This is a genomic window from Paenibacillus sp. 11B (assembly GCF_030487755.1).
Taxonomy (GTDB): domain Bacteria; phylum Bacillota; class Bacilli; order Paenibacillales; family Paenibacillaceae; genus Paenibacillus; species Paenibacillus vandeheii.
This window is the reverse complement of sequence record NZ_JAUKNS010000003.1, coordinates 1-57,671: the sequence shown is the minus strand read 5'-3', so window position 1 is coordinate 57,671 and position 57,671 is coordinate 1. Positions and strand designations below refer to the sequence as shown.

53 protein-coding genes and 2 pseudogenes (1 of these 55 running past the window's edge) are annotated in these 57,671 nt (G+C 48.6%); 33 read left to right on the top strand and 22 right to left on the bottom strand.

From position 1 onward, the window contains the following. The 4 genes from cobT to Q0V21_RS15245 all read left to right on the top strand — a co-directional run. Positions 1–512: the final stretch of a nicotinate-nucleotide--dimethylbenzimidazole phosphoribosyltransferase gene (cobT, locus tag Q0V21_RS15260; protein ID WP_094939801.1), read on the top strand. Its footprint begins 619 nt before the window's first position; 512 of the gene's 1,131 nt are visible here — the last part of the coding sequence; its start codon lies beyond the left edge, outside the window; it ends in the stop codon at positions 510–512. Continuing rightward, the gene (cobU, locus tag Q0V21_RS15255) at positions 509–1,069 is read left to right on the top strand and encodes a bifunctional adenosylcobinamide kinase/adenosylcobinamide-phosphate guanylyltransferase (protein ID WP_301879593.1); all 561 of its coding nucleotides are present in this window, start codon (positions 509–511) and stop codon (positions 1,067–1,069) included. The genes cobT and cobU overlap by 4 nt, the downstream gene beginning before the upstream one ends. Continuing rightward, positions 1,066–1,956 (top strand): adenosylcobinamide-GDP ribazoletransferase, encoded by an 891-nt coding sequence (cobS, locus tag Q0V21_RS15250; protein WP_301879592.1) that lies wholly within the window; start codon positions 1,066–1,068, stop codon positions 1,954–1,956. Before cobU ends, cobS begins: the two co-directional genes overlap by 4 nt. Before the next feature lie 72 nt (positions 1,957–2,028). Beyond that, positions 2,029–3,570 carry a cobyric acid synthase gene (locus tag Q0V21_RS15245; RefSeq protein ID WP_301879788.1) on the top strand — a complete coding sequence of 514 codons (1,542 nt, stop codon included), beginning with the start codon at positions 2,029–2,031 and terminating at the stop codon, positions 3,568–3,570. A 216-nt stretch (positions 3,571–3,786) separates the two neighbouring features. Here Q0V21_RS15245 and Q0V21_RS15240 read toward each other — a convergent pair whose 3' ends face one another. Continuing rightward, on the bottom strand, positions 3,787–5,487 hold the full coding sequence (locus tag Q0V21_RS15240) for a methyl-accepting chemotaxis protein (RefSeq protein ID WP_079350780.1): 1,701 nt from the start codon (positions 5,485–5,487) through the stop codon (positions 3,787–3,789). Positions 5,488–5,820: 333 nt separating this feature from the next. Between Q0V21_RS15240 and Q0V21_RS15235 the strand changes: the two genes are divergently transcribed. Beyond that, complete coding sequence (locus Q0V21_RS15235) at positions 5,821–7,218, top strand: L-cystine transporter (protein ID WP_301879591.1); 1,398 nt, start codon at positions 5,821–5,823, stop codon at positions 7,216–7,218. Between the two features lie 236 nt (positions 7,219–7,454). Further along, complete coding sequence (locus Q0V21_RS15230) at positions 7,455–8,138, top strand: queuosine precursor transporter (RefSeq protein WP_301879590.1); 684 nt, start codon at positions 7,455–7,457, stop codon at positions 8,136–8,138. A 144-nt stretch (positions 8,139–8,282) separates the two neighbouring features. Here the strand turns inward: Q0V21_RS15230 and Q0V21_RS15225 are convergent, their stop codons facing one another. Then, on the bottom strand, positions 8,283–9,371 hold the full coding sequence (locus Q0V21_RS15225) for a M24 family metallopeptidase (RefSeq protein WP_301879589.1): 1,089 nt from the start codon (positions 9,369–9,371) through the stop codon (positions 8,283–8,285). Positions 9,372–9,868: 497 nt separating this feature from the next. Here Q0V21_RS15225 and Q0V21_RS15220 point away from each other — a divergent pair, with 497 nt between their 5' ends. Continuing rightward, on the top strand, positions 9,869–11,077 hold the full coding sequence (locus Q0V21_RS15220) for a PQQ-dependent sugar dehydrogenase (RefSeq protein ID WP_301879588.1): 1,209 nt from the start codon (positions 9,869–9,871) through the stop codon (positions 11,075–11,077). A gap of 108 nt (positions 11,078–11,185) precedes the next feature. On the opposite strand, the gene Q0V21_RS15215 is transcribed toward Q0V21_RS15220, so the two are convergent. Both Q0V21_RS15215 and Q0V21_RS15210 read right to left on the bottom strand, forming a co-directional pair. After that, on the bottom strand, positions 11,186–11,917 hold the full coding sequence (locus Q0V21_RS15215) for an MBL fold metallo-hydrolase (RefSeq protein ID WP_301879587.1): 732 nt from the start codon (positions 11,915–11,917) through the stop codon (positions 11,186–11,188). Positions 11,918–11,995: 78 nt separating this feature from the next. Beyond that, the gene (locus tag Q0V21_RS15210) at positions 11,996–12,541 is read right to left on the bottom strand and encodes a hypothetical protein (RefSeq protein WP_079350775.1); all 546 of its coding nucleotides are present in this window, start codon (positions 12,539–12,541) and stop codon (positions 11,996–11,998) included. A gap of 128 nt (positions 12,542–12,669) precedes the next feature. Between Q0V21_RS15210 and Q0V21_RS15205 the strand changes: the two genes are divergently transcribed. After that, positions 12,670–13,533: an SDR family oxidoreductase gene (locus Q0V21_RS15205; protein WP_301879586.1), complete on the top strand. Its 864-nt coding sequence runs from the start codon at positions 12,670–12,672 to the stop codon at positions 13,531–13,533. Positions 13,534–13,654: 121 nt separating this feature from the next. On the opposite strand, the gene thrS is transcribed toward Q0V21_RS15205, so the two are convergent. From thrS to Q0V21_RS15190, 3 genes are all read right to left on the bottom strand, one after another. Beyond that, positions 13,655–15,631, bottom strand: a complete 1,977-nt coding sequence (gene thrS, locus Q0V21_RS15200; RefSeq protein WP_301879585.1) for a threonine--tRNA ligase — start codon at positions 15,629–15,631, stop codon at positions 13,655–13,657. 476 nt (positions 15,632–16,107) lie between these two features. Further along, the gene (locus tag Q0V21_RS15195) at positions 16,108–17,868 is read right to left on the bottom strand and encodes a sensor histidine kinase (RefSeq protein ID WP_301879584.1); all 1,761 of its coding nucleotides are present in this window, start codon (positions 17,866–17,868) and stop codon (positions 16,108–16,110) included. Next, positions 17,865–18,632 carry a response regulator transcription factor gene (locus Q0V21_RS15190; RefSeq protein WP_079350772.1) on the bottom strand — a complete coding sequence of 256 codons (768 nt, stop codon included), beginning with the start codon at positions 18,630–18,632 and terminating at the stop codon, positions 17,865–17,867. The genes Q0V21_RS15195 and Q0V21_RS15190 overlap by 4 nt, the downstream gene beginning before the upstream one ends. A gap of 229 nt (positions 18,633–18,861) precedes the next feature. Between Q0V21_RS15190 and Q0V21_RS15185 the strand changes: the two genes are divergently transcribed. Both Q0V21_RS15185 and Q0V21_RS15180 read left to right on the top strand, forming a co-directional pair. Further along, the gene (locus Q0V21_RS15185) at positions 18,862–20,010 is read left to right on the top strand and encodes a M23 family metallopeptidase (protein ID WP_301879583.1); all 1,149 of its coding nucleotides are present in this window, start codon (positions 18,862–18,864) and stop codon (positions 20,008–20,010) included. A 100-nt stretch (positions 20,011–20,110) separates the two neighbouring features. After that, positions 20,111–20,614 (top strand): GNAT family N-acetyltransferase, encoded by a 504-nt coding sequence (locus Q0V21_RS15180; RefSeq protein ID WP_079350770.1) that lies wholly within the window; start codon positions 20,111–20,113, stop codon positions 20,612–20,614. 73 nt (positions 20,615–20,687) lie between these two features. Here the strand turns inward: Q0V21_RS15180 and Q0V21_RS15175 are convergent, their stop codons facing one another. Further along, positions 20,688–21,188, bottom strand: a complete 501-nt coding sequence (locus tag Q0V21_RS15175; RefSeq protein ID WP_079350769.1) for a DinB family protein — start codon at positions 21,186–21,188, stop codon at positions 20,688–20,690. A gap of 281 nt (positions 21,189–21,469) precedes the next feature. Here Q0V21_RS15175 and Q0V21_RS15170 point away from each other — a divergent pair, with 281 nt between their 5' ends. The 10 genes from Q0V21_RS15170 (at position 21,470) to Q0V21_RS15125 (ending at position 31,181) form a co-directional block, all read left to right on the top strand. Next, a complete protein-coding gene (locus Q0V21_RS15170; RefSeq protein WP_301879582.1) occupies positions 21,470–21,883 on the top strand; it encodes a hypothetical protein in 414 nt (137 codons plus the stop codon). Between the two features lie 2 nt (positions 21,884–21,885). Beyond that, positions 21,886–23,175 carry an ammonium transporter gene (locus Q0V21_RS15165; RefSeq protein ID WP_079350767.1) on the top strand — a complete coding sequence of 430 codons (1,290 nt, stop codon included), beginning with the start codon at positions 21,886–21,888 and terminating at the stop codon, positions 23,173–23,175. 149 nt (positions 23,176–23,324) lie between these two features. Beyond that, on the top strand, positions 23,325–24,269 hold the full coding sequence (locus Q0V21_RS15160) for a YwqG family protein (protein ID WP_079350766.1): 945 nt from the start codon (positions 23,325–23,327) through the stop codon (positions 24,267–24,269). A gap of 132 nt (positions 24,270–24,401) precedes the next feature. Then, positions 24,402–24,719, top strand: a complete 318-nt coding sequence (locus Q0V21_RS15155; RefSeq protein ID WP_079350485.1) for a helix-turn-helix domain-containing protein — start codon at positions 24,402–24,404, stop codon at positions 24,717–24,719. Next, positions 24,668–25,552, top strand: coding sequence for an IS3 family transposase (locus tag Q0V21_RS15150; RefSeq protein WP_301879581.1), 885 nt, complete (start codon positions 24,668–24,670; stop codon positions 25,550–25,552). The genes Q0V21_RS15155 and Q0V21_RS15150 overlap by 52 nt, the downstream gene beginning before the upstream one ends. Positions 25,553–25,721: 169 nt before the next feature. Beyond that, entirely contained in the window at positions 25,722–26,180 is a 459-nt protein-coding gene (locus Q0V21_RS15145; RefSeq protein WP_301879580.1) for a DinB family protein, read from the top strand. A gap of 341 nt (positions 26,181–26,521) precedes the next feature. Beyond that, complete coding sequence (locus Q0V21_RS15140) at positions 26,522–27,244, top strand: response regulator transcription factor (protein WP_483312376.1); 723 nt, start codon at positions 26,522–26,524, stop codon at positions 27,242–27,244. Positions 27,245–27,298: 54 nt separating this feature from the next. Then, a complete protein-coding gene (locus Q0V21_RS15135) occupies positions 27,299–28,435 on the top strand; it encodes a sensor histidine kinase (protein WP_301879579.1) in 1,137 nt (378 codons plus the stop codon). Between the two features lie 164 nt (positions 28,436–28,599). Then, the gene (locus Q0V21_RS15130) at positions 28,600–29,325 is read left to right on the top strand and encodes a HAMP domain-containing protein (protein WP_301879578.1); all 726 of its coding nucleotides are present in this window, start codon (positions 28,600–28,602) and stop codon (positions 29,323–29,325) included. After that, positions 29,319–31,181, top strand: coding sequence for a transglycosylase domain-containing protein (locus Q0V21_RS15125; RefSeq protein WP_301879577.1), 1,863 nt, complete (start codon positions 29,319–29,321; stop codon positions 31,179–31,181). The genes Q0V21_RS15130 and Q0V21_RS15125 overlap by 7 nt, the downstream gene beginning before the upstream one ends. A 230-nt stretch (positions 31,182–31,411) precedes the next feature. Here the strand turns inward: Q0V21_RS15125 and Q0V21_RS15120 are convergent, their stop codons facing one another. The 12 genes and pseudogenes from Q0V21_RS15120 to Q0V21_RS15065 form a co-directional block, all read right to left on the bottom strand. Next, positions 31,412–31,861: a threonine/serine exporter family protein gene (locus Q0V21_RS15120; RefSeq protein ID WP_285075085.1), complete on the bottom strand. Its 450-nt coding sequence runs from the start codon at positions 31,859–31,861 to the stop codon at positions 31,412–31,414. 19 nt (positions 31,862–31,880) lie between these two features. Then, positions 31,881–32,576 (bottom strand): threonine/serine exporter family protein, encoded by a 696-nt coding sequence (locus Q0V21_RS15115; RefSeq protein ID WP_236703443.1) that lies wholly within the window; start codon positions 32,574–32,576, stop codon positions 31,881–31,883. Between the two features lie 367 nt (positions 32,577–32,943). Beyond that, positions 32,944–33,249, bottom strand: coding sequence for a hypothetical protein (locus Q0V21_RS15110; protein WP_079350759.1), 306 nt, complete (start codon positions 33,247–33,249; stop codon positions 32,944–32,946). Positions 33,250–33,313: 64 nt separating this feature from the next. Beyond that, a complete protein-coding gene (locus Q0V21_RS15105; protein WP_301879576.1) occupies positions 33,314–34,357 on the bottom strand; it encodes a S66 family peptidase in 1,044 nt (347 codons plus the stop codon). 102 nt (positions 34,358–34,459) lie between these two features. Continuing rightward, a complete protein-coding gene (locus Q0V21_RS15100; RefSeq protein ID WP_301879575.1) occupies positions 34,460–35,794 on the bottom strand; it encodes a DUF4179 domain-containing protein in 1,335 nt (444 codons plus the stop codon). After that, a complete protein-coding gene (locus Q0V21_RS15095; RefSeq protein ID WP_301879574.1) occupies positions 35,791–36,306 on the bottom strand; it encodes a sigma-70 family RNA polymerase sigma factor in 516 nt (171 codons plus the stop codon). Before Q0V21_RS15095 ends, Q0V21_RS15100 begins: the two co-directional genes overlap by 4 nt. A gap of 244 nt (positions 36,307–36,550) precedes the next feature. Continuing rightward, positions 36,551–36,979, bottom strand: coding sequence for an NUDIX domain-containing protein (locus Q0V21_RS15090; RefSeq protein WP_301879787.1), 429 nt, complete (start codon positions 36,977–36,979; stop codon positions 36,551–36,553). 174 nt (positions 36,980–37,153) lie between these two features. After that, positions 37,154–37,645, bottom strand: a pseudogene (locus Q0V21_RS15085) (GNAT family N-acetyltransferase); the annotation flags it as partial. Between the two features lie 217 nt (positions 37,646–37,862). After that, positions 37,863–38,273: a flagellar basal body rod protein FlgB gene (flgB, locus tag Q0V21_RS15080; protein ID WP_079351034.1), complete on the bottom strand. Its 411-nt coding sequence runs from the start codon at positions 38,271–38,273 to the stop codon at positions 37,863–37,865. A 179-nt stretch (positions 38,274–38,452) separates the two neighbouring features. Continuing rightward, positions 38,453–39,268 carry an adenosylmethionine decarboxylase gene (gene speD, locus Q0V21_RS15075; protein ID WP_024629404.1) on the bottom strand — a complete coding sequence of 272 codons (816 nt, stop codon included), beginning with the start codon at positions 39,266–39,268 and terminating at the stop codon, positions 38,453–38,455. 178 nt (positions 39,269–39,446) lie between these two features. Continuing rightward, a complete protein-coding gene (locus Q0V21_RS15070; protein WP_029880796.1) occupies positions 39,447–40,028 on the bottom strand; it encodes an SLOG family protein in 582 nt (193 codons plus the stop codon). Positions 40,029–40,137: 109 nt separating this feature from the next. Beyond that, complete coding sequence (locus Q0V21_RS15065) at positions 40,138–41,271, bottom strand: RluA family pseudouridine synthase (RefSeq protein ID WP_301879573.1); 1,134 nt, start codon at positions 41,269–41,271, stop codon at positions 40,138–40,140. Between the two features lie 189 nt (positions 41,272–41,460). On the opposite strand from Q0V21_RS15065, the gene Q0V21_RS15060 reads away from it, so the two are divergent. Continuing rightward, on the top strand, positions 41,461–41,877 hold the full coding sequence (locus Q0V21_RS15060; protein ID WP_024629407.1) for a hypothetical protein: 417 nt from the start codon (positions 41,461–41,463) through the stop codon (positions 41,875–41,877). A gap of 221 nt (positions 41,878–42,098) precedes the next feature. Here the strand turns inward: Q0V21_RS15060 and Q0V21_RS15055 are convergent, their stop codons facing one another. Then, the gene (locus tag Q0V21_RS15055; protein ID WP_301879572.1) at positions 42,099–42,809 is read right to left on the bottom strand and encodes a GT-D fold domain-containing glycosyltransferase; all 711 of its coding nucleotides are present in this window, start codon (positions 42,807–42,809) and stop codon (positions 42,099–42,101) included. Between the two features lie 356 nt (positions 42,810–43,165). On the opposite strand from Q0V21_RS15055, the gene Q0V21_RS15050 reads away from it, so the two are divergent. The 5 genes from Q0V21_RS15050 to Q0V21_RS15030 all read left to right on the top strand — a co-directional run bounded on the left by Q0V21_RS15050 (position 43,166) and on the right by Q0V21_RS15030 (position 48,473). After that, positions 43,166–43,855, top strand: a complete 690-nt coding sequence (locus Q0V21_RS15050; RefSeq protein WP_285075076.1) for a glycosyltransferase — start codon at positions 43,166–43,168, stop codon at positions 43,853–43,855. A gap of 17 nt (positions 43,856–43,872) precedes the next feature. Then, positions 43,873–44,862 (top strand): polysaccharide biosynthesis protein, encoded by a 990-nt coding sequence (locus Q0V21_RS15045; protein ID WP_301879571.1) that lies wholly within the window; start codon positions 43,873–43,875, stop codon positions 44,860–44,862. A gap of 25 nt (positions 44,863–44,887) precedes the next feature. Further along, a complete protein-coding gene (locus tag Q0V21_RS15040; RefSeq protein WP_301879786.1) occupies positions 44,888–46,438 on the top strand; it encodes a nucleotide sugar dehydrogenase in 1,551 nt (516 codons plus the stop codon). Then, positions 46,425–47,171, top strand: a complete 747-nt coding sequence (locus Q0V21_RS15035; RefSeq protein WP_301879570.1) for a class I SAM-dependent methyltransferase — start codon at positions 46,425–46,427, stop codon at positions 47,169–47,171. The genes Q0V21_RS15040 and Q0V21_RS15035 overlap by 14 nt, the downstream gene beginning before the upstream one ends. Positions 47,172–47,342: 171 nt before the next feature. Next, on the top strand, positions 47,343–48,473 hold the full coding sequence (locus tag Q0V21_RS15030; RefSeq protein ID WP_301879569.1) for a glycosyltransferase family 2 protein: 1,131 nt from the start codon (positions 47,343–47,345) through the stop codon (positions 48,471–48,473). Between the two features lie 610 nt (positions 48,474–49,083). Here Q0V21_RS15030 and Q0V21_RS15025 read toward each other — a convergent pair. Next, positions 49,084–49,605 carry a DUF5412 family protein gene (locus Q0V21_RS15025; protein WP_301879568.1) on the bottom strand — a complete coding sequence of 174 codons (522 nt, stop codon included), beginning with the start codon at positions 49,603–49,605 and terminating at the stop codon, positions 49,084–49,086. A 331-nt stretch (positions 49,606–49,936) separates the two neighbouring features. On the opposite strand from Q0V21_RS15025, the gene Q0V21_RS15020 reads away from it, so the two are divergent. The 7 genes and pseudogenes from Q0V21_RS15020 to Q0V21_RS14990 all read left to right on the top strand — a co-directional run bounded on the left by Q0V21_RS15020 (position 49,937) and on the right by Q0V21_RS14990 (position 57,489). Beyond that, positions 49,937–50,779, top strand: a complete 843-nt coding sequence (locus Q0V21_RS15020) for an Rpn family recombination-promoting nuclease/putative transposase (RefSeq protein ID WP_301879567.1) — start codon at positions 49,937–49,939, stop codon at positions 50,777–50,779. Between the two features lie 342 nt (positions 50,780–51,121). Beyond that, positions 51,122–53,002, top strand: coding sequence for a DNA helicase RecQ (gene recQ, locus Q0V21_RS15015; RefSeq protein ID WP_301879566.1), 1,881 nt, complete (start codon positions 51,122–51,124; stop codon positions 53,000–53,002). A gap of 542 nt (positions 53,003–53,544) precedes the next feature. Further along, positions 53,545–55,587 (top strand): B12-binding domain-containing radical SAM protein, encoded by a 2,043-nt coding sequence (locus Q0V21_RS15010; protein WP_301879565.1) that lies wholly within the window; start codon positions 53,545–53,547, stop codon positions 55,585–55,587. Further along, the gene (locus tag Q0V21_RS15005) at positions 55,526–55,837 is read left to right on the top strand and encodes a hypothetical protein (RefSeq protein WP_301879564.1); all 312 of its coding nucleotides are present in this window, start codon (positions 55,526–55,528) and stop codon (positions 55,835–55,837) included. The genes Q0V21_RS15010 and Q0V21_RS15005 overlap by 62 nt, the downstream gene beginning before the upstream one ends. 216 nt (positions 55,838–56,053) lie before the next feature. Further along, the gene (locus Q0V21_RS15000; RefSeq protein ID WP_301879563.1) at positions 56,054–56,362 is read left to right on the top strand and encodes a phage integrase N-terminal SAM-like domain-containing protein; all 309 of its coding nucleotides are present in this window, start codon (positions 56,054–56,056) and stop codon (positions 56,360–56,362) included. A gap of 32 nt (positions 56,363–56,394) precedes the next feature. Next, positions 56,395–56,826 (top strand): annotated as a pseudogene (locus Q0V21_RS14995) (tyrosine-type recombinase/integrase). Positions 56,827–56,982: 156 nt separating this feature from the next. Continuing rightward, positions 56,983–57,489 carry a hypothetical protein gene (locus tag Q0V21_RS14990; RefSeq protein WP_301879562.1) on the top strand — a complete coding sequence of 169 codons (507 nt, stop codon included), beginning with the start codon at positions 56,983–56,985 and terminating at the stop codon, positions 57,487–57,489. The last annotated feature ends 182 nt before the right edge of the window (positions 57,490–57,671 follow it).

Below are 57,671 nucleotides of genomic sequence, written 5' to 3'. Positions count from 1 at the left end.
GCGTGGATGATGCCGGTTTGCAGCGCAAAGCCGCAGTGGTCAGCCAGGCTCTTAGCGTGAATGCTCCGAATGCAGACGATGCACTCGATGTGCTGTGCAAAGTGGGCGGACTGGAGATTGCCGGACTGACAGGCGTGATTCTAGCTGCCGCTGCAAACGGATGCCCCGTTGTCGTAGATGGATTTATCTCCACCGCTGCGGCGTTGATTGCAAGGCAGCTTGCTCCGGTCAGTACAGAATACATGATTGCTTCCCACACATCGCATGAAAGTGGACATGCAGCATTATTGCGTGAGCTTGGCCTGAAACCGATGCTGGACCTGGACATGCGTCTGGGTGAAGGCACCGGAGGCGTGCTCAGTCTTCATCTGATTGATGCCTCATGCCGTATTCTCAGCGAGATGGCGACATTTGCGAGTGCTGGTGTGTCGGATGGCACGACGGAGACTCAACCTAATGACGCTTCATCCGCTTCTGCTGATTCATCCGTTCCAGGAGAGGAATCCCCATGAGTGTACTCGTGACGGGCGGGGCTCGGAGTGGCAAAAGCTCGTTTGCAGAGCGTCTCTGTATGCAGCGTTCCTCCGAGGCCTGGTATGTGGCTACGGCTCAGGCTTATGATGACGAAATGCGCGAGCGTATACGTCTGCATCAGAATCAGCGGGATGAAGCAGGATATCTGTGGCATACGGTGGAGGAACCGCTGGATTTGCCTGAATTAATTACACGAATGGGAGAGTTTCACACGGGAAACTCTGCACCGACCATTCTGGTGGATTGTCTGACACTTTGGTTGACCAATGTGCTGTTAGCGCATGAACATGAGCCTGTGCAGGTATTGTACGATCATATGGACGAGCTGGTAGCTGCCATTCAGTTGTATCCTGGTCTGCTCGTGCTTGTTACCAACGAAGTGGGCGATGGCATTGTACCAGAGTATGCGCTGGGCAGAAGATATCGGGATTTGGCGGGCATTCTCAATCAACGGATTGCCGCGATTTGCCGTGAAGTGTTTCTGGTGACTGTGGGCATTCCGATTGAGCTGAAAAGCAAGGAGTACCGTTTATGAGTAAAGGCGATTTGGAACAAAAACATGCGGCCGCGGCCGCTTTTCAATTTCTGTCCCGATTCCCGGTGAAATTGCAGATTGATTTCGTCCCGCCATTATTGCGGGAGAGTGTAGTGTATTACCCGCTGGTTGGCGCGGTCATTGGATTGTGCGTCTGGTTAGGCGGAGCCCTGACAGGTGCGCTGCTTCCATCTTTTCCGGCGGCGGTATTAACTTTGACGCTATGGGTATGGCTAACCGGAGGTCTTCATCTGGATGGGTGGATGGATACGGCAGATGGTCTGCTCAGTTATCGCACCCGTGAACGAATGCTGGAAATTATGAAAGACAGTCGTGTAGGGGCCATGGGCGTGATCGCCTGTGTGCTTCTGTTAATGATGAAAGTAGCTTTGATTGCTGATTTTATTGCGCGTGGGAATTGGGCCTATGGAGCTTTGCTCATCCTGCCGCTGATCTGGAGCCGCTGGTTCATGGTGTATGCCATGGCGGCCTGGCCGAATGCCCGGAAGGACGATGGGCTTGCTGTCCTGTTCAAGGGGCTGGGAGAGCGGAGGGAAGTCCAGCGTGCACGCAGCTCTGCGGTAGGACTTACCATTCTGGCAGGTGTGATCACGTTGGCAGCGGTATGGATCTTCCAGCCGGATACAGCCATGTTCCAGGTGCTTGGGACAGAGAATGGATTGGGGACATTACCATGGTGGCTATACCCCGTTGCAGCGATCATTGCGGTGCCACTGGCTGGCTATGTGATTGGCAAATTCGTTGCCGGACGTATCAGTGAACGGCTGGGCGGACTTACAGGGGACACGTATGGGGCTATGAATGAGTTGCTGGAAGCCGCACTGCTAACGGTACTTAGTCTGTTACAGGGATTCTTTTTGATATAACGCTGAGAGCTGAGGTGAGGGAACGTGGAAGATACGTCTGTACAAACGTCCGAACAAACGGCGGCAGTATTAATGCTGCAAGGGACGGCATCGGATGTGGGGAAAAGCGTAATTACGACGGCGCTATGCCGAATATTCAAGCAGGACGGATTCAGGCCAGCCCCGTTCAAATCACAGAACATGGCGCTGAATTCCTACGTCACGGAAGACGGCAAGGAAATCGGAAGAGCCCAGGGGGCGCAGGCTGAAGCGTGCGGGATTGAAGCGACGACAGACATGAATCCGATCCTGATCAAGCCGGTTCGGGATATGCATTCCCAGATTGTCGTACACGGTGTACCTCTTGCGCAGATGAGTGCTTGGGATTATCGGCAGCATTTTCTTCCTGAAGCCAAGGAGACGGTCATGGATGCGCTGAATCGGCTACGCGCGACGTACGATATCGTGCTGATGGAAGGCGCGGGCAGTCCTGCGGAGATTAATCTGAAGGATCGGGATATCGTTAACATGAATCTGGCGGGCTGGGCGGATGCTCCGGTCATTCTGATCTCGGATATTGATCGTGGCGGGGTCTTTGCTTCCATTGTAGGTACACTGGAGCTGCTTGAGCCGCATGAGGCTCAGCGTGTAAAAGGATTCATCATCAATAAGTTTCGCGGAGATCTGTCCTTGCTGCAGCCTGGATTGGACTGGCTTGAGGAACGGACAGGCATTCCCGTATTGGGCGTGTTGCCTTACATAAGTGATATTCAGATTGAAGCGGAAGATTCCGTGGTGCTTGACTCCATGCGACACGGCAATTCCGGTAAGCAGGAGCTGGACCTTGTGGTCATTCGTTATCCGCGTATTTCCAACTTTACAGACTTTGATGCCCTTTCCAGGGAACCGGATGTGAATGTGCGATACGTGACTTCTCCCGATGATTTGGGGCACCCCGATGCCATTCTGCTTCCGGGTACAAAGGATACGATTGGAGATCTGGCATTTCTGCGTGCGTCAGGACTGGAGCAAGCGATAGCCAGCCAGACGGAGCGTGAACATGTTCAGCTTATCGGGATATGTGGTGGATATCAAATGCTCGGTCAGCATCTCAAAGATCCGTTTGCTGTGGAAGCGAATCAGATTCAGGAAGCCAATGGTTTGGGATGGCTGCCCCTGACGACAAGATTTCTACAGAACAAACAAACGGTAAGAGCCTCGGGGCATGTACATGGTTTTCATCCAATTCGTTTGCCCAAGGAGAGCGAAGCAGCAAGCTCATTGCCCATCAATGGATACGAGATTCATATGGGCGTTACCGAGTGTCTTGAGCCTGAACGTGTAACGGCCTTGTTCGAAATCGCCCATTCAGGGGGCCAACCCTTCAATGAAGGCTGGGGTACTGTGGATGGTAAGGTGTGGGGAACGTACCTGCATGGTTTATTTGAAAGTGATCAATTCCGGCGTTCGTGGCTTAATGGTCTTCGCGAAGGCAAAGGACTTGCTCCGCTGCTGGAGACGTACAGCGCACGTGAACGCAAGGAAATGGAGTTTGACCGTGTTGCCGAGTCGTTACGGTCTTCACTGGATATGCAACGGGTGTACGAGATTATGGGTGTTCAGGCACCCGTGTAAGAGTCTTAACAAACGTAGCCCAAGTTTAATTACTTGGCGAAGAGTTACCCATTGTAGTTAAGCATCTGCATTGGAGCAACTATTATAGTCAAAAAAATACCCCCATGTGTGGCAATCGTTCTCTGAAACCTGAACGCTGCTGAGCATGGGGGTATTTGTATAGCCTGTAGTAAAGTGTGATTCGAATAGGGGAATAATGGGTTAAAGGTATTCCGGCTAGTTTATTTTGAAGTTTTTCATGGCGGACTGCAGTTCTACGGCTTGCTCATGCAAATGACGTACGGTGTTCGAATGGGAATCCATCTCATTCAGTTGGAGATCCGCTGTAGAAGCAATCTGCTGCATGCTTTGACGGGACTTGGACGTAATCTGAGCGGTTTCTTCCACGGAAGCACTGACTTCTTCAGCTCCAGCAGATACTTGCTGGGTAGAGGCCGATACCGTCTGAATCGTCAGATTGACGTTCTGAATTAATTCGTTTAGCTGCTGGAACGCGGAGCCTGCTTGTTGAACCACGTGAGTACCTGATCCAATCTCTTGGGTTACACGGTTCATGGCATCAACCGAACGTTCGGCGTCTTCACGGATGGTACCCAGGTAATCAGAAATTTCCTCTGTAGCTGTCTTGGATTGTTCCGCCAGCTTACGTACTTCTCCGGCAACGACGGCGAATCCGCGTCCATGCTCCCCTGCACGTGCTGCTTCAATGGAAGCGTTGAGGGACAGCATGTTAATCTGTCTGGTGATCTCAAAAATGGATTGAACAATGGTGCCTATGGCGATCGAGCGCTCGTTCATCGTTTCTACATAACGCAGTGATTCACTCGCGGTCTGGCCAACACGCTCCATTTGCTGAACGGCATCCTGTGCCAGTCGATTACCGTTAACAGCTTCATTTGCAGCATCTCCGATCTGCTCGGATACTTCGGCAGAGGAAGAGGCAATATGCATAATGCCTTGCGTGATTTCTTCCATGGCTCTTGCATTTTCGGCTGCGCTGGAAGCGATGCTTACGCTGCCTTTTTCGGCGCTTTCCGCAGAACGGCTGGAGTCTTTCACCATACCGGACATGGATTCTACCCGTTTGAGCAAATCATTGGAGCCTTCCACAACTTCATTGGAGGTCGTGAGTGCGCGGCTGATCATTTCTTTCAAATTATGGGTCATTGTCTGGAAGCTTAGAGCAAGCTGTGCAATTTCATCCTTGCCTTTAATCTGGAGTTCGGCAGTCAGATCACCTTCTGATATCTGCTTGCTATGCTGAACAAGTTGAATGATCGGTTTGGTTACTCGCTTGATCATGCTTGTGGAGATAAGCCAGCCAAGCAGGAAGACCAGGGCGGTAATTCCGAGGCATAACCAGAAGATCTGGGCAATTTTGTCCTGAATGAACTGGGCATCCATACTAACGCCCATGATCATGTTACTTCCTGCGATCGGAATAAAGGCCCCTTTATGTACACCGAAGGAATCGACATAAACGTTGCTGATTTCCATTTCTTTTTTCTCAATGGCTGCATTCATTGCTGCTTCTGCTTTAATCTCATCTCCGGCTTTCATGCCTGAGGAGGTATTCGCGATCACAACGGTAGCTTTGCCATCCTGTATAGCCACGACGTAGGCCGCGTCCAGACTATGCTCTTTTGCTTTATCAGCCAAGTAGGATTCAACGGTCAGTGCTGCACCATCGGAACCTGCGCCGCCACTTTGAACCTGTAAAATTTTAGAAGCCGATGTGTTCTTGTATATATCCTGAATCGACGTGTTCAGGACCTTGTCGAACTGTGGAAGCACGTAGCTTTGCATAATATTCATAGAGACAGCATAGAAACTAATACTGAACAACAGGGAAGCAACCAGCAGTACGAGGAACAACGTGCCTCTGATTTTACCAGCAACGGTGCGATTTCGAAACATATAATCATCCTTTCACGTCATGTTCATTAACATTGTCGCTTTTCCGTTATCGTAAGACTAATTACCAACGAAAAAAGGCCTAATTTTCACGTTGAGAAAACTTGGGAATAAGCGGATATACCTATATTACAAAATTAACCTGAGGTTGAATACAACAATTTTCGCGATTTAGTGGTTTTTTTTCAGAAATAGATGAATTGATTACATACATATTACATAATATCAATTAATACCTACCAGAATAGTTTGTTATGTGATATATTGTTGAATATCGCTTTTGAGCGAGTAGAAAACCGGGAATCCGGTTACTCACACTGAGGAGGATTTATACAAATGAATACCTTTTTAATCATTTTGAACGTAGTGGTTATGCTCGCTCTTCTAGGTGTCCTGTTCTGGATGCAGAAGAAACATATTTCCTTTACGAAGCGTGTATTTGCGGGTCTGGGCATCGGGGTCGTCTACGGCGTCATTCTGCAACTGCTCTACACGTCTGATTCTGACATCATTACCAAGTCGGTCGATTGGTTTAATTTGGCCGGTTCAGGATATGTTCGTTTGTTACAAATGGTCGTGATTCCATTAATTATGGTTTCCATCATTTCGGCTATCATGAATCTGAAAGGCAAGCAGAATCTCGGTAAAATGAGCCTTTCGATTATCGCCATCCTGCTCATCACGACGGCGATTGCCGCAAGCGTGAGTATTGTGACGAGCTTGAGCTTCAACCTGAAGTCCATTGAGATTGAGGGTGGAGACAGAGAGCTGGCTCAGGGGCAGAAGATGGAGGAACGTCTCGTTGATGTGAAGGATCAGACGATTCCGCAGCAAGTACTGGAGTTCATTCCATCGAATCCGTTCGCGGATATGACTGGAGAACGTCGTACATCCACACTGGCTGTTGTTATTTTCTCAGCCTTTATCGGTGTGGCCGTACTCGGACTGGATCGCAAAAAACCAGAGCAGGCGGAAACGTTCCGCGGCATGGTCAATGCGGTATATGCGGTGGTTATGCGAATCGTAACGCTGGTGCTCAGGCTGACGCCGTACGGGATTCTGGCGCTGATTACGAAGGTAACCGCCACAACGAACCCGGATGAGATACTGAAGCTGATCAAATTCGTCATTGCTTCCTACGTGGCGTTGATCGTGATGTTCATCATCCACCTGATTATTATCTCACTGTTCGGCTTCAATCCAATTACGTATGTGAAAAAGGTTCTGCCAACGCTGATCTTTGCCTTCACATCCCGTTCAAGTGCGGCTGCGATTCCGCTTAACGTGGAGACACAAACGAAGAGACTGGGCGTATCGGACGGGATTGCGAACCTGTCGGCAAGCTTCGGGGCTACTATTGGTCAAAACGGCTGCGCCGGGATCTATCCGGCCATGCTGGCGGTCATGATTGCTCCTACGGTCGGGATCGACCCGATGAGCTGGGATTTCATCATTACGCTGATCCTGGTAGTCGTAATCAGTTCCTTCGGCGTAGCCGGTGTAGGCGGCGGGGCAACCTTCGCTTCCCTGATCGTGTTGTCCACGATGAACCTGCCGGTAGCTTTGGCAGGATTGCTGATCTCGGTTGAGCCGCTCATCGACATGGGTCGTACGGCGCTGAACGTGAATGATTCGATGACCGCAGGTCTCGTATCCAGCAAAATTTTGAAAGAAAACGATCAGGATACATTTAATGATCAAAGCCGTGATCTGGATTCCGCCGTTCAGGTGTAATTGATCCAGATTTACTTTTCACCTCTGGCAGGTGGATGTATAAGTACCCAAGTCTGATCAGCCGTCCTCCGGGTTAACCCGGAGGGCGGTTTTTTACATTCGAGAGTATGCTGGAGTTATTTAGTGCTGTTCAACTGTTGGGAAATGTGATAGAGTATTCATGTTTTGGCCCGGAGCCAAACCGCGGTTCGTAACCATCCCGCGTAATCAAAACTAGGAAGGCAGTGTATGTATTTATGTTTAACTTAGGGTGGGGAGCGGTATTCGTTCTCGTTACTTATGGATTTTTCCTGCTGTGTTACCGCTTGTTCGGTAAAAAGGGTCTTTATGCCTGGATCGGTGTGGCAACAGTCATTGCCAACATACAGGTGACCAAAACGATAGATATTATGGGTATCGTTCTAACGCTGGGCAATACGATGTATGTCAGTATGTATCTGACCAGTGATCTGCTCAATGAGAAGTATGGACCAGGTGAGGCGCGTAAAGCCGTATGGTTCGGGTTCTTCACATTGATCATGACGACAGTGCTGATGCAGATGGTATTGTTCTTTGAGCCGGCGTCTACGGACTTTGCACAGGAGTCGATGAAAACTCTGTTTGGTATGCTGCCACGTCTTGCACTCGGAAGTCTGTCAGCCTATTTCATCAGTCAGTTTCTGGATGTACGACTGTACACTTGGCTGCGTAAGGTGGCACCAGGGCGCAATCAGTTGTGGATACGCACCAACGGAAGCTCCATTATCAGTTCGTTTGTGGATACGCTGGTGTTCTGCACGATCGCTTTTGCATTCATCTATTCATGGGATGTCTGGCTTGAGATTTTCCTGACGACGTACGTGATCAAATTTGTATTGACCGCGGTAGGAACGCCGTTTCTATATGCTGCACGAAGCTTTAAATTCAAGGATGGAGCTTAGACTCGTCGTTAAGTTCGTCCGCAGAATGCTGAATCGAAACACAAAAGTCCCGCAAAGCCATGCATTCATGGTTTTGCGGGACTTTTGGTTACAGTACCTATTTTCTTTAAAATGAAAACGAAAGTGATATGATCCCGATAAGGATTAGTCCGTCAGAATTTGCAGCTCTTTTGGATAGGTTGTCAGCACTTCGACGCCATTTTCCGTCACCAGTACATCATCCTCAATACGCACACCGCCTGCTGTGGTATAAATGCCCGGTTCGATCGTAAATACCGTACCTTCCTCCAGAATGTCCATGTTCTGACCATGCAGCGAAGGATACTCATGCACGTCAATACCCATTCCATGTCCGACTCTGTGCAGGAAGCGCTCGCCATATCCGGCTTCTTCCGTAACCTGACGCGCCGCACGGTCAATATCCGCACAGGTGACGCCTGGCTTCACAGCACGAATGGCAGCTTCATTTGCTGCGAGCACGGTATTATAGATGGTTTGGAGTTCAGGTGAAATGTCACCAAAGGCAAATGTGCGCGTAATATCTGATGCATACCCGCCAGTGTAGACACCCATATCAAACATCAACAGATCCCCGTGTTGGAGCTTGCGATCCCCCGGTGTGCCGTGCGGCAGACCTGTTTTGGGTCCAGTAAGAACCATGGTATCAAAGGAAGGACCGTCTGCACCCAGCTTCTTCATCTGGTATTCCATTTCGGCAACCAGTTCAATTTCGGTTACGCCTGTACGAACGTGGGACAGTCCCTGGCGAAGCGTCTCTTCGATCAGATGAATGGCGTGGCGAATACGTGCTACTTCATCCGGTGTTTTTTTCACACGCAAGGTGCGAAGCAGAGGGCCGACATCTTCAAAGCTGGCAGCACCCAGCGCGGCGGTTAACTGTTCGTAACGTGCGACCGTCACGTATTCTTTTTCGAGTCCCACGCGGCCCAGACGTCCCTGATAACGCTCAAACAAAGCGTAAGGATTGTCCGTGTCTGAATGCGTGGCAATGTTGGATACCGAAGAAGCGGCTGCTGCGGCCTCCTCGTCGAGTGCGGGCACGATCAACAGCGGATCTTCGCCGCGTGCGAGAACAAGCCCGAGGAAACGTTCATGCGGATTGCTCGCAAAACCGGTTAAATAGTAAATATGTTTTGGATCCGTGATCAGCATAGCGTCCAATCCTTGCGTAGACAAACCAGCTTCCAGCCGGGATAAAGGAGTTTGATTCATGAGTGTATACGTCCACCTTTCAGTTCGTTCTAAATGAACTAAAGAATATTTACACTTACCATTCCGATGACAGAACAACCTTCCGATCGCTGTTATCCCCAGATTTTTGGATTGTCTTTGTCAAAGGGTAAAATCCGGGGATAAAGGCGAAGCGTATGCTTCCGATGCAGCTTTCTTTCAGAAAGCTTTTAGCTGCGCTTCCTCAGGTTATTTCTGTCCTCTCCGTTCTCGTGTAAATGTTTAGTTCAATTTATATATCTTCTTTCTATTATAGAAGAATATCGAGGAAATCCAAATGGAGGCAGGAATGATGACCGAAAATTAGCTTTAACTACCCGTTTGAGGGGCAGGTGGGGAGGGTAATACAGGGCGAAACCGCGTAGATTTGCTAATTTGCTTACTTAGATTTATTTACTCGTTTACTTACGTTGGAAATGGACGGTCCTTGAAACTAGGATTACACGATATAACAACGATATTAGAAGGGAGTTGTAATCATGAATAATCGACTAAACGTTCCATTGTATGCTTCGTTACTCAGTATCGCCTTATTAACCGCCTGTGCTTCCGGTGACCCGACGACAGGATCACAGCAGACGTCTCAGGGTCAAGGTACAGGTCAGGAGCAGGCGACAGCGAGCGAAGGCAATGACGGTGCGAGTGGCGGTGAAGAAGAAACGGAGGAAAATGCCGTTATTCCTTACGAGGCTTCCGTGTTGGTCGACCGACTCAATGTACCCTGGGAGTTGGTAAGCGTGCCTGATGGACGGATGTTTGTAACGGAGCGACCGGGCACCGTTCGGGTCATCGAGAGCGGGGAGCTGGCTTCCGAACCCTTGATTGAATTTACGGCTCCATTTCATGAAGAGGGTGAAGGTGGGTTGCTGGGCCTTGCTGCTGATCCAGATTTTGATGATAATGGCTATCTGTATGCATATCATTCCTATCTTGAAGGCGATGACATTACAAATCGTGTATTGCGCTTGAAGGTAAGTGGCGGCAAAGCGACTATAGACAAGGAGTTGCTCGGTGACATTCCAGGCGGTATGAATCATAATGGGGGCCGGATCAAGATTGGCCCTGACCATCTGCTCTATATTACGACAGGTGAACGGTATGAACCGGAGCTGGCTCAGAACGAAGATAGCTTGGGTGGAAAAATATTGCGGATTGGTCTCGACGGATCGATCCCAGAAGATAACCCGTGGCCTAATTCGCCTGTATATAGCATGGGGCATCGGAATGCCCAGGGGCTGGCCTGGAACCCGAATAATGGCTATCTATACGCCACGGAGCATGGGCAGCGTAATTTTGATGAAATTAACCGCATTGAAGCCGGTGAGAATTATGGCTGGCCTGAAGTGGAAGGGGATGATGACAACAATGGTGCTTATCAGGCTCCGCTTGCACATAGTGGAGATGAGACGTGGGCTCCATCAGGTGTAGCGTATATAGAGGAAGGCCCGTGGGCTGGATCACTGCTTGCTGCCAATCTACGGGGGGAACAGCTTCTCAAGATCACACTGTCAGAGGATGGCACAAAAGTAACACAGGTGGGACCGATTTTTGAAGGCAAGTGGGGACGTATTCGCAATGTAACTGCGGGGGAAGACGGAAAGTTATATGTGCTGACGAACAACAGGGATGGCCGGGGTTCTCCACGTGATGGAGATGACCAATTGATCGTTATTACGCCAAACCTGTAACATGTAATGTACAATGAAAAAGGGGCTGTCCCGCCATATTCATGACATATGGGACAGCCCCTTCGCTTCATTATTGACGTAAACATAGCCTTAGGTTGAAGGTTCCGATTAGTCCGCGCTTTCCGCAAGTTCAGCAATGCGCTGACTGGGTTCAGTGGTGTACTCTCCACCATGGTAACAAAGCACTTTCTCCAGCTTCAGGCCAAGCAGCCTTTTCAAACTGCGCAGTGCTTCAGGCATGTCCTGTGTTGCGGGTGGAGAAGGCCCCACCAATTCATCATCGATCACACGTAATTCATCGGCAGCGAGCAGGAATTGCTGCTCCCGGAAGTACAGGCAGATATGTCCTGGGGTGTGCCCCGGTGTATGAATGACCTGGATGCCCCCCTGTAAAGATAGCATGTCACCGTCCTCAAGCACTTTGGATATTTTGAACTCAGTCCGTTGGGAGATCAATTGTTCTGCCAGCTCCGCTACAGGTTCAGGCAGCAACGCTTTGCGTTCCGGTGTAAACTTGATCATGGGCTCTTTGCCCGTGATATACGGAATTTCATCACTATGCGCCCAGATTTCCACTTCTGGAATAGCATTCACCAGGGCACCAAGATTACCAATGTGGTCTATATCGGAATGTGTTAAAATAATGCGCTTGATATCGGACAATTGAACGCCTTCATGTTCCAGTGCGGACTGAAGTTCATCGAATTGGCCAATCATGCCTGTATCCACAAGTGTAATACCATCTTCATCGCGCAGCATGACAGGGTAGATCGGGTTTTTACCCGCAGGTGTGACAATGTGAAGATGTAGAGTCGTTATATCCGTGGATGGATTTTTCATACTGGTTCCCGGATTGAATCCGGTCCACCTCCTTTATAGAGTAGGATCATTGTGTATTTATCATTTATCATGAACGGGTCAATTCTCTGGCTGATTATATTTCAAGTATTTTCTATATTGCTTCACCGTATCCAGGATGGATTCAAACTCTTGTTTCGCATCGTGATTCTCTCTGACGATGGAAGCATAAGAAAAGTTGGAGTGAATAAGTTTATTTCGGAGTTGAAACACGGTGGTGATTTCTTCTTCAATGTTCTCCATTCCCGATTTCAGGGAAATGTGTTGATTTTTCAATTCAGCCTGAAGGATCTCGATATTGGATAAAGAACGGTATGCGGGAGTTTTCATTAGCTGGATCGAATTAAATTTTTTTTGATGCGTTTGCTGGTATAGTTGATTCAGCAGGTTTTCAATAATCATGCATAATTCAATCGTCCATGAACTATATTTGCGCTCTTGCCGTTTTCGGATAAGCTCACCAATCTCTTCATCGTCCCACAGTTTATCCTTTTCATGCAGTGTTGAGTCTGGCTTTTGCTGGAGATGTTGGACCTCCTGTTCGATTAGTGCAATGTCATGTTTCGCTTCTTTTTTCAGTTTCTTGAAGTCTTCTTTGGTTAGCATGCGTATCCTCCCTATAAGACCAATATGTGATCTTTCGATTATCTCATATTGACGTCAGGAGTGCTTTAGAAACTAGAAGACAATGGTCCCAAAATACGAAGAACTTCGGTTCAGAAGGGAAATACCTGATGTCCACAAAGACAGCGATTGTAACGGGAGCTAATTCAGGCATGGGTTTGGCAACTACTATTGAACTTGCAAGGCAAGGGTATCACGTAATTATGGCTTGCCGCAGCGAGAAGCGCGGACAGCAGGCTCTGGAGGAGGCACTACGTCAGTCCGGCTCTACTGGGATTGAACTGATGCTGTGTGACCTGGGGTCACTGGAAAGCATCCGTCACTTTGTCCAATCATTTCGGGAGCGTTATGATACACTTGACGTTCTCGTTAATAATGCGGGTGTCGTCATGTTGAAGCGCCAGGAGACCTCGAACGGTTTTGAGCAAGGCATTGGCATTAACCATCTTGGACATTTTTTGCTTACCTTACTCCTGATTGAGCCGTTGAAGGCTGCGGAGCAGGGGCGGATTGTGAATGTTTCGTCTGGTGCGTACAAAGCTGGCAAAATTCATTTCGAAGATCCCCATCTGCATAAAGGCTATAATCCAATCAAAAGTTATGCGCAATCCAAGCTCGCTAACGTGTTATTCACCCGTGTTCTGGCCCGCAAATTGGCGGATACCCGCATCACGGTGAACTGTCTTCATCCCGGTGCGGTTGGTACAAGTATTGGTGTAGATCGTAATACCGGTTTTGGCACACGCATTATGGCTATCGTAGGCAAGTTACCGTTTTTCCTCTCTCCTGAAGAAGGGGCGCAGACGGCGATTTATCTTGCCACAAGTCCTGAAGTTGCCGGAATAACCGGACGTTATTTCTATCAACAAAAGGACCAGGAATTGAAAGCCCATGCTCTGGATGCCGCCGCAGCTGAGCGCTTCTGGACATGGAGCGAAGAGCAAGTCGGACTCAGACCTGAAGAAAAATTGTAAATGCTGATCATTCGAAGCAGAAGTGGCGACTTCCTTGTGGAGAGAGAATTAGAGGCAGCCGTTATCCATATTAACGGTCTGCCTCTAACGTTATGTTTCAGTCAATTCCTGTTTGAGCCGCTCAGGCTTTTGCCTTCACAGCCTGCTGAATCATCTCAATAAATGCTTCAATTTGCTGAATGCCTTGATCGCCTTGACCGTATGCACGAACAGAGGCGGATGAGGCATTTTTCTCATTTTCCCCGAGTACGAGAGAGTAAGGCACTTTTTCCATCTGAGCTTCACGGATTTTGTAGCCGAGTTTCTCACTGCGTAGATCTGTTTCTACCCGAATGCCGGCAGCCCGCAGCTGGCTCTGAACTTGAAGCGCGTAGTCGGCGTAATGATCCGACACAGGCAGCAGCTTCACTTGCACGGGCGCGAGCCAAAGTGGAAACGCACCGGCGTAATGTTCAGTCAGGATGCCGATGAAGCGATCGATGGAACCATAGATGGCACGGTGGATCACGACAGGACGGTGCTTCAGGCTATCCTCGCCAATATAAGTGAGATCGAACTTCTCGGGCATTTGAAAATCAAGCTGGATAGTTCCGCATTGCCAGCTGCGCTTCAGAGCATCGAGAATGTGGAAGTCAATTTTCGGACCGTAAAAGGCCCCGTCACCCTCGTTAATGCGGTATTTCACACCGCGCCGATCAAGTACATTTTGCAATGCTCTTTCTGCTTGATCCCACAGCTCCTCTGATCCCATGGAATCGTCCGGGCGAGTGGACAGTTCAATCTTGTACTCGAATCCAAAGATATCGTACATGCGTCCGATCAATGAAATCGCCTGGTTGATCTCATCTTCAATCTGCTCTGGCATTACATAGAGATGCGCATCATCCTGACAGAAAGTCCGAACACGCATCATGCCGTTCAGAGCGCCTGAGAATTCATGGCGATGAACCTGACCGAACTCCATCATGCGAATCGGCAGCTCACGATAGGAATGAAGTGTATTTTTGAAAATCAGCATATGTCCCGGACAGTTCATCGGTTTCAGTGCAAAAGTGTCATCATCCACCTCGGAGAAATACATGTTGTCCTTGTAATGCTCCCAGTGACCCGATTGCTCCCACAGACGATTGTTCATCATAAGTGGAGTACGCACTTCCTGATAACCTTCCTGTAGCTGCAACTCACGGGAGAATTGCTCCAGTTCTGTGCGGACAGTCATACCTTTGGGCAGATAGAAGGGCATGCCGGGTGCTTCTTCAGAGAACATGAATAGTCCAAGCTCTTTGCCCAGTTTGCGGTGATCCCGTTTCTTCGCTTCTTCCAGCATGTGCAGATGTTCATCCAATTGGGCTTTGCTCGGGAAAGCAGTGCCGTAGATGCGTTGCAGCATTTTATTATCCGAGTTGCCCCGCCAGTACGCACCAGCCACATTCAGCAGCTTGAATGCTTTGATTCGACCAGTGGACGGAAGATGAGGGCCGCGGCAGAGATCGAAAAACTCTCCTTGGTCATAAATCGAAAGCTCGGCGTCCTCTGGCAAATCCTGAATGAGTTCGAGCTTATACGGGTCCTGAATCTCTCCAAAGATGCGGAGCGCTTCCTCACGATTAACCACTCGGCGGCTGATCTTTTCGTTTTCCTGAATGATTTTGTTCATTTCCCGCTCGATGCCAGCCAGATCACTGATAGATAAAGCATGCTCCAGATCGACATCGTAATAAAATCCATCCTCAATGACAGGCCCGATGCCCAGCTTCACTTGTTCCGCACCGTAAATGCGTTTGAGAGCCTGTGCGAGTACATGAGCTGTGCTGTGTCGATAACGATACAGACCTTCCTCACTGTCCAGTGTAACGATGACGAGTTCGCAATCTTGCTCAAGCACCCAATCGAGATCGACATTCTTACCATCTACAATACCGCCGATGGCTTGTTTGCCCAGACTTGTGCTGATGGATGAGGCGACCTCTCCTACAGTGATACCGGCTTCGTAAGAACGTACAGCTCCGCCTTGCAGGCGAATTTCAATCGGATGTTGAGGTTGCTGTTGATCATTCGATGGATTGCTGGATTGGCTGTTTTTATTCGGATTACTCATGTGAACCACTCTCCAATATTCAAATTTGAAGCGCAAAAAACACCCGTCCCGGAAAAGGGACGAGTGCGCTCAGCTCGTGGTTCCACCCTAATTTGGTTATGAATGCTCCTGAACACGACCAGCCGCCGCAAGCAAGAACAACATAACCCTCATTGGAATCCGTTATCGGGGATCAGGCGGTGAACTCTACTGACAGCTTTGTCCGGAACTCATGAAAAAGTCCGCAAAACTGAGGTTCGAGGTCACGGCTGCAGAGGGGTAATTCCGGTCCGTTCGCTGAAGAAGGTTTCACCAATCCCTTCTCTCTCTGGGCAGCACGCAAACGGAATCTTGTCTCTGGTCATCGCCAAATATGCAGAATCGATATCGATTGAATTGATCTTAAAATCATTGAAGTCTATATCAATATATTGGAACAGGTGTTATTGAGTGTCGATTATATAGACTTGAAATGAAAAGGTCAAGCGGAATGTTTTTTACCCCTGTTCTGATTGTCCATCCCATATTAACCGAATGACAGTACCCACTCCAGAAGTTGATTGAACCTCGATACGGCCCTTCATCGCTTCGATTAACCCTTTCGTAACCGCCATACCAAGCCCTGATCCGACATCGGATGTGCCAGTATCAGTGCCGCGATAGTATCGTTCGAACAGCCTCCAGACCGTTTCCGAGTCCATTCCTTGCCCATCATCGGCAAAATGAACACTGAATTCGCCTGTCTGTTCACCCGGATGTACACTAACGGTCAGGGTGGACTCCGCTGGATTATGGAGAAGGGCGTTAGCGGTCAGATTATCCACAATGCGCTCAAAAGATGGAATATGCACATGGCCATAGACCGGAGCTTTGGCAGGCCGGAACAAAATTCTCCCTTTGCCATAGACCGGATTGCGTTCTGCACGCTGGACGAGATCATGCAGTAACGTATTCACGTCAGTTTCGTCCACAGGTGGCTGGTATCCACCGCTGCGCAATCGGTACGTCATGGCAAGGTCATTCACAAGTCGGTCCATATACATGGATTTGTCCAGCATAATACCCGCGAATTCTCGCACTTCTTCCGGGGACCAGCTGTACTTCTGTGCTTCAAGCATATGGGCGTATCCCTGGATGGAGGACAGAGGCGTCTTGAGGTCATGCGTTATTCCGGCGATCCATTCCTCACGCAGAGACTCGGTCTGTTTACGCAGCTCTTCATCTTGTTTCAGTGTGGTGGATAATGCCTGCATGGAGCGAAGCACTTCAGCATACACGTGGTATTTCCGTTTCCATTTGCCATTTCGTCGCTGGCTGCGAGGGGTGCCACCGATGCCTTTGGGTTCCTCATAATGTCCCTGCTCCAGCCGCTGGAGCCATTGGAGCATATGCAGCATGGGGGAACCGAAACGATTGGCGTACCAAAGGGCCAGGAGGATGAGCAAAATGACAACGGATAGGAGCAGCACGACGAGAGCTGGGGCCAAAATGAAGTTATAGGGATTTTCACCCCCTGAAGCAGTGGTATCGATCGGTATGTTGAGCATCCAGGTTGTGCCATTCTGTTCATCGTAAAAGGTTGCGGTCGACATGCCATATCGATTGGGATAACGAATACGCAGAACCAGTTCCTGAATGCTGTATTTACTGGGGACACCCATGGCTGGTTTGTTGTAAGAGACCAGCTCCTGTCCGTAGGCGTCCAAAATTTGCAGATAGGCACCTTTGGAACGAATGGCTTCCTCTTGTTTGGATTGAAGCACAAGCTCTCCATTGGCGTAATGACTATCCTCACGGGCTTGATCAAGCAAGGATTTGGACAGATTGCGTTCGCCATACAACAAGGTGAAATCCTCACCGTTTTTCTCCCGAATCAACATGGCGATCTGATAGGGGAACGCCTTTTCGGCCCCCCAGTATGCGATCAACTCTCCGGGCTTATATTGCGTTGGAACGTCGCCCGGTGTATTGAAATCATCAATGACATGACCTTTCTCATCCAGAACCTGCAGCCACCCGTGATTTTTCTCGACCTGCTTCAGCAGCTTGGGATCATAGCGGACCGTCCCATCGGGCATGATCTCTGCGGTATTGATCAACTGGTCAAGACCGCTGGTAGCGAAGTCATCCACCAGGCTTACTTCATTCATCTTGTGAATGACCCAATGGGTGGCTGCGGAACCCAACAGGATGATAATAACGACTGCACCAGCAAGCATACCGATAAACCGCGTCATTAACCTGCGACGAATGCTCATGGGCGTGACACAGGGTTAGGCTGAATGAGTTTGTATCCCAGACCCCGGACATTGACGAGAAACGCAGGGTTAGAGGGATCGGCTTCAATCCGCTCACGGATCCGGTGAATATGAACCATAACGGTATTGTCGTCGCTGATGGCTTCCGAGCCCCAGACGCGCTCATACAATTCCGATTTGGTGAAAATACGATTGGGATGTTTGCAGAAAAAGAGCAGCAGCTGATAGACAAGTGCCGGACAAGTTACGGCCTGTCCTTCAACCTGAAGTTCACCGGCTTGTTCAAATACTTGAAAGCGACCAAAATCATATATCCCATCCTGTACGGCAGGAGATGATGTATTTACGTCAGAAGAGGGTGGAGCTGCAGTAGTAGAGGTCGCCAGTTTGGTAGGCAAATACCGTTTCAGCAGCGATTTGATCCGAGCTACAACTTCCAGTGGATTAAATGGTTTAACGACATAATCATCGCCGCCAACGGCGAATCCGGTTAACTTGTCATAATCCGTTGTTTTGGCAGTGAGAAAAAGAATCGGTGCATCGGTCACTTGCCGCAGAAATGGACAGATTTCGAGTCCGCTTTTGCCAGGCAGCATGATATCCAGCACGATGCAATGATAGGTTTTATTTTGGCAGGCGGTAATCGCTTCTTCGCCAGTCGCGACGGTATCAATGTCTACAAATCGCTCTTTAAGCAGAACGGTTTTGAGCATATGTAAAATGGTTTGTTCATCATCAACTAGCAGTATGGAGACGTGATCCATGATGTGAAATGACCTCCCAGGACTTCCTATTGTTTATTGCTAATCATACCATCCAGAAGGGCAATGTAGTGTGAGAGCTATCTTAACGGAATCTTAATTATGATGCCATAGAGGACGCCACAGTTTAGCTACATGTAAGGATGGGTTAGACGAAGGATAAGATTCATTCTGTACACTTAACTGGAAAGTATAACGATCACCAGAAGGGATGTTGAGAATGAGGTGGAGAATGAACAGGCTGCATGAGAGAACTAAGGTACAGGAGCAGCGCTCGAATTACGGAAGAAGTCAGCTGGAATCCACATATGCTGCACATGAGAAATTACAGAGCAAAAAGAGCTGGAGGCTGATTGCCATTACCCTTGGCGCCTTCGTGATGTTGTCTGCATGCGGTAACAGTAACTCGATTACATCCGAGCAGGCGGAGCAGCAGTCCAAGGAACAGACGACAAATACCAATGAAGCCAGTGAGACTACCGATCAGGAAGAGAATTCAGGTACAGAGGTGAGCGCAATCATTACACCCGACAATTTCATCGATACGTTAATGAATGGTTCCAAGGATGCCATTTACAGTCAGATGAGTCCGGAATTGAAGCAAGCGATAACCCTTGAACAATTCAAAACATCTGCTGATCAATTTCTGGAGGGGGTAACCTCACTGAATCAAGTGGTCCATCTCAAAATGAACAAGTTGACTGAGCTTTCCTGGAAGGATCAAACCGGAACAAAAGGGATTCAAGCCTATTTTAGCGAAGCCAATCAGATTGAGGGGCTGTTGATCCAGCCGCTGGTAACCCATAAGGACACGGATGGAAAGTTTACCAAAACCGAATTTCAGTTCCCTATGAAGGGGGAATGGTATGTCTTCTGGGGAGGCAATGATGTGATGTCTAACTATCATTATGAGCATGAAACACAGCGCTACGCGCTTGATATCGTGCGAACCAAAGAAGGTTTCAGCTATAACGGGGATGCGCAGGTGAATGCAAGTTATTACGCTTTTGGTGAACCGCTCTATGCGGCTGCGGACGGAACCGTAGTTGACATCAAGAACGATATTCCAGACAATACGCCAGGCGTTATGAACCCGGAAGAACCGGCAGGTAACAATGTGGTCATTGACCATGGAAATGGAGAATATAGCATCACCGGTCATATCAAGGAAGGCAGTGTAGCGGTCCAAAAAGGGGATAAAGTCAAGCAGGGAGACCTCATCGGAGAGCTGGGCAACTCGGGGAACTCCAGCGAAGCTCACCTGCACTTCCAGGTATCGGACGGACCGGATCTGTTTACTTCCCATTCCATTAACATTCGTTGGGCGGATCAGAGCCAGCAGTTAACCCGGGGAAAGACCTTCCAGGGATTGTCTGAGTAATTGCGGGGCTGACCGGATGTTTTGGGGATGACGCCAGCTTCCTTCCTCCGTTATAATACCGTCATGAGATAGAATTGATCAGGATGATGGAGGAGTAGACATGGAACTGGATAGTGTGCAGATTGAGTATGCGCGTCGTGAGGACTTGCCAAGGATTGTGGAGATCTATAATTCCACGATTGAGAGCCGGATGGTGACGGCGGATTTGGAGCCAGTGACTGTAGAGCAGCGAGTTCCATGGTTTGAGGAGCATTCTTCGGATCATCGTCCACTCTGGGTGATGAGGCATAACGGACAGGTTGTGGCCTGGGCCAGCCTGAGTTCATTTTACGGACGCCCTGCTTACAATGGGACGGTGGAAGTCAGCGTATATGTAGATCAGCAGTGTCGGGGAATTGGGGCAGGAGGACGCTTGCTGAACACGATTTTTGACGCTTGTCCTGCGCTTGGAATCAAGACGATTCTGGGCTTTGTCTTTGGACATAATGAACCGAGTCTGGGGTTATTGCGCAAGCATGGCTTTGAACAGTGGGGGTATTACCCCGAAGTGGCTGTGCTGGATGGCATCAACCGGGATTTGGCGATCTTGGGCAAAAAAATATAAGCCTATTTCAAAGTAAATGAAACCTCCAGATCCACAGCGCGTGGATTGGAGGTTATTTTTGCTTACATGGAATTTAGGTGTGGGACACGCCAAGCCTTTGCTTAATATCCTGAATCTGTGCCAGATGACGCTCTTCATGATAGCTTGCAAAATAGACCCATTGAGCCAGATCCATCTCACCGAAAACCGGGTGAGGAAAGGACTTGCTCCGCAGCAGTTCAGCCTCATGATCCTGTGCAACGTGCATCAGCGCCTGATGCGAGGCTTCCAGGTCGTGGCGAACATTCGCCAGAGCTTCCGGTTCCGCAGGAGGCTGGAGATGAGCCGGAGCGTTGACAGAGTGGCTGCGATCCAGTGTTAGCTCATATGGTTTTTTGTCCACAGAAACGGTCTGTTCCTTCTCTAGAGCCGCTCGAGCTTGCTTCACAATTATACTTTCCATCAGATTCAGGTGACGGAGCACTTGCATCATACTCCAGCGTTCAGGTGTGGGTCTAAGGTTCAATTGTTCTTCATTAAGCCCAGAGATCGCTTCCCAGATTTGGCTCCGAATGTCGTCATTACGAGTGAACATCGTGCAATCCTCTCCTTTATATGAGTTCTATGATGTCAGCTTGTATATGTGTAGGCCCAGCATGTGGGTGCTTGATATATATCATAGAGGATATGAAGGGTGAATGCGAAAGAGGATTGAATTAACCTTGTTAGTTGAAGTTGTAGGGGTAAGAAAAAAGCTATTTCTTATAAATGAGCTATTTCAAATCATACCATCGCCAAAAAAGGATTGACGCTAAGTGCTGCTGGACTCTATAATCGATAACAAGTAACTTTATATGTAAGGAGTCCTGACATGGTATGTTAGTAATTGACGAAGTGTATCAACATACAGCATTGCAAATATCATCGTCCGATTTATTGTACCTTATCCAACAGCTCAAGGTCAAAAAAGAAAATGAGATTGAAACGCTCAAACATAAAATTGAACAATTCGAGCAAAAAAAACGTGCGGAAGAAGTCGCTTATCAATCTTTGTCGCCAGTACGCAAATGGTTCGCAGGGCGACCCGCATCCCATCACCAGGCGGTGGAATATATGGTCCAGGTGAAGGAACGTTTTCGCAAAATGGAGCAGATTCGGCGGCGGATACGAGAACTGGACCGCATTGCCGAACGAATCAAGCATCCGGACAGCATTGAACGGGACGAAATCGAGCTTACGCCCGAAACGATCCGGGAGATTAGACAGCTTAGGGAAACGGAGGATGTATAAGCATGACTTTGGAGACGTTAAGCTCCGGGATTGATACGGTCTGGGTCGTACTGAGTGCAGCCATGATTTTGTTGATGGAGGGCGGGTTTGCCCTGCTGGAAGCTGGCTTTGTACGTTATAAAAATAGCGTGAATATTATTATGAAGGTTTTCGCCGACATTACGATTGGGACATTGCTTTTCTATGCGATCGGATTTGGCTTAATGTATGGTTCTGATGCTGGTGGTTTGGTAGGCATAACTGGATTTTTCCTCAATGGAGATTTGTCTCATCTGGACGTACCCGTATCACTGGAAACATTTTGGCTGTTCCAGGCCGCGTTTACTATTGCCGTCATTTCCATCGTATCGGGTGCTGTGGCTGAGCGGATTAACTTTCGAGCCTACCTGCTGTACATCATACTGATGACCGCAATTATTTATCCAATTGGTGGTCACTGGGCATGGGGCGGCGGTTGGCTCAGCAAGCTGGGGATGCAGGATTTTGCTGGTTCCGCGGTCATTCACGCGTTGGGCGGGTTCTCTGCACTGGCCGCAGCGATTATTATTGGGCCGCGTAAAGGAAAATACACGCCGCTTGGCGTGAGTGCCATTGCGCTTCCGAGCAATCTGCCGCTGGCATCTGTAGGCGCATTTCTGCTATGGTTCGGCTGGTTTGGCTTCAATGCAGGAAGTACGCTCAGCGCGACTGATGTAAGGATCGGTCACATTGCCATCGTTACGATGTTGTCTGCTGCTTCGGGCGGCGCAGTTACACTGCTCTACACCTTGTTCCGTTTCAATCGTTCGGATGCACCATCCGTCATTAATGGCTCGCTTGCCGGTTTGGTTGGTATTACGGCGGGTTGTGCCTTTGTCGGTGATGTGGCTGCGATATTCATTGGGGCGGTATCCGGATTGCTCATGATGGCTGCAACGAGTTGGCTGGACCGCAGGCAGATTGATGATCCGGTGGGGGCGTTCCCTGTTCATGCTGTATCCGGGATGTGGGGAACCATTGCCGTGGGTTTATTTGCAACGGATGGGGGCTTGTTCATGGGAGGCGGCTGGAGGCTGCTGGGTGTTCAGGCGCTCGGTCTCACGGCTCTGGTCGTCTGGGGATTTGTCATGACCTGGATCGGTCTGAAGCTGATTGGCAAGATGGTTCCTGTCCGTTCTACGGAAGAAGAGGAAGATCTGGGCCTGGATATTAGTTATCATGGTGTAATGGCTGCCCACCAGTCGCATGAATTTCTGGATAGCGAGGAGCATATTCGCGCATTCCAGGATGATCTACCGCATCGGAATCGTTAGGGATGATGGATCGTAAGGATAGAGGCTGACAGCGAATGTCAGTCTCTTTTTTCGCTAGAAGCAGGGAAAGAAGAGGCAGCGGAAGAATATACAGGTGTGTACCTGAATATGTCTCACCATAGATGTATTGTCAGAAGGGGAGGATCTGTATGATTAAACCTGAACAATGTGAACGTCTGACCAGAAAAGCCCGGAAAACACTTGAGGAATATGGATTGGGTAATGCTGCCGATCTGCTGTTATCTTCAAGTCGTTGGGGAATTCGCCTTGATGTATCGACAGCGGATGAGTATCGCAGAACAGGAAATTCACGTGTAGGTGGAGATCCGGATCTGCCGGAGAACATGAAATGGCCTTTGACACAGGATGGAGTACCCATGACTTTCCTGGCCCAGTTGAACCTTGTGGACTTGACGCCATATATGCCAAATGATGGTCGCGGGAATTTGCCCGAACGGGGCATGTTATATTTTTTCATTGGAGTGGATGAGCCTGCTTATCATATTGAGCATCGTGTAATTTACGAGCCGGACGCTCATAACCTGACAAGGCGAGAGCCTGCGGGCGAAACTGCGCTGAAGCAGGAGGATTTTGTAGCGCACTCGGTAACGGTGCTGCCTAACCTTGAGTTTCCTACATATGCGTACATTGATTCTCTGGATCTGAATGCACTCGCTGCCCCGCTATCTGGTGGAAAAGTAGCCGTCGAAGGGGAGGAAGGTCTATATGACCGATACCTTGAATTCGAGTCCAGCTGGAATCATCCGAGTACACAGAACTGGGGTGGCATGTTTGGATATCCTGACGGTCAACATCCGGATGCAGAGCATCAGGCGCTGTTACAGATCGTACTTGGTGAAGAGTATGATTATGATGAACAGGCGTGTGAGAAGAAGCTGACTGCTCATTATGGTGGAGATGAGGAACGGACACAACAAGAGCTTTCGGATACATTGCTTCTATTGAAAATTGATACGCATGACGCTATCGGATTTCAATGGTGGGATTGTGGAGAGTTGCAATTTTTCATTCGCAAGGAGGACTTGCTTGCAGGACGATTCGATCAAACGTATTGTTCGTTATATTCAAGTTAAGTTCATGTTTGTTATCATAGAAGCAACAAAAAGTCCCAAATGCCGTCTATAAGAGTGAAGTGCACCCCTTAGAATAGACATTGGAAAAACCCCTGGGTTTAGCCGATGAAATTCTAGGGGGTGTATTTTTTTATGGCGATTAAGGGACAAAAGTTTAAAACGTATTCGGAGAAGATAAAAAATGAGGCTATTCGTTTGCATACGGTTGAGGGGTGGACTTATCGAAAGATTAATGAACATCTGGGGATTCATGATCCAGGACGAATGAAGCGCTGGATGCGAAAATATCGGGAACAAGGTGAGTTTGGACTGATGGATCAGCGAGGTCGACGTAAAGAATACTTGGATCAAGACCGCTTTGTACAAAAACTGAAACGGGAGAATGAGTTGCTAAAAAAGTGCTTGGTCATCTGGAAGGAGGAAGCAAACAAGAAAGATTTCAGATCATAGAAAAAGTAGCGGCATACGGTGATATCCAGAAACTTTGTGATGTGTTTGGCGTGTCACGGAGTGGATTTTATGCCTATGTAAAACGTAAACGATTCGATCGCGACGCAAAGGCGAAGAAACAAGTGCTTCAAACGTATCAACGATATGAAGGCAAATATGGTTATCGGCAGCTCCAGTTGTTCCTTTGGCAAGATCAGGGGATTTGGATGAACCACAAAAAGGTGCTCCGCCTGATGCAAATGCTCGGTATTCAATCTCGAATCCGTCGTAAACGGCGCTCCAGCAGCTCGTATACACCTGCGCAGCGTGTAGCAGAGAACCTCTTGAAGCGAGATTTCAGTGCAGAAAAACCGAATCAGAAATGGGTAACGGACATTACCCAGTATCGTGTGGGAGAGCGCTGGATATATCTTTCAGCCATAAAGGATCTGTTTAATAACGAAATTGTGGCTTACGAAATAGGCGAACGCAACGACAATGAACTGGTGCTTCGCACATTCAGCAAGGCGTTTGCGAAGCAAAAAGACGTGACCGGACTGGTCGTTCATAGCGACCAAGGATTCCAGTACACGTCTCATGCTTACCACGACATGCTGCCAAAGGTTGGCGCCCGAATCAGCATGTCTCGCCGAGGAAATTGTTATGACAATGCCTCGATGGAGAGTTTCTTCTCGCATCTCAAAACGGAAGGACTCTATCCTTATCATATCCGAACGCTTAGCGAAGCACAAAGCAAAATCGAAAAATATATCCGTTTTTACAACCGAAAACGGCCACAACGGAAACTAAAAAAACTGACGCCGGTAGAGTACCGACGCCAGTTTGCAGCCTAGGGTCTTTTTATAATGTCTACTAAATGGGGTCTTGACCAGAGGGAGGAGGGGCTTTTTTGTTCGTCATTGTTAGTTTTCAAACATGGCTGGTTTATATATGAAGGGGGAATAAATGGGTTGATTAGCGATCATACGTTCTATATAATGGGATAAAAAGGGAGTGTTTCTGTTGATTCAATCCGCATTCAAACATATTGATGTGGCAGTCACATCATTAATCAATTTATGTGACCAACTATCCGAACAGGATTTGGCTTTGACTCCGATTGAAGGCAAGCGGCCGGTTGGAGAGTTACTTTCTCATCTATCCGTCATTTGTCGTGCAGATGTACATATTTCGGAGGGAGCCTCTGAAGAAGAAATGGCTTTGTTTTACGAGGAAAATCAGCCGAATACACTCAGTGAGATCAAGGAAGCGTTGATTGCCAATCAGATGTACCTTTACCATAGATACAGACAGTTTAACACGGAAGAATTATTACAGGTGACTGACTCCTATCGGGGCGCTTCGTACAGTCGTCTGGAGTGGTTGCTTGAGATTATGGGACATGTATACCACCACAGGGGCCAACTGCACACGATGCTAACTTTGACTGGTATGGAGCCCAAAGTGGCGTTGTTTGAATAGAAAAATTAGATACATCATACGAGTTTCTGTCTGAATAGAAACAAGATTAGATAGAATACATAGAGCATGTTATCCGAAACAAGCAACGGTTAAATCGGGATTAGATCGACGATACTATACTTTACTGATAGGGAGTACCAAATGGAAGGCAACAACACTACATAGGTTGAGAGAAATAGACTGAACATATTCAGAGATTGCATTGGTTTACGATAATTAACCCATTATGAAGGGGCATTCAGTACTGGGAATTTGAACGTGTTACCCCCTTTCTTGAGCGCGATGATTTTCGCAGATTCATATTCTAGTGGTATACTCTGATCAAAGCAATGATTCATGGAATGGAAAGGAATAATGCCGTGGCACAGCCAGCAACCATTCTGCTTGTGGATGATGAGCAGGATATTATTAAACTGATGGAGATTTATTTTGGCAATGAAGGATATCGGGTTCTGACAGCCAGTGATGGGATCGAGGCGCTTGAGCAATTGAAGAAAGAGCCAATTGATCTGATTATTCTGGATGTCATGATGCCAAATATGGACGGAATTGAAGCCTGTATGAAAATTCGGGAAGAGCAGAAAATGCCGATCATTATGCTGTCCGCCAAAAGCATGGATATGGATAAAATCACAGGGCTGAGCATCGGTGCTGATGATTATGTGACCAAGCCGTTTAACCCGCTTGAACTAGTGGCACGGGCAAAATCACAGCTTCGCAGGTACTATACCTTCAATGAAGGCCGGGAGAACAAGGAGCATGAATGGGTGATTGACGATCTGGTCATCAATACCGATACCCATGAGGTCTGGGTGGATGAGCAGCCTGTTCGTCTGACTCCCCGTGAATTTGCCGTTCTGGAGCTGCTGGCGCGCCATCAAGGCTCTGTGCTTAGTATGGAGCAGATCTACAGACAGGTCTGGAAAGAGGAATTCATGGAATCCAACAACACCGTCATGGTGCATATCCGCAAGATTCGGGAGAAAATTGAACTCGACAGCAAACATCCCAAGTTCATACAGACGGTATGGGGTGTTGGGTATAAGATGATCAAACCACAATAAGCACGTGCGTCTACAAGGTGAATTGGATACAGAGCGTGAGCAGGGAGTTCCGAGATGAATTCAAAAATAATTAACACAGTCCGCTGGAAATTTATTTATGCATTTTTGCTGAGTGGCATTTTAACGGCGGCTATTTTGTATGGGGGCAGCAAAGTTGTACGATCCATTCTGGAAGCTCAGACCTATCCTGATTATTCGCTCCCTGCAAAGGGCATTAGGTGGCTGGTGAACAATATTGGGTCGGTGCCATTAATGATTATAATTGGCATACTTGGCTTTGTGCTGTTCTTTTTCCTGTTCACACGCAGGCTGATGCTCGTTTTGGATGAGATTACCGCGGGAATTCAGGAAGTAGCCAAAGGAGAACTGTCTCATCGGATCGAGGTAAAGACATCGGATGAATTTGGCGTTGTCGCTGCCAGTATTAATCAGATGGCTGAACAATTGCAGCTGTCATTGCAGGAGGAGCGTAGTGCGGTCGCTGCCAAAAATGATTTGATTACAGGCATTTCTCATGATTTGAGGACACCGCTTACCTCCATTCTCGGATTTTTGGAGTACATAGAGAAGGATCGGTATCAGGATGAAATTGAGATGCGCTATTACGTGAGCATTGCGTACGAGAAATCCTTAACATTAAGGAAACTGATCGACGATTTGTTCGAATATACCCGTGTCAGTGGTGGGAGCCTGCCCTTGTCCTTGACTTCTCTGAACCTGAACCCGTTTCTGATGCAGCTGGCGGAAGAGTTCGCTCCGATGCTGGAAGAGGCGGGCATGACATACAAGATCATCGGTGGACAGGAGCCTTTATGGATTCAGGCCGCTCCCGGGGAGCTTGTTCGTGCATATGAGAACCTGTTCAGTAACGCAATCCGTTACGGGGCACAGGGGAAAGTGATGGAGATCGCGTTGTCTCTTGAAGGTGATGAAGCCGTGGTGCGTATCAGCAATTACGGTGAACCGATTCCGGCCCAGGATTTGCCCCATTTATTCGATCGATTCTACCGGGTGGACAAGTCCCGCTCTCGTGATACGGGCGGCACCGGACTGGGGTTGGCTATTGCCAAGTCAATGATAGAACTGCATCAAGGAAGTATAGCTGCCTACAGTGAACAGGGCCGAACCGATTTTGTTACGCGTTTCCCTGTAACTGCTGCTCCGATGAACAGAGACCAAGCGGAACAGTAACTTGAAAGAATTCTCGTCCGATGTATTAGATCTTGCTTGATTCAACATCCTAATTGCTTAATTAAGAAAATGATAAGAAGTTACCCACTTCCTCATTAAGAAATATTCGGTATCCTTAACCTCAATCGTACACATGAGCTGCAAAATTGAGGAGGATGCCGAATATGAGATTATTATTACGTACAGTCAGACTTAGATACATATATATCTGTGGAGCAAGCGCGTTACTTAGCGCCGCGCTCCTATTTGTCGTTTATCACATGTTACGTTTTGCCCACCGTCATCTCCTCTCTGAGACAACAGGGATAACTCGCGTTATGCATTGGGTGATAAACCATATCGGAACAACACCGTTGGTTATATTCATCGGGGGAGGTTTGTTTGCATTGTTTTTTTGGATTCGATCACAGAAGATTGCAGATGACCTCAAGGTGATTGCTCGTGGAGCTCATGAGCTGGCTAATGGCCAAATTTCAGCACCGATTGAAGTGTTGAATGGCGGGGAACTGCGGCAGATTGCTGCCGATCTGAATGACGTTGCCATACGTATACAAGCGGAGCACATAAATAGTTCAGATCATGAGTGGATAGATCGGGAGCCAAGAGGCGAAGATTGGTTCGGAAAGCAACATATTCAAGAAGATTTGGTTGGATCACAATCTGGTCGCATAAGTGCCGATCTGCCGATTAAACTGACGCTCTATGGTGTTCGTTCATCGCTTGATATGGTCATGGAAGGACGCTGCCGGGATGAAGCGGAGATTCAGCACTGGGTCAGGCTGGCGTATGAACAGACGTTAAGGCTGGAGCTTGCCCTGGATTCCATGGAAATGAAGCCACAAGAACATTCAGGTTCCATTCCTCATGTATTCAGGGAGCCTGAATGTTGAGATCCAGTATAAGGCGGGGAGTCTATCACATATTTGATGCCTCTGTAGTGATCGTTATTTTGCTTGTGATCGGCTATATCTATCTGGTTGCTTACGGCGAAGGTGTACTTCGCAATCATCCTGAGGCCATATCAACGGCCTCTTCTACCATCATTACGAATGCCAACGGAACAGAAATTTCGAGATTACAAGTGCAAACCAAGGGATATTCGGAATATGCCGAATTGAAGGACATGCCCGATCTGTTAAAGCAGGCGTTTCTGGCTACGGAAGATCGACGTTTTTATAATCATAACGGATTGGATTTTATTGGGATTGGCAGGGCGGTTGTGCAGGATGTTTTACATATGAATCTCAGTCAGGGGGGCAGCTCCATTACACAGCAACTGGCCAGAAATCTGTACTTGAACGGAGACAAAACGCTGGTTCGCAAGGTGAATGAGATGTCGATTGCCATGGCGATGGAAAAGAAATTTAGCAAGGATGAGCTATTTGAGCTGTATCTGAATCATATTTATATGGGACGTCAGCAGTACGGGGTTAAAGCGGCGGCGTGGCGTTACTTCGGGATTAAGGATTTACATCAGCTGGAGATTTGGCAAATCGCTACGCTGGCTGGAATTCCCAAAGGACCTTCCATATACAATCCGGTAGATCGGGAAGACCTGTCCAAAGAGAGGCGTTCTGTGGTTCTTGGCCTCATGCATGAGCAAGGAATTATTACAAAGAGACAGATGGAGGAAGCGCGAAGTGTGGACTATACACCGCCAGATCCAACATCTGCATCGAGTCCAGGCTCGCCAGTGCCTGCTTACGTGTCTGCATTAGATGCGGTGATCGAGGAGGCTTCTCGCCTTACAGACAAAAGTATAGCAGAGATTCAATCCGCAGGCTGGACCATTCATACAGGATTGGATGATCAAGCGCAGCTAGCGATGGAGCAAGCGTTCAGCGAATCTTCCCGGTTCACCGATGATCGCAAGGATGAGCAAGTGCAGGCGAGCATGGTCATACTGGACCAGCATAACGGTGAAGTCAAAGCGATGATGGGCGGGCGTGACCCTGTAAAAGGAGGCATTAACCGGGCAACCGCGGATGCAAGGCAACCCGGTTCTGCATTCAAGCCCATCATTGCATACGGACCTGCATTGGAATCCGGGCGGTTTAAGCCGGAGAGTATTCTGCCTGATCAACGCATGAAATATGGGAGTTATCAACCAAGCAATCTGGGTGGGCGTTACAGAGGTACAGTTACGATGTCACAAGCCATTGAACATTCCATCAATGCTCCAGCCGTATGGCTGCTGCATGAGACAGGGTTGGGACGCGCACATCAATTTGCAGATCGATTGGGCATTGAACTGGGTAAGGAGGATCTCAATCTGTCGATTGCCTTGGGTGGCTTGCATAAAGGGGTATCTCCACTGAAAATGGCTCAGGCCTATTCTGTCTTTGCTAATAACGGCAAGTTTAATACGTCACATCTGATTCGTGGAATTACGGATTCACGTGGCCGGGCGATTTATACTTTTAAGCCAGAGAACAAGCAGGTGATCTCCACCAACACGGCAACGGCTATGACCCGTATGCTCCAAGATGTGGTCAGTCAGGGAACAGGCAGTAGAGCACAGCTGAGTCGGCATAAAGTAGCGGGGAAGACAGGAACAACGCAGGCTGCATTACCTGATGTAAGCAAGGAAGCTAATCGGGATCTGTGGTTCGTGGGATATACCGGCAAGTGGACGGCTGCAGTCTGGATGGGATTTGATCGTACGGATGCAGAACATTATATGAGATCCGGAAGTGGTGTGGCGGCAGATTTATTTGCGTCTGTTATGAAGCGTGCTTTGCCATGAAAGAGATGGTTTACTGTATAACGATGGACAAGGATTTTCCAGCAGACATGGGGAGATTTCTGCCTTATGGATCGTACAGTTATCGAACAAATGGATGCAACGATGAGACCGCTGCAAGGGAGATAATCCCGGATCCAACATGGATTAAAAATATGGAAAACCCGTGAAGGACAGTTTACCCTGTCTCCCACGGGCCATTATCGTTTTAGTGATAGTATATTTATCTACTGCTAGGGTTTTGCTCGCAACGATTCAGGTAAACGACGAATCATTTGGTTCAACACTTCGGACAATACAAGTCCGATCGCGATGGCACCGGATAACATGAGTGCCTTGGCAGCCATCTCCATGGCAGCACCGTAGTCATTTTGCACAAAATTACGCATCGCATTATACGCCAGCCCACCGGGAACGAGCGGAATGATGCCAGCCACGCTAAAGATAATGACGGGTGCGCGAAACATACGGGAGAACAGCTGGCTGATGACACCTACCGCGATGGTCGCTGCCAGTGTAGCAGGAACAGCATCTGCTGCATATTCGAGCACAATGTAGATGATCCAGCCAATCATGCCGACAAATCCACCGTGAAGCAGCATGCGTCGTGGGGCGTTGAAGATGATGCCGAATGCAGCCGAGGCGACAAAGCTGGTCAGGGCTTGTTCAATAAAATGAAGCATAACCTGCAACTCCTCCGTCTTACGTAAAAAGTGAAAAAACAACAGCAATGCCGGTACCAATCGCAAAAGCCGTCAGAAACGCCTCGGCTCCCTTGGATAGCCCGGACACGAGATGCCCGGCCATCAGATCACGCACAGCATTGGTAATCAGCAGTCCCGGTACCAGCGGCATGACTGAGCCAATAATGATTTTGTCCCGTTCATGACCCGCACCCATATAGACAAGCAAAAAGGCGAGCAGGCCAATGACAAATGAAGCTGTCAGCTCGGCAAAAAACTTCACGAGTACCAGTCGATGGAAGGCAATGACCGCTGCATAGCCGATACCACCGCAGAGCACTGCAGGGAGAAAGTCGACCCAGCCTCCACCAAACATAATGGTAAAGCACCCACTGGATAACGCCGCCGCCGTAAGCCGCACAACCGCAGAATAGGAGGAGGGCTGTCCCTCAATTTGTTGTAACAACGCATACGCTTCTTCAACGGACAATTCACCTTGTCCAATACGCCGGGAAACGGCATTCACTTCAGATACCTTGTGCAAATCCGTGGTTCGTTCCGAGATTCGAATCAGCTTGGCAGGCTCGGTTGCATCAACCGAGAAGAAGATGCCTGTGGGCACAACGTAACTGTGCGAATGGGGAAGGCCCAGCGCGGCAGCCATGCGTTTCATCGTATCTTCCACACGGTAGGTTTCACCGCCGCTTTGCAGCATAATTTTGCCTGCCAATAGACAGATCGCGATCACTCTGGATTGTTCAGTATGATTTGTCCCAACCAGCTCCGTCTCAGACTGAGGCACGGGTGGAGGATCATGAGGGATATATTCCAACCGGATCAAGCTCCGTTCATATGAGATAAGGCTTGGTGCCGACACCATTGTATCATATTTCACACGTTAGCAAGGAAACATACCGCATGAACGACAGGAAGTCATCCAGATTGCAGAGATTGATGCATACATTCAAGCCAAAAGGACGACCCGAGCACCCCTAAACCAACCAAAAAAATCTTCGTTCCCGGACCCAAGGGCCTCCGGAGCAAAGATTTTTGGATTTGGCTCTATAGCGATAAAAAAACAATTACATCAACAGCGTAATGACTAACAGCTCATACAGTACGAGTGGCAGAATCGTCGGTCCAAACAAGGCACGTGGCTCAGGATATCCATGCATCGGCGTAACCTGGAGATATAGAATACCCCGATCTGCGCTGATAATGACACCTTCCCATACCTGACCATCGATATTCTGGACTTGCACCTTCTTGCCTACGTGCTGCCGGGCTGTATGATGAAGCATATTCCGCACACTATGCACGGATTGGAGCATCGGTTGATTGGCTTGGTATACGACAAATGCGGATGGTGTGGATGTGGATTCAGACATGAAGCACAACCCTTCCTCAAAATAAGTTCTTACTTCAAGGTATGCATCTGCCTACAAAAGGTGTTTACACAAATGCCATCTCAAGGCTTCCGCGCCCATTTTCATAAGCGACTTTGCCCAGTGCGCCATTCACAAAGGTTAACTGTGGCGGGATGTGGCCCAGATCCACATCATACAGTACGGGAACATCCATATTCCCCAGCGCTGAGGTTAGGGCATCGGTGAAATTGAAATCTCCGGTATCCGAATACCCGGCAGGTCGGCCGAACATGAAGCCTTTAACGCCAGCAAACCAGCCAGCCTGTCTCATCTGCCACAGATGACGGTAGATATCACCCGCATTCATTTCACAGCTTTCCAGATACCAGATGGTTCCTTCTTCTGCACAGTACTGATCGAGATACGCCTCAACTGGTGCGTAAGGTGTGCCGATCAGACAAGTGATGGTATCCATACAGCCGCCGATCAACCGACCTGAGAACGTAACCTGTGCGTCAGCTCCTTGGGGCTGCCCCAGCTGTTTCCAGTGTGATGGGGTATCCAGATTAAACCTGGATAACTCCGGTTTCCATTCCGATTGATAGTGGGTGGAGGAAAATTGAGTGATCTGCCCTCCGTGTCCAGTCTGCAATACATCAATCCAGCGGGCGGTCACCGGATCGAGTTCATTGGACCTAAGATCCACGTAGTTCGTACCATGTGCCGAAGCCGTTCCGGTGATCAGGGTGTATGCAAATAAAAAGGTGCTGATATCTGAATAGCCCATGACCCATTTGGGCGGCAATGTTTTCAAAGCATCCCAATCCAGCAGGGGCAGGATATCCATAAGAAACTCTCCACCCCACGGAGGGATAATTGCCTGAATCTCAGGGTTCCGGAAAAACGCATTGATCTCGGCTGCGCGATCTTCCTTGGATGAACTTACACATTTGGCGTTATGCCGTAGAAAGGGGCTCTCCTGAACACCAAAACCAAGGCGCTCCATGTTGTGCCTGCTCTCTTCAAGGTAATGATGCAAGGATTCACCCACACCGCTGGATGGCGCCGCCACCCCAATGGTATTTCCCGGTGCGAGTGGTTGTGGGTAACGGATGGAACGGTTATTCATTGTGGAAACATCCTTTCCTGTGACATATTGATTTAATGTAGATGTTTGGTGTTTCCATTATAAAGAGTAATTACGTTTATAACAGCATACTTCTGAAAATGATTAAGGATTCACCGGGATTTCCATTGAAAATGGTGATTTAAATTTCATTGGATAGGTGTAAATATGCATCTTTATTTCCCCTTTCATCTTGGCCCCATTTTGAATAGTAGAAGAGATAATCGTATGTCTGTCATCCGTTCCATCTCCACTGCTCCAATTGGAGCCTGGAATCTGATACGATTTACCTGCTTTGTCCATAACATCTCCGAAAGCTAGAATGAACTTGCCTTCCATACTACCGTCTACAGAGAAATGGATAACCAAATCTTTGCCAACGACCTTGCTTCCGAGCATCTTTAATCCAGATGGACCGCCTGTAATCTTGTGTGAATTCAGATCAACGACGATATCAAGTTCATTTTTATTCAGCCCCGAAAAGCCAGATCCTTGTAAAGTCAGCTTTTTCGGAATGGAGAAGTACATGCTTTCAAAGTAAATGGATCGTTCATCCTCACCTGTCGTGGTGTCTGTTCTCCATGCACGGCCTTGTTCATCGACTAATTGAAGATCATCCAGTCCAAAGATTTTTTTTGTGTTCTTTGGATCCAATTTCACATCAAGCACGAGACGGGTCGGATAAAGGGTGGCCTGCTTCACATCGATAAGTTGTCCATCGACGGTTAACGTCTGATTTATGGGAATGACTTTTTTCATGCCTTTGGTTAACGTTTTATCTACCGGGAACGTAACTTTCCACTCATGAGGATTAGCTCCCCTGGCCTTGATTACGACACTCAGCTCATCGGGGGGCGAGGCCTCATCGGTAAAGATAACATCAATCATATTTTCATACACATTCTCGTCTGAAGTAGGTTTAGGTGAAGAATAACTAAATCCAACAGGAAGATTCTTACCATGCTCATCAAGCAAATCGATGTCATACATCCCTTTCTCGGAATCTTTCATGCCTTTCAGTGTGTAAAAAATAACCATACGTGACTCGTCTGTAATAATGCCGTCCACGGTCATAGAAGCTCCATTATGCTCATCGGTCACACCGACCTTCTGCAAGAGGGACTGATCGATGGCCATCATTAATCCTTTATCCTGGCGAATCATGCTGACGATACCTTCCATGCCCGGTAGCTGCTCTACAAAGGACGCAAAAGCGGGAGAGACGCGGATACATCCCGTAAACACGAGGATAATTGCAGCTGCAGAGATGGAACTCATATACCAGCGCAACCTCGATCTGCGCTTGCGCGTGGCCTGACGGACTCCGGCCTGTACAGCCTGATTTGCTCCGGCGTCGGGTACAGGGATAGTGTCGTATTCCGTTTTGCGAGCATCCAGACGCTGTTCCAGAGCTTCAAATGATTTCATTTCATCGGTCATGATAATTTATCTCCTTTCGTTTCAAGTTGATTTCGAAGCTGTCCGAGTGCTCGATGCAGTCGGGATTTTACGGTCCCTGTAGGAATTTCCAGAATGTCAGCGACCTCTGTCAAGGAGAAACCTTCGAAATAACTCAGAATAATAATCTGCTTGCAATCCCGATCCAGCGCAGAGACGGCTGCGGCAAGATCGGGGTCTTCGGGTCGGTCCCAGCTGCTGGGTTCATGAATTTCGGTAACGTGGCTGAACCGGCTCTTGCGTTTGCGTTCGTCTGCACAGTAGTTCAGCAGAATGCGGATTAGCCAGGTGCCGAAATAGGAGGGTTCTTTTAGTTTCTTGAGCGTTCGATAAGCTCTATAGGTAGTCTCCTGTATCGCTTCCAGCGCATCGCCTTCGTTGTGCAGATAGGCATAAGCGATCCGATACAGTCGGCTCTGATGCATCTCCATTAAGGCTGCAAAAGCCTCGGCATCCCCTTTTTGTGCCACGATAGTCAGTTGAGCAGGGGTCACAATGGCTCCTCCTTTCATGGATGTTGTTGCGACTTGTTGCGTATTAGACCGTGGAAAGGGCCAAACGGTTCTTGGTTTTGGAAAATAAAGTTATGTATACATGTACTGAGACTACTATAAAAGAAGGAATTTGCGCAGAAAAGCGAAAATAACCGCCAAGCTCCCCTTTGACTCAGAAAAAGGAGTTCGGCGGTTGTTATGCATTTTATTGAAGTTTCGTCATCCTAAATTACGGTTCCCACATTCAATCTTGGGAATAGAGCTGCTTAACGGCTTGTAGTCCAGGCACGGTAAAACTCGCTAGCGGAGAGGGAAGATCGTTCAGTGGGAACCAGCCGATCTCGCCAATGGCACCGTCTTCCTCCAGATTGCGAGCAATACCGTGGATGACCCGAGTGAAATAGAGAACAGATATCCAATGTTCTTCCTGTTCCGGACGAATGGTTTCGGCCGTGCAGAGTAACCCCTCGATGGCAATATCCAGATCGACTTCTTCCTTAATTTCTCGAATGACCGCCGTTTCCAGCGACTCATAAGGATCGACTTTGCCTCCAGGGATACTCCAGGTGTATTGTTCAGGCTGACGATTCCGCCAAACCAAAAGAACTTCATTACGCTCGTTGAGGATAACCGCCCCAACACCGATGCGAGGTTGAACAGAAGCATCCGCCATGAGCTTGGCTTGTGAACCGGACAACGCAGATTCTTCAGCAGCTAGCAGTTGTGAGTCTGAGTGATCTTCCGTCTGTGCAGCTCCCCGGACTTGAGTGGACTGAAACGCCAACGGAAGCTTGGTCTGCGTTGACCATTCTTCCGCAAGGATACTCATGGAGATCAGATCATAATGCGTGCCATCCCGCAGAACGGCAGAGCGCTGACGACCTTCCTCCCGAAATCCGGCTTTGAGATATGCACGTCTCGCAGCTTCATTGTATTCAATGACTTCCAGCGAAATCCGGTTCAGATTCAATTCATGGAATCCATAACGAATAATCAGGGCAAGAGCATCACTGCCGTAGCCTTGACCACGATCTTTGTCATCACCAATACCAATGGCCAGTCGTGCAGAACGGTTATTCCACTCCATTCGGTAGAGCGCCGTAAATCCAATGAAACGATTGTCCTCCAGTGTACGCAGCGCAAATTCAAAGCCGTTGTCTCTCCGAACTGCGGATGACCCTGTCTCATCAGGCGTTAGTGGAACAGCAATATCGGTATCCAGATTACGCAAGTAATCATAACTGTCAGTGAAGCGGCTGAGCCGCATGCAGTCTTCCGGGCAAGGAGCGGCCAGTCGGACTTTGGAGCCTTGAAAAGCATTTAAATGACGTGGAGCCATGTTGCACCTCTTTTATTTGATATGAAATCAATCATTTTATCTCATTATACTACGAAAGGAAGAGGATACCGAAAAAGGACATAACTTAGGTGAGTGGATTCTCCTGATTAGGAAAATAAAAGCGATGCCAAATACGGTTAATATAGATCATCTGGATTTTTCCGAATATTAGACAAAACAAAAAGCAGCCAAAGGACTGCTCTACCATTCACATTCATTATTTCATATCCTGCAACAGATTTTTCATTTTCTTGTAATGCCCGCTTACCCGGTCAACCATGTAGTTATACATAAGCTGATTCTCCGAAAGATCCGCCATTTCCTTGTCAATGTCAACGTTATTGTTGTTATTATTCATGGATGTTTCGTTGTTCTCGACAATCTGGTAATTAACGATGGAAGCATTGGGATTACTAACCGGAAAGTGTTTTTCATGAGTCCGTTTCATATCGAGCTGATCTGTTTTGCCATTCTCGATGATACGTCTAAGCTCTTCCTCAAACTCCACCGATTTCTTTTTGTAATTGGGTGTGTCTGCATTGGCAATATTTTCAGTGGTAACTTGGTGCTGTACGTTCAGCGCTTGTAACAGAGATTCATTGCGTCTGGAAGTGTTCGTTTCAATCAACGGCTCAGTCTCCTTAATGGAAATGCAATTGCTTTCATCATAAAAAATTGCGCTACTGCCTGTCAAGTTAGGCAAAAGAAAAGGACAAGCGCACGCCGGAGGCTTCCGTTAAGAAATCCTTCCTTCATGACATCTTATCCTTGTTCAGTCCTTATGAATCAGTCTTTACGAATCAGGCATTAAGAAGGACGATTGATGTTTTTGCCATAATAAATCTCATCCATCTCCAGCTTCAGCCACTCCGTAATTTCCTGTTGCTCGGCTTTACTCAGTTTATCTTTGGTATAACCAAACAGATAGTTATCGAGGTCGAATTCCCTCAACTTGCACTTGGTGTGAAAAATGTTCTCCTGATACACGTTCACGTCAATCATGTCGAAGCTGCTCTTGATCTCATCCGGAATATAATTCTGAATCGAACCAATCTCGTGATCAATGAACAGCTTGCGTCCGCTCGTATCCCGTGTAAACCCCCGTACCCGGTAATCCATCGTCATAATATCCGTATCAAACGAGTGGATCAGATAGTTCAGCGCCTTTAGGGGCGAGATTTCACCGCAGGTAGAGACGTCAATGTCTGCCCGGAACGTACTGATGCCTTCACTCGGGTGGAATTCGGGATACGTATGAACGGTAATATGGCTTTTATCGAGCTGCATGACGACATTATCGGGCAGGGGACCGGGGGATTCATCGAAGGATTCTTCGGGAATCTCCACAATGGGGCCTTCCGAGACAAGCATTGTCACACTTGCACCCTGTGGAACATAGTCCTGTTGGGCGACATTCAGCACATGGGCACCGATAATGTCAGACACGTTGGTCAGTATTTTACTGAGCCGGGCCGCATTATATTGTTCATCAATATATTCAATGTAAGCTTCGCGTTCATCTTTGGTTTTCGTGTAACAGATATCGTACATATTGAAACTCAGCGACTTGGTCAGGTTGTTGAATCCATGCAGTTGAATGCGCTGTTCTGGCGTTAATGTCATGGTTGCAGTTCCCCTTTGTCCCATACGACATGGTAATCGCAGTTTTTACTACTACTTATACCCAACCTGCCGCCAAAAAAAACATATGTACGAATTCCTGAACAACTAAGCTGCTACATAAAAGTGCAATGATCACTAATTCATTCGTACCTTATCCGAGGTTGACTCATTTGATCACTTAGAATGAAGAATCCTCGTAATCCCCAACATCGTTCATCCGTTCATCTTCGGCGACCGATTGGATATCCTCTGATGTGATACTAATGATGGTGTAATCTTCATTCTGCTGCTTTTTGACCGCTTTTTCCTTGATAAAACGAGGACTGCCATCTCCGGCATCTTCGTCATAGACGAGCAGGAGACCGTCGCTTTTGCGCAGCAACAAGTCATCGCGTGCAGTGAACTGCCACGGGCCGATATACGGCTGACGACTAATCGCTCCGTAATAGTCTACACCTTGCAGGATGGAGCGATAATACTCCTGTTTGTCTTCCTTCCATTGTTCCTCTGGATTCTGAAAAGCAGTAATGATTGACAGCTTCAGATCCGGGAACGTCTTCTTCAGCTCAAGCACCACTTCGCAGGCCCATAAGTCCACGCCGTATTGTCCTGGCGTCAGTACCCATTCCAGCCCGTCTTCGACCAGAGGTGTAAGACGGGAAGAGATGGCCTTCTTGATGAAAGGAATTCCCTCATGCTTCTGTCCAAAAATCTGTAGTTCATGTGCACGATAACCGGTAATCAGCAAGTTGTTCAGCATCGGTTCCTCCCTTCAGACGTGGTTAGGCCATCGGCCAAATCTGGCACCGGGGCTTGTCTTGAATAGGCTGAGATCTGAGCCACCGATGCCTGTTCTCTGAATCATTCCGTTATTTCGCTGGTGGGGCGTCCGCACGGAATGGATACAGGAACTGCTTCGGAATATCGGTCTCAAATCGCATTAGCTCGCCTGTCGTTGGATGGATGAACGAGAGTACCCGTGCATGCAGTCCGAGGCGTCCAAGTGTTTTGGTTTGTGCACCGTATTTTTTGTCGCCTGCAATGGGATGTCCGAGATCTTCCATATGCACACGGATCTGGTTTTTGCGTCCCGTTTCCAGACGGACTTCCAACAGGGAGAACTCGCGGTTCGACTGCAGACGTTTGTAGTGTGTAATCGCATGCTGTCCATCATTCGGGCGAGGACTGGAATACATTTTGAGTGTCTTGGTTTCTTTCAGCCATGAGGAAATGGTTCCTTCTTCCTTCGCAACGGCACCTTCTACAAGGGCAACATACACACGTTCCTGTACGTTGTCTTTCCAGTTGTCCTGCAGTTTCTGCTGCACTTCTTCACTCTTGGCGAACATCATGACACCCGAAGTGTCGCGGTCCAGACGATGGACAATAAATATCCGGTTCAGCTCGTTGGTACGGCGAACATGCTCGGTCAGCTGGCGATAAGCAGTAAGATCATCACTTTTGTCAGCGGCAATGGATAGCAGCCCGGCTTCCTTGCGAATGACAATGATATCATCGTCTTCATGCAAAATGTTAATGCCTGTCAAGGAAGGAGCGGCAACAGCGCCTTCTCTGCTGATCGTTACGATCTGCCCTGGCGTCAGCTCCAGATTAAACTTGGTAACTACTTTCTGATCAACGGATACCTGTCCGCGACCCAGGATGGATTTGACCGCATTCCGGCCGGACTTCAAGTGTTTCAGCAAAAAGTTAAGCAGTTCATCCGGTTCAGTGACTTTGTACGGGCGTGGTGGTTCCTGCTTACGATAATAGGAATTGCCCGAGCGTTTAGCTGCTTTGGGTTTGGATGCTCCGGCTTTCTTAGGAGCTGCGGAGGACTTGGCAGCTACTGGCTTTTTCGCCGCTCCTGCATTGCGTGATGCGGATGGTCCTGATGATTTGGCGGAAGTAAAAGTGGACCGCCCGGACCGTGCTGTGGATGAACCTGTAGATGCTTTCCCCTTGGCCGATGTATTGCCTGTTGGGCGTTTGCGTTTATTCATAAATAGTAATCTCCTTCTGAACAGCCTGTACCGCTTGTGTGCATACGATCCGTTCATTTCGTTATGCAGTCCAATATACCACTAACCGGGGGCAAATAAAAATAGGTGGAGAGAATCTGTTACCCATCCAATCCAAAGAGAGTCGAGATTCATAGAATAACGTATCCCATAGCATTGGAGGTGTTACTCATGGGTGTGTTTCTTGATATGAGAAGTTCGATGAACTCGGGAACGGTTGGACAGCCCGGTTTGTCTCTGGGCCCATCACCAGAAGCGTTCGGCTCCATTGGTCTGCAGACCCTTGGTGTCCCAAACCCCATTATCACCTTGAATGGCACGGTTGGTGTTACCGGAGAAGAGGGGGATACGTTCGTTGTTGAGCTTGTACGGGGCAGTTTTTACGATCCGTTCTTTGTGATTTATCGTGCCGAAGGAACGGTAGGTCAGAGCGGTGGCGCTGAATTTCATTCGTTCACTGCACAGGATCTGTCCGCACCGCCTGCACTGGAAAGTGTATATACCTCGTTTATTTCCGGGGTGTCCACATCTGTACGGACTGGACCTGAGGTGTTCTATGGTATTGCAGCTACCAATTGGTTCCTATGAACAGAAGGTTCAACAGGAAGAGTGTTATCATAGGGCATCGTATGATGAACAGACTTGCTAACCACAGCAGATGAAGTCCTGAAAAGGATAGGGTATCCCTTACGTTTGGCGCTAATAAGACCCTCAAGTCTTACGGTGAAAAGAGAAAAGAGAAAAAAACCAGAACAAAATCCCGACTCTGAGGAGTCCGGGATTTTTGTTGTAATATCCACTTTTACTAACTAGTTGGCACGGCCTTTCAAAATAATGTTGTTGGCTTTGCCGAAGTCAATGGCGACTTTGCCTGCAAGTACTGCTGTCCGCTCCGCAAGTACAACCGCGTTCACGCCACAGGAGAAGAGAGCTACATCGAAGGTATCCTGATTCGTTTGAACCCATTGCAGTGTTTCCTGCATCTGATTCCAGCTGTCGAAGGGCAGCGCAGCTGTAATATCCAGATGATATGGCTCCTGAACGAGCATCGCCCGCAGCTGCTCAATCTCCCGGGTAACGAGCAGTATACGCTTGCCAGCCAGCATATTCCAGAAGCGGGGCACCTGCGCGAGTTCCCGATTGACACAGGCATGGCAAGTGAGTGCCGGAGAGATGCCAAAATGCGCGAACACGATGTCGGTCAGCTGTCTTTTGAGATGCTCCGGGGCTTTGATGCTACTGTCCCCGTGTGGAAGAACGCCTACGATATCCGCGCGCTGCAAGGAAGCGGCAACCTCATCCCGGAGCTGCAGATTGGGTAGACGCAGTCCTTTTTGCCCCAAATTAGCCTTGATGGCCCATCGCTCCTTCAGAACCTGTTCCGTGCTCCAGACCGTTTCCTGAGACATGACGATATTCTCCCCATCGCCTACACGAACAAGAGAGAAGGGACGCTTCTCCCTCACCGCGGCTTCAAGTTGGTCCAGCACACCACCCATTTCAAGATAGACTGCATTCATTTTGGTATAAGGCCCCCTTTGAAAATTCAATTGCTCTATTCTATGTTGCAGCTTCGACAACGTATTGTGCATTCGACCCGGTAGGGCACATCTTCGGGTGTATATCAATCTACTTCCGGGAGAGGTAAGCGCTGAAGGGCTTATGTAAAAGCTGATTTATGGAAGAACCTGTGCAAGTGTCCGGACCGATTCTATTATTTTTTCATACGTTATAGAGTCAGCTTGTTTGAATAGAGCTTCTGTATGGCATCTTCAGGCAGACAGAGGCCGTTTTTGGTGTGGAAAGGGCTGTAAAAGACTATGAAAATAGTCTGACTGAAGTGAAAGAAATAACAGAATGAATGAGGAGGAAGGGTATGTCCAGAAAAGTGGTTATTGAGATTAACTTCAACAATTACGGAATGGACCCGCAGCGATTAACGAGAGATTGGCTGGAGCGGCGAGTGGGCATTTTTCGTAGGTTCACCCTGCATTGCCTTAAGGCCCAGACGAATCAGGATTTCCTGGCCGTGTTGAAGCTGTCCAAGGAATCGGGGGAACTGATGCAAGAGATTCTGGCGGAACAGGAGCCGCTGCCTTCCAATATACGTTTTGGAACAACAATCGAAAGTGTGCGTGCCATTCTGGCTTTTGCCGAGGGAGCAGAAGATATTTATATTGCCCGGCTGGATTCGGATGATCTGTATCACAAGACGTTTGTTCAGCAGCTCTATGATGTGCAGCCACAGCCTGGAACGATGGCACTCATTAACCAGAATGGATACCTGTGGGACAGCGTGAATCATGAGATGGCGCCAGCGTTTCATCGTTCCCCGCAATTCTATGTCTACCTATATAAAACGGCAGAGTACGCTGCAGGATACCGGGTGAAGCTGCCGGGCCGGGGAACACATGGCAATGTCATTGAGCTGCCGCATGAGCTGCTGGCTCCGCGTAATTACGTGAACATCGTGCATTCCAGCAATACTTCCATTAAAAAAGTACCGCCAAAAGATCGGTTAAACCGGGAAGAGATGGCTGCGGTATTACGCGAATTCATGATCTGAACAAGGAGGGATTCACCATGATTCAAGGACAAACGATTCTGATCACTGGAGGAACCGGCTCCTGGGGACAAAAGCTGACCGAGGTACTGCTGGAGCAGAATCCAGCTGAGATTCGGATTCTGTCGCGTAATGAATACGCCCAGGTTGCGATGCAGCGGGATTTTGGTCATGATCCGCGTTTGCGTTTTGTCATTGGAGACATTCGGGATGATCGGGCGGTGGAGGCGGCCTGTCGCGGAGTGAACGTTCTCTTCCATCTGGCTGCGCTGAAACACGTCCCGGTATGCGAGGACCAGCCGGATGAAGCGTTCAAGACCAACGTCATCGGTACGCAGAACATTATCCGCGCTGCGATTCGCATGCAGGTTGCCAAAGTCATTGACGTGTCCACCGACAAGGCGGTAGATCCGATTAACGTTTATGGCATGACCAAGGCCTTGGGTGAAAAAATGATGATTCGTGCCAATGGGCTGAGCGAGTCAACGCGTTTTGTGTGTATTCGCGGGGGCAATGTGCTTGGAACCAGCGGCAGTGTCGTTCCATTGTTCCGTCGTCAGATTGATGAAGGCAAGAGCCCGACCATTACGGACAAAGGCATGACCCGCTTTTTCCTGACACGGACGGAGGCCATTCATTTGTTGCTGAAGGCGGCTGAGGCAGCGGTGGGTGGTGAGACATTTGTAATGAAAATGAAAGCCTGCAAGATGACGGATATGGCTTCGGTCATGCTGGAACAGGCAGGTCGTCCGGCTCACGATTATAAACTAACCGGAATTCGTCCGGGCGAAAAATTGCATGAGGTACTCATTTCTCCATACGAGGCACCGCGTACCTACAAATATGATGAGCAATATTATGTGATTTTGCCACAGGAACCGGACAAGAGCCTGACAGATCCATACAGCAGTCTACCTCGTGTGACCTTTTCCGAGTATCGTTCAGACAGCGCGATGATGAATCGTTCCGCAATTGCCCAATTTTTGCGTGCAGGCGGCTTTATCGATTAATAGAAGGGAGGCGGACCGTTTGGAGGTGGAAGGAATGGAAGAGAGCAGCAAGTTGGATGGGAATAAGGAAACACAGGAACGTACCACGCTTCAAAACATAAACAACCGCTCCCTGAAAGCCGCCGTCATCGGTCTGGGATATGTCGGCTTACCCATGGCGGTCGAAATGGCGCAGGCGGGGTATCGGGTGCAGGGGATTGACATCGATGGAGCAAAGGTCGCTAAGCTGAATGCCGGAAATTCTTACATTATCGGCATTGAAGATAAGGCCGTACAATCCCTTGCTCAGGCTGGATTATTCATGGCGGGCATGGATTACGCCGCAGTAGCGCAGGCCGACATCATTGTTATCTGTGTGCCTACGCCTTTGACCGCGGATCACCAGCCGGACATTTCATTTATCGCTGCAGCCGTGGATGGGATAACGCCTTATCTTCAGGAAGGCTGCCTTGTCATATTGGAGAGTACCACGTATCCCGGCACCACCGAGGAGCGTGTAATTCAGCCAATTGAGGCCGCGAAAGGGTGGAAAGTAGGGCAGCAGTTCCATGTCTGTTATTCTCCAGAGCGGGTAGATCCGGGAAGTGTGCATTACGGCGTGAAAAATACACCGAAGATCATTGGCGGCTCCACGCCAGCGTGTCTGTCCTATGGAAAAGCATTCTACGGTTCGTTCCTGAACGAAATCGTTCCCGTTAGTTCAACGACAGTGGCGGAGACGGCCAAACTATTCGAAAATACATTTCGCAGCGTGAATATCGCGCTCGTGAACGAATTTACACCCGCCTGTGAGCAAATGGGCGTAAACATCTGGGAGGTGCTGGACGCAGCGGCGACCAAGCCTTTTGGCTATATGCCATTCTATCCCGGGCCGGGTATTGGTGGGCACTGCATTCCAATTGACCCGATCTATCTGTCCTGGGCCGCTGGCCGTCAGGGATCGGAGCTGCAATTCATTACGCTTGCGGATGCGACCAATCGGCAAATGCCGGAACGCGTTGTGAAGCGTGCTGCAGAGCTGCTCGAACAGAATGGCTCGTCGATGCAGGGAGCTCGCATTGTGCTGGCGGGTATGGCTTACAAAAAAGATATCGACGACCTGCGTGAATCTCCAGCGCTGGATGTCTTCAGGCTGCTGGAAGCAGCGGGGGCAAATGTGGTCTTCACCGATCCGATGGTATCTGTCTTCCGCAAGGAGGATGGCACGACTGCTCATGCTCAACCAGCATCACCAGCATTGTGGGCGGGGGCTGATCTGGTGATGATTACGACGGATCATACGGGCTTCAATTATCAGGAGATGGCGGACCACGCGAAGCTGGTCTTTGATACACGTAACGCAACCGCAGGCTGTGTGGGTGGAAACATTGTGGTGATCGGCCAGCCGATTCGGCCGGATGTGAATGTGGTGCAAGGCGTGAATGAAGTACATGACATGCAAGTTCATGAGAACATGCGAGTGGATCAGACAGTGGATGGGGATGAGCAGGGACTGACAGGCCAGATCGAGGCAGACCGTGCACCTCACCTGAAACACTCACACGAAAATTCTGGAGGCAGCCATGGCGAATCATGATCGAGTAAACGAGCGTTATTATGGCGAGATCAATTCAGAGGAATCACACGAAGCTACACGTACACGTGTTCACTGGATGTGCCGGGAAGCGACAGGCAAGCGCATACTGGATGTTGGGTGCAGCCAGGGAGTCACTTCCATTTTGCTGGCGCGGGAAGGTTTTCGGGTGACCGGAATTGATCTGGAAGAAGAGAGTATACAATACGCGCGAGCGGAACTGGAGAAGGAGTCCAGACCCGTGCGGAACAATGTGGATTTTCGCTTACTGGATATTACGCAATGGAAAGCCAGAACCACCTTTGATACGGTACTGCTCGGCGAGGTGCTGGAGCATTTTGCCCATCCGGAGACGTTATTGCTGCAAATTCACCGACTGCTGCACGAGGAGGGAACCCTGGTTGTGACAGTGCCGTATGGTTACCATCCCTTTTACGATCACAAGCAGACGTTCTATGCCGGGAATCTGGCGATGTGCCTGCTGCCGTATTTTGAAGTATTGAAGCTGGAAGTTCATCATAAATATCTATGTTGCGTGGCACGCAAGCGGCGGAAAACGCAGCTGTATATGTCACCAACCCTGAACCAACTGACGGAATGGATGGAGCTGGATCATGTACATTTTGCCGAGGTGGAGAAGAATCATCTTCGCCTTATGAATCAGCGCAAGAAAGCTCTGGACAATGCGGTGGAGCAGGTTAAACGTCTGCGTCGTCAGGAGACTGGGGAAGGGTAGTAGATGGTTGCTGGATGAAGTTGAAGCTTGAGGGTGAAGGGTCAGGGTAAGGCCAGAAGGCAGGCAGGAAGACAGGAAGGAAGCCAAGTAGGCAAGTGACAAGTACGTAGAAAAGAGTAAGGCAGTCACACAACTGTAGCAATACGCGCAAGACAGGAAGGGGCTTAAACCGTGATCACCATCAGTCTGTGTATGATTGTGAAGAACGAACAACGCACGCTTGCGCGCTGTCTCGACTCGGTCGCCGGAATCGCGGACGAAATTGTTATTGTAGATACCGGGTCATCCGACCGTACGATCGAGATCGCCGCGCAGTATACCGACCGTGTCTACACGTATGAGTGGAAGGACGATTTTGCCGCCGCGCGGAATTATTCATTCGACCAGGCTACGCAGGAGTATATCCTGTGGCTGGACGCGGATGATGTGCTGCTTCCAGCTGATCGGGCGAAGCTAGAGATGCTGAAGCAGCAGCTGCCGTCCGGCGGTGAGACGGCGGCTGTGATGTTGAGCTATACGCTGGCCGAGGGGCCGGAGGGAAGTCCGCTTGTGACGGACCGACGGTTGCGCCTCGTCAAGCGGGAGGCGGGGTGCCGCTGGCATGGCCGGCTGCACGAGCAGTTGCACTTCCCGCAGGGCGGGGTCATCACGGCAGACATTGCCGTCACGCACCGCCGCGAAGCGGGCCATCATTCGGCGCGAAACGTGCGCATTCTGCGCAAATGGATCGCCGAAGAGGGCGTAGCCCAGGGACGCCTGCTGTTCTATTATGCAGGCGAATGCTTCGACCGCCAGCGTTATGCGGCGGCGGTCCGGGCTTACGCGAAGCTGCTGCTGGAGCCGCGCGGTTATTTCGAGGATCGGCTCATTGCCTGCGCGCGGCTGGCGGAATGTTATGAGCGGCTTGGCGAGCCGGGGAGGAAGCTGGGCGCGCTGCTGCAATCCTTTCAATTCGATCTGCCGCATGCCGACTTCTGCTGTGCCATCGCTGCCTGTTTCCAGGAGCGGCAGGAGCTGGTCTCCGCCATCTACTGGTATATGCAAGCGCTGGATGTCAGCAGCCGTGATCCGGGTCTGCGTCCTGTGCCTGCCGCATGTCGCACCTGGCTGCCCCACGCCCGGCTCTCTCTTTGTTACGCTCACATGGGAAACTGGGAGCAGGCGCTCCTGCATAATGGCAAAGCTAGGGAATATCTGCCGAATGACCCCGGCCTGCTCGCCAATCTGCAGAAGATTGAAGCGGTGTTGAGTAAGGGGAACAGGGGCCTGGAAGAGCGCGGAGATGTGCCACCTCGCGAGTAGGAGGAGACAGTGGGAGAGAAGAGAGAGGAAAGAAATATAAATATAGATATAGATATAGATATAGAGATAATACTCGGAGTTTAAAAAGAGGCAGCTAGCATACCTTCAAACCTAGGTCTTAACGCTGGAGCGGACCTGACGTATCTGGAGCAGGTGAGTGAGCAGAAGATGGAGCGCTAACGAACATGAGACGTCTTATTCAGGGGGTTGAAGCACCTGCAGCAGGCTAAGGAACCTGACACACGTTATTTCGGAAATTTAGGCATATTTTTAGCTTTTTTAATGTGATTTTAGGAAATAACGTGTCTGGTGTTCCTTACAATTGAAAAGGACTGCTTCAGGTCCAAATAAGACGTCCTAGGTTCCTTAGAATAAGGGCATGCATGCTAACGCCTTTTGAACTCTCTTATCTCCTCCTGTGGTGGAGTACTATTTTTCATAAAATAAAAAGATCGTAGTTTGGCCAGTGAAAAGTGTTTACTACTTGGACATTGAGGTAAAGGAAGCAACATGAAGCCCTAAATCGCCAGTAGATGTGAAGTAATATAGGAAACAAGGGAATCCCGGCTTACCACGAGAGTTGGCAAGCCGGGATTCTTGTGGTGCTGTTCTACTTTTCGGGTGCCAGGCACCGCACGTACTGATCCTTCATGCGCAGGCTTCGGCATGCCCAGCCCCAGCTGTCATAGATTTCATCATCAATGTTCAGCGTAATGCTATCATCGCTGTACTCGTTCCGGTTTTCGATCCGGAGCGTATTTTCATTTTTCCATTCAAGGTGGTTGGCCCCGTGATATTTGGCACGGTATATGGTTTTTACTATGAACATGTCCGAGGCAACGATCTTCTTCACATCTACCCAGATTGTGACTCCACCAGCCGCACCACCGTAAGGCACACCGTACATCTCGGCGACATACTCTCCATTTGGCGATGGCATCGTGTAGGCGAGTTCCCCTTGTTCTGAGCGATCAAACGTGGAGTAGTAAGGGCGAAGCATGAAATACAGGAACACGGCGGCAACCATCGACAGAATCAAAAAGGAAAATGCAGTGAGTATCGGATGTCGACGTATCCAAGGCTTGCGTTTCGAAACGTTTGAAGAATCACTAGTAAGTGCATGTTGTTCCATACTAAAACGGGCCTCCTTTAAAGGCAGTGGGTTCGAACGAGATGTGGAAAATGGATATGTAGGTATGTAAATATCTTTTCTGTAAGTAATTCGTTAATCGATGGTAACACATTATGTGTATTAATTAATAACAAATAAGTTAAAATAACCCTTAATCAATAGAGGATAAAGTTAGAATGAGGACAAAGACTTTGTTAACAAACTCAGGTATTGAAGAAGCCGCATGATTGAGTAGTTTTACGTGGAATGTTTAACTTACATAAAGGTGGTTGATGCTGCAATTAAGCACACCAAGCATGGTATAATAGTAAGAAACGGAGTTGATGGTCAGATGTCTGATTTACTCGATCCTCGAAACGATTTTGTTTTCAAGCGTATTTTTGGCAGTGAAGAAAATAAAGATGTGCTGCTGGTCTTCTTGAACCGAACGTTTGCAGAATCGGGGGAACAGCCGCTGACGGAGATTGTACTCCTTAATCCGTATACCGATAAAGATGCTCCGCTGGATAAACAGTCCATATTTGATATTTGGGCGAAAACAGCTGAAGGTAAATTGATCAACATTGAAATGCAGTTGTTTAATAAATACGATATTGAAAAACGGACCCTATACTATTGGAGCAAGCGTTATTCCAGTCAGTTGCAGGAAGGCCAAACGTACAAGGAACTGAAAAAGTGTGTGACGATTAATATTCTAAATTACTCATTTATCACAAATAAGCGCTATCATAATGTATTTCATCTGAGGGAAGACCATACTGGACTTGAATTGAGTGATGATCTCGAAGTTCATTTTATGGAGTTGTCTAAGCTGGATGATCAATCCGTTCCGATGGAAGGTGGTCTGATCAACTGGCTTTTGTTCCTGAAAGGTGCTGACAAATCCAATTGGGAGGTGCTGCAAATGAATGAACCTACATTGAAAAAAGCGATGGATACGCTGGAGTTTCTGAGTCAGGATCGTGAGGCGCGTCGCTTGTATGAAGAACGGCAGAAGTATTTGCACGATGAAGCCTCAATGATTGAGTGGGCTACGGAGAAGGGATTAGCGGAAGGTGAAAAAAGAAAAGCGATCGAAATAGCAAAAAATATGCTTTCATTTGGCATCGAAGTTTCAGTCATTGCTAAAACAAGTGGTCTAACAGAGTCTGAAGTTGAGGCGTTGAAAGACTAGCAAATGCACTCTAAATTCAAACAATCGTCTTGTCCCCAAAAGGGCAGGCGGTTGTTTTTTTATTTTACTAGAATGTTCGATCACACCTGATTCTTCTTGCAATCTTTCCGATAGAGAAGGTGATACCGCTGTTACACATCTGCCAAAGAGCATTTTACATTAAAACGCGGTTGCTCATTCGGGTCTGGGCCGTTAAACTAAAGGGAGCGGCGTTTGCTTGACGGACAAGTCATGAGAACGCCATTTTGTTGTCAAGGATGCGGTATAAGCCGCTTTCGGATGTCAGAATCGGATCGGACCAAGCTGGTGGAAGAACACCGGTGATAAGTAAGGAGTCTTTACATGAGTGTGCAAACACCTACATTAGAAGAAGCGCAGGGTCTCCTGCAAAAATATTATGGTTACCCCGACTTCCGTGAGGGACAAAAAAAGATCGTAGCCAGCCTGCTCGAACGTGAAGATACACTGGGCATTATGCCAACCGGGGGCGGAAAATCGATCTGTTATCAGATCCCCGCTTTGTTATATTCGGGTCTGACTCTGGTCGTCTCTCCATTGATATCGCTTATGAAGGACCAGGTCGATGCGTTGACGACCGCTGGTATTGCAGCCACTTATATTAATAGTACGCTCAGCGGCAAAGAAGTGAATGATCGCATCCGCGCGGCGCAGCGCGGTGAGCTGAAGTTGCTCTATGTCGCGCCTGAGCGATTGGAGCTGGACTGGTTCCGCGAGGAGATGGGCTATCTGCCAATCTCATGCGTTGCTGTGGATGAGGCTCACTGTGTGTCACAGTGGGGACATGATTTTCGGACAAGCTACCTGGCGGTAGCACCGTTTGTGGACAGTTTGCCGGAGCGGCCAGTGGTTGCGGCCTTTACGGCAACGGCGACGCCCGAGGTCATGGGCGATATTCTGCGGCTGCTGCGTTTGCAGGACCCGCAGACGTATGTGACTGGACTTGGGCGGGATAATCTGGCGTTCAGCGTGCTGCGCGGCGAGAGCAAAAAGGACTTTGTCCTGAATTACGCGCGCGAGCATGCGAGTGAGCCGGGGATTGTATACGCCGCGACCCGTAAGGACGTGGACGATCTGCATCAGCGTTTGTTGCAGGCGGGATTGCCAGCAGGACGTTACCATGCCGGGATGACGGACGATGAACGGGCCCAGAGCCAGGAAGCTTTTTTGTACGATGATATCCGGGTAATGGTAGCTACGAATGCCTTCGGGATGGGGATTGATAAATCCAACGTACGTTATGTTATTCATAACAGCATGCCGAAGAACATGGAGGCATACGTTCAGGAAGCCGGGCGTGCGGGACGGGACGGAGAGCCGAGCCAGTGCATTTTGTTATTCGGAGCACAGGACATTATTACTCAGAAGTTTCTGATTGAGCAGAACCCGATGGAGGGCGACCGCAAGCAGAACGATTACAGGAAGCTGCAGCAGATGGTAGATTATTGTTACACGACGCGCTGCCTGCGTAGTGCGCAGCTGGATTATTTCGGTGAGGTGCATGAGGACAAGCCGTGCGGCATTTGCAGTTCATGTACGGACGACCGCGAGCTGGTGGATATGACGATTGATGCGCAGAAAATATTCAGCTGCATTCACCGCATGCGTGAACGGTATGGTGTATCGCTGGTCGCTTCGGTGCTCAAAGGCTCCCGTGCCAAAAAAGTGCTCGATTACGGCTTCAACTCCCTGCCAACCTATGGCGTAATGGGCAATCGTACGGAACGTGAGATCGCGGAGATCATCAACGTCATGGTATCGGAAGGCTATCTGATGCTGTCCGAGGGACAGTATCCGGTCGTTCGTTTGCAGCCACTGGCTGTGGAAGTGCTGAAAGGCCAACGTGAAGTGATGCAGCGTGTGGTACGCAAGACAGCGGCGACGGCTTTGGGTACAAACTATGGCGGACGTCGCGGACGCAATGCGATGCCATCTGCAGTTAACGAGACGGTCTTTGAGCAGCTGCGTCTGATCCGTCGTGATTTGGCGGCGAAAGAGCATGTGCCGTCGTACATTATTTTCAATGACGCGACCTTGCGCGAGATGAGTGTGGTATGTCCACAGACAGAACGTGACATGCTGGATATCAAAGGGGTCGGTGAGGTGAAGTACCGCAAGTACGGACTGCCGTTCCTGGAGTTTTTCCAGAAGCAAACGGGCGAAGACGTGGATACGGATGACGATGCGTTTTACGAGTATGAGTGAGTTGATGGATGTATGCTTTCGTTTGTGTAAAGTTCAAGTTCAAGGGTTCAAATAGATGAGATATATGTATTTAGATTTAGGAATGGTTCGTCCATGAATATAGGGAATCGTTCGGTATCAGTGTTTTGTATATAGTGGATAGTGAATACAACGCGATTGAGACTTACCACAGATGGGAAACGAATGAGGCCTTTTACAAGGTACATTTGGATATATTGTCTCTGTAGGGTGGACAAAAGAAGGCGGATTGTCTTCCAAAGGGTGGACATTGGTATTAGATATGGCAAACAGTAGCGTATACAACATGTAGTTTGATTGTGCGAATCCGATACTGTATATTGTGTTTTGGGTTTGGCGGGATGTATATGTCTTTTTGAAAAGAGTGTCCACTCTTTGAAAGACAAAACCTTGATATGTCCATGAGAAGTGGAATGGCTATCATTAGAGAGGTTTGTATGAACAGCATCCGGGGAAGGATGGCTGTGCAGCTTTCCTTTTTACCAAAAAATATGGTCTGGAAGTCCAGGCAAAGGTTGTGAACCATGAAGGTTATTCTTTCTACATTAAATGCAAAGTATATCCATACCTCCTTGGCCTTGCGGTGTCTGAAGGCGTACAGTGAGAAGGATTTTGATATTGAGCTGGCCGAGTATACGATCAAGGACCCGGTCATGAATATTGTGTCTGATCTGTATCAGCGCGGCGCTGACATGATCGGGTTCTCGTGTTACATCTGGAACATTGAAGAGACGATCAAGGTCATTGATATTTTGAAAAAGGTTATGCCTGATGTCAAAATTCTGCTGGGTGGGCCGGAAGTGTCCTACGACACGGAGTATTGGATGAACCGAATTCCCAATGTCGATTTCATCGTAATGGGTGAAGGGGAAGAGACGCTGCATCAGCTTTTGACGGAGCTGGAGGGGGACAAGAAGTTTCATTTTGTGTATGGACTGGCGTATCGCAAAGGGGAAGAGGTCATTCTCATGCCAGGACGGCCGAAAGCAGATCTGAACGATTTGCCGTCTCCGCACCGTTTTGAAGAGGATATCCCGGATCTCGGGAAACGCGTTGTTTATTTTGAAACTAGCCGGGGCTGTCCGTTCAGTTGTCAGTTCTGTCTGTCCAGTATTGAGGTTGGCGTGCGGTATTACGATATTGAGCGGACGAAGTCGGACATACTGTACCTGATCGAGAAGGGTGCGAAGCTGATTAAGTTCGTGGACCGGACGTTCAACATCAAGCGGGACTATGCGCTCGAAATGTTCAAGTTCCTGATCGAGAATCATCAGGGAACGGTGTTCCAGTTTGAAATTACAGCGGACATCATGCGTCCCGAGGTACTGGACTATCTGGCAGAGAATGCGCCTCCGGGTACATTCCGGTTCGAGATTGGGGTGCAGTCTACGAATGATCCAACCAATGAACTGGTGAAACGCCGCCAGAACTTCTCGAAGCTGAGTCGTACCGTGAACAAAGTGAAAGCTAGTGGCAAAATCGACCAGCATCTGGATCTCATCGCCGGACTGCCGGAGGAAGATTACAACACGTTCCGCAAGACGTTTAACGATGTATTTGCCCTGGGGCCGGAAGAGCTTCAGCTCGGATTCCTCAAAATGCTGCGCGGTACGGGTCTGCGTCTGGATGCGGAGAAGTACAATTACACCTACATGGATCACGCGCCGTATGAGATTCTGGGCAGCGATGTGCTGCCGTTCAGCGACATCGTACGCTTGAAGCGGCTGGAGGATGTACTGGAGAAATACTGGAACGCACACCGGATGGATCATACGCTGAAGTATCTGATGGAGCAGGAATTTGACTCGCCGTTTGATTTCTTCCAGGCATTCGGGGATTACTGGGAGGGCCAGGGCTGGCAGAAGATCGGTCACCAGCTGGAGGATCTGTTCACTCGTCTGCATAGCTTCCTGGAGTCGCGCAACACGCCGCATATGGATATCGTGCTCGGCCTGATGAAGCTGGACTATTTCCTCGGACACAAATACAAACCGCGCAAAATCTGGTGGGAAGATCCGCTCCAGAAAGACCAGTGGGCAGGTTATATGAAAACGCTGGCTGAGCGTCCGGAAGACGTTCGCCTGCCGCGCATTGCCGGTGCCACAGGCACGGCATGGCTGGAAAGCATCGGCACAAGTGTGAGTGCCGCTGGGGCAAGTTCGGCTGCTGCCGGGGAAGACTCTGCCGCAGATGCGGCGGGTGTGATCGGCAGCGAATCTGGGGGTGCAGCGTCGCTCGCTGCGGGCGACGCTGTTGGGTCCGCCGTGGATGGAGCGGCGGACGGGGAAGGCGGCAACGCTTCGCGTGCGTTGCCGATGACCTCGGCCATGACCGCACAGACGGTCATGGGTGCCCGTGCTTTCGCCGACCTTGGACTCGGCGAAAAGGAACTGCAGAAGCACACCGTATTGGATGTGCTTCCGTTCCGGCTTGAGCGTGTGCTAGCTGGCGCCAGCCCGCTCGCCGCGAAAGGCCGGACGCTGCTGGTCGTTGTGTACCAGCAGCATGAAGGGCAGCAGGCGCAGTATTACACGCTGCCGCTGGGAGAAGAAGCCGCTGCCATGTAGATGCAGCGGCATTGGGGAGCTGCATGGCCGATGGCTGCATGCAGTGGGGGAAGCACCATGGCTTTGCCGTTCTGGTGCTACAACGTTGAGCACCGCGGTTATGGCCGCGGTGCAATCCCGTGAGGTGCTGCCCGATTGGGCGCAGCACCTCACCCTTACGCGGCTTGCCACTGCACAAGCCGCGCTCCGCTTCACCTTTTATCAAAACATATATGTTCCGAAAGCATCGGAAGGTCGTCTGATTCCCTAGTGGATGAAGAAGGGCCCTCCTTTTTGTTTTTCCGAATTTGGGTCAAAAACATAACCTATCCAAACGAAGGAGAGTTTCCTATGAATAAATATGCTACTTCATATCCCATATAACCCTGCATATATTGAGCGGATTCGTCGGATTAATGGCAGAACGTGGGAAGCCAAACAATAAGTGTGGATCATCCCATAAACCATAGCTGCTCTTCCGGAGTTCATGAATCAATTTGATCCTGATGTCGTTCTGATTACCCCAGAGTTGTGGGTTGAAAATGAGAATTTACAGCAATGGAAAGCTAGTAAGGCAAACCATCCATGGAGCAAAGAGCCGTTACAGAAGGCATTAAAGTTACGAGGATACAGCCGCAAAACGATTAAAGCATATTGTAATCAGGTCGAACGTTTTCTGAGTAGCTTTCCCCTTAAAGATACCGATGTGACTACTTCCAAAATTCAGACGTATTGTTTAGGTTTATTTGAGCGAGGGATCTCCCAAACCCTAAACATAAGGCCATATTGTTTCTAACCTATTCTTCTGGACTTCGTGTAAGTGAAGTTGTGCGTTTGCGGTGCAGCGATCTTGATATTGAAAGACAAACACTCATCGTGAGACAGGGGAAGGGGCAAAAGGATCGGAGAACGATCCTATCGAGTCTAGCGTGGGATATGGTGCAGAAATACGTCACTGAATATAGACCAACTCGTTGGCTCTTTCCAGGGCATTCTTCTGATCGGCATCTTACGGAGCGGAGTGTGCAGAAGGTTTTTGAAGAAGCCAGACAACGTGCAGACATTGTGAAAAAGGTTAGTATTCATGTCTTGAGGCACTCTTTTGCTACTCATTTGTTGGAAAACTGAACAGACCTGCGCTATATCCAGGAGCTGCTTGGTCACACGAGTGGACGCACAACACAGCGATATACGCATGTTAGTACGAAAAATATTCAACGAATTCAGAGCCCGCTGGATCGTTTGGATCTGGGAGATTGAGTGTTGCTATAAATCTACCTTTTTCACCAAATTCTTCTTCGCAAATACTACACCATAGGTTATCATATACGTAGTTCACATATCATACAGGATGTGTGGTATTTACGAAGTACATAAATTAGATGTTAAGTGAAATAGTGAAGAGAGGGAAAGTACTTGATTTTAGATTATTTAAATAAATACGCCCAGAAGGCATATCGAGAGGTTACCTCAATAATAACTTCTCCAAATTTTTTGTTTTCTAATGACCCTACTTTAACCAGAAATGAAGCAAATTATAATTACTTGTACATCCATGGATTCAATAGACTTATAAAGAATAACAGAATATCATCAGATAAATTGATTGAAGTGTTTTCTTTTCTTGAGAAAGAAATAGAGGTATACCTTATGAAGCACTACACAGGTAAGAATTTTATATATTACTTGAATGCAGATGCTCTAGTGCCGGCATTTACAATAACAATTGTATCTCTTTATAAAGATAAGGAAGTGCAAGAAAGTGTATCTTTAGTTGAATTAATTGATTGGTACAAAGAAAATGCATGTTTTGATGGATTGGAAATAATTGCGAGACAGATAAAAGATGAAAGTAAAGAAGCAGAGTCTAAAGGAGCATTTTGGGATTCAGTAAAAACATATACAAAGACAATTAATACCTAGATAGCATTTCAAAGAGGTCCGTAACTCCACTTAACATAATATTCACACATGGGGCATACGCCCTCGGTCCGGCAGAGGGGTTTCAGGGAAGCAGAAGCAACCGGACACATCCGACTCCGTCGGACGTCGTGAATACGGGAATGTTATACGAAACACTTCGAAAGCAGGAAAAACATGAAAAT

Coding starts and splice junctions, on each gene's coding strand:
- cobU (WP_301879593.1), top strand. CDS start 509: ATGAGTGTACTCGTGACGGGCGGGGCTCGGAGTGGCAAAAGCTCGTTT.
- cobS (WP_301879592.1), top strand. CDS start 1,066: ATGAGTAAAGGCGATTTGGAACAAAAACATGCGGCCGCGGCCGCTTTT.
- Q0V21_RS15245 (WP_301879788.1), top strand. CDS start 2,029: ATGCTGCAAGGGACGGCATCGGATGTGGGGAAAAGCGTAATTACGACG.
- Q0V21_RS15240 (WP_079350780.1), bottom strand. CDS start 5,487: ATGTTTCGAAATCGCACCGTTGCTGGTAAAATCAGAGGCACGTTGTTC.
- Q0V21_RS15235 (WP_301879591.1), top strand. CDS start 5,821: ATGAATACCTTTTTAATCATTTTGAACGTAGTGGTTATGCTCGCTCTT.
- Q0V21_RS15230 (WP_301879590.1), top strand. CDS start 7,455: ATGTTTAACTTAGGGTGGGGAGCGGTATTCGTTCTCGTTACTTATGGA.
- Q0V21_RS15225 (WP_301879589.1), bottom strand. CDS start 9,371: ATGAATCAAACTCCTTTATCCCGGCTGGAAGCTGGTTTGTCTACGCAA.
- Q0V21_RS15220 (WP_301879588.1), top strand. CDS start 9,869: ATGAATAATCGACTAAACGTTCCATTGTATGCTTCGTTACTCAGTATC.
- Q0V21_RS15215 (WP_301879587.1), bottom strand. CDS start 11,917: ATGAAAAATCCATCCACGGATATAACGACTCTACATCTTCACATTGTC.
- Q0V21_RS15210 (WP_079350775.1), bottom strand. CDS start 12,541: ATGCTAACCAAAGAAGACTTCAAGAAACTGAAAAAAGAAGCGAAACAT.
- Q0V21_RS15205 (WP_301879586.1), top strand. CDS start 12,670: ATGTCCACAAAGACAGCGATTGTAACGGGAGCTAATTCAGGCATGGGT.
- thrS (WP_301879585.1), bottom strand. CDS start 15,631: ATGAGTAATCCGAATAAAAACAGCCAATCCAGCAATCCATCGAATGAT.
- Q0V21_RS15195 (WP_301879584.1), bottom strand. CDS start 17,868: ATGAGCATTCGTCGCAGGTTAATGACGCGGTTTATCGGTATGCTTGCT.
- Q0V21_RS15190 (WP_079350772.1), bottom strand. CDS start 18,632: ATGGATCACGTCTCCATACTGCTAGTTGATGATGAACAAACCATTTTA.
- Q0V21_RS15185 (WP_301879583.1), top strand. CDS start 18,862: ATGAACAGGCTGCATGAGAGAACTAAGGTACAGGAGCAGCGCTCGAAT.
- Q0V21_RS15180 (WP_079350770.1), top strand. CDS start 20,111: ATGGAACTGGATAGTGTGCAGATTGAGTATGCGCGTCGTGAGGACTTG.
- Q0V21_RS15175 (WP_079350769.1), bottom strand. CDS start 21,188: ATGTTCACTCGTAATGACGACATTCGGAGCCAAATCTGGGAAGCGATC.
- Q0V21_RS15170 (WP_301879582.1), top strand. CDS start 21,470: ATGTTAGTAATTGACGAAGTGTATCAACATACAGCATTGCAAATATCA.
- Q0V21_RS15165 (WP_079350767.1), top strand. CDS start 21,886: ATGACTTTGGAGACGTTAAGCTCCGGGATTGATACGGTCTGGGTCGTA.
- Q0V21_RS15160 (WP_079350766.1), top strand. CDS start 23,325: ATGATTAAACCTGAACAATGTGAACGTCTGACCAGAAAAGCCCGGAAA.
- Q0V21_RS15155 (WP_079350485.1), top strand. CDS start 24,402: ATGGCGATTAAGGGACAAAAGTTTAAAACGTATTCGGAGAAGATAAAA.
- Q0V21_RS15140 (WP_483312376.1), top strand. CDS start 26,522: ATGGAAAGGAATAATGCCGTGGCACAGCCAGCAACCATTCTGCTTGTG.
- Q0V21_RS15135 (WP_301879579.1), top strand. CDS start 27,299: ATGAATTCAAAAATAATTAACACAGTCCGCTGGAAATTTATTTATGCA.
- Q0V21_RS15130 (WP_301879578.1), top strand. CDS start 28,600: ATGAGATTATTATTACGTACAGTCAGACTTAGATACATATATATCTGT.
- Q0V21_RS15125 (WP_301879577.1), top strand. CDS start 29,319: ATGTTGAGATCCAGTATAAGGCGGGGAGTCTATCACATATTTGATGCC.
- Q0V21_RS15120 (WP_285075085.1), bottom strand. CDS start 31,861: ATGCTTCATTTTATTGAACAAGCCCTGACCAGCTTTGTCGCCTCGGCT.
- Q0V21_RS15115 (WP_236703443.1), bottom strand. CDS start 32,576: ATGCTGCAAAGCGGCGGTGAAACCTACCGTGTGGAAGATACGATGAAA.
- Q0V21_RS15110 (WP_079350759.1), bottom strand. CDS start 33,249: ATGTCTGAATCCACATCCACACCATCCGCATTTGTCGTATACCAAGCC.
- Q0V21_RS15105 (WP_301879576.1), bottom strand. CDS start 34,357: ATGAATAACCGTTCCATCCGTTACCCACAACCACTCGCACCGGGAAAT.
- Q0V21_RS15100 (WP_301879575.1), bottom strand. CDS start 35,794: ATGACCGATGAAATGAAATCATTTGAAGCTCTGGAACAGCGTCTGGAT.
- Q0V21_RS15090 (WP_301879787.1), bottom strand. CDS start 36,979: ATGGCGGATGCTTCTGTTCAACCTCGCATCGGTGTTGGGGCGGTTATC.
- speD (WP_024629404.1), bottom strand. CDS start 39,268: ATGACATTAACGCCAGAACAGCGCATTCAACTGCATGGATTCAACAAC.
- Q0V21_RS15070 (WP_029880796.1), bottom strand. CDS start 40,028: ATGCTGAACAACTTGCTGATTACCGGTTATCGTGCACATGAACTACAG.
- Q0V21_RS15065 (WP_301879573.1), bottom strand. CDS start 41,271: ATGAATAAACGCAAACGCCCAACAGGCAATACATCGGCCAAGGGGAAA.
- Q0V21_RS15060 (WP_024629407.1), top strand. CDS start 41,461: ATGGGTGTGTTTCTTGATATGAGAAGTTCGATGAACTCGGGAACGGTT.
- Q0V21_RS15055 (WP_301879572.1), bottom strand. CDS start 42,809: ATGAATGCAGTCTATCTTGAAATGGGTGGTGTGCTGGACCAACTTGAA.
- Q0V21_RS15050 (WP_285075076.1), top strand. CDS start 43,166: ATGTCCAGAAAAGTGGTTATTGAGATTAACTTCAACAATTACGGAATG.
- Q0V21_RS15045 (WP_301879571.1), top strand. CDS start 43,873: ATGATTCAAGGACAAACGATTCTGATCACTGGAGGAACCGGCTCCTGG.
- Q0V21_RS15035 (WP_301879570.1), top strand. CDS start 46,425: ATGGCGAATCATGATCGAGTAAACGAGCGTTATTATGGCGAGATCAAT.
- Q0V21_RS15025 (WP_301879568.1), bottom strand. CDS start 49,605: ATGGAACAACATGCACTTACTAGTGATTCTTCAAACGTTTCGAAACGC.
- Q0V21_RS15020 (WP_301879567.1), top strand. CDS start 49,937: ATGTCTGATTTACTCGATCCTCGAAACGATTTTGTTTTCAAGCGTATT.
- recQ (WP_301879566.1), top strand. CDS start 51,122: ATGAGTGTGCAAACACCTACATTAGAAGAAGCGCAGGGTCTCCTGCAA.
- Q0V21_RS15010 (WP_301879565.1), top strand. CDS start 53,545: ATGAAGGTTATTCTTTCTACATTAAATGCAAAGTATATCCATACCTCC.
- Q0V21_RS15005 (WP_301879564.1), top strand. CDS start 55,526: ATGAAGGGCAGCAGGCGCAGTATTACACGCTGCCGCTGGGAGAAGAAG.
- Q0V21_RS15000 (WP_301879563.1), top strand. CDS start 56,054: ATGAATCAATTTGATCCTGATGTCGTTCTGATTACCCCAGAGTTGTGG.